This is a genomic window from Neobacillus bataviensis, from assembly GCF_019969725.1.
In genome coordinates this window covers 1-57,671 of sequence record NZ_JAHXYW010000020.1, presented here as the reverse complement: position 1 = coordinate 57,671, position 57,671 = coordinate 1, and the positions used below count along the sequence as shown (strand labels likewise).

General features: G+C 41.5%; 57 protein-coding genes, 1 rRNA gene and 1 riboswitch (1 of these 59 running past the window's edge). Of the genes, 11 read left to right on the top strand and 47 right to left on the bottom strand.

Going from position 1 to position 57,671, the window contains the following annotated elements:
- Positions 1-49, bottom strand: the beginning of a protein-coding gene (gene folE, locus LC455_RS28545; RefSeq protein WP_223596156.1) for a GTP cyclohydrolase I FolE. Its footprint begins 590 nt before the window's first position; only the first 49 of its 639 coding nucleotides appear in the window; the start codon lies at positions 47-49; its stop codon lies off the left edge, out of view.
- A gap of 24 nt (positions 50-73) precedes the next feature.
- Entirely contained in the window at positions 74-760 is a 687-nt protein-coding gene (locus LC455_RS28540; protein WP_223596154.1) for a helix-turn-helix transcriptional regulator, read from the bottom strand.
- A 178-nt stretch (positions 761-938) separates the two neighbouring features.
- Here LC455_RS28540 and cidR point away from each other — a divergent pair, with 178 nt between their 5' ends.
- The 3 genes from cidR (at position 939) to LC455_RS28525 (ending at position 2,956) form a co-directional block, all read left to right on the top strand.
- Positions 939-1,835: a cidABC operon transcriptional activator CidR gene (gene cidR / locus LC455_RS28535; protein WP_223596152.1), complete on the top strand. Its 897-nt coding sequence runs from the start codon at positions 939-941 to the stop codon at positions 1,833-1,835.
- Between the two features lie 217 nt (positions 1,836-2,052).
- Complete coding sequence (locus LC455_RS28530; protein WP_223596151.1) at positions 2,053-2,571, top strand: acyl-CoA thioesterase; 519 nt, start codon at positions 2,053-2,055, stop codon at positions 2,569-2,571.
- A 13-nt stretch (positions 2,572-2,584) separates the two neighbouring features.
- Positions 2,585-2,956 carry a hypothetical protein gene (locus tag LC455_RS28525; protein ID WP_223596149.1) on the top strand — a complete coding sequence of 124 codons (372 nt, stop codon included), beginning with the start codon at positions 2,585-2,587 and terminating at the stop codon, positions 2,954-2,956.
- Positions 2,957-3,023: 67 nt separating this feature from the next.
- Here the strand turns inward: LC455_RS28525 and LC455_RS28520 are convergent, their stop codons facing one another.
- The 4 genes from LC455_RS28520 to LC455_RS28505 all read right to left on the bottom strand — a co-directional run bounded on the left by LC455_RS28520 (position 3,024) and on the right by LC455_RS28505 (position 7,425).
- On the bottom strand, positions 3,024-4,487 hold the full coding sequence (locus tag LC455_RS28520) for a nicotinate phosphoribosyltransferase (protein ID WP_223596147.1): 1,464 nt from the start codon (positions 4,485-4,487) through the stop codon (positions 3,024-3,026).
- A 63-nt stretch (positions 4,488-4,550) separates the two neighbouring features.
- Positions 4,551-5,096, bottom strand: a complete 546-nt coding sequence (locus LC455_RS28515) for a cysteine hydrolase family protein (RefSeq protein WP_223596145.1) — start codon at positions 5,094-5,096, stop codon at positions 4,551-4,553.
- Between the two features lie 445 nt (positions 5,097-5,541).
- Complete coding sequence (locus LC455_RS28510) at positions 5,542-6,483, bottom strand: diacylglycerol kinase (RefSeq protein ID WP_223596165.1); 942 nt, start codon at positions 6,481-6,483, stop codon at positions 5,542-5,544.
- 291 nt (positions 6,484-6,774) lie between these two features.
- Positions 6,775-7,425: a pentapeptide repeat-containing protein gene (locus LC455_RS28505; protein ID WP_223596143.1), complete on the bottom strand. Its 651-nt coding sequence runs from the start codon at positions 7,423-7,425 to the stop codon at positions 6,775-6,777.
- Between the two features lie 101 nt (positions 7,426-7,526).
- Between LC455_RS28505 and plsY the strand changes: the two genes are divergently transcribed.
- The gene (plsY, locus tag LC455_RS28500) at positions 7,527-8,147 is read left to right on the top strand and encodes a glycerol-3-phosphate 1-O-acyltransferase PlsY (RefSeq protein WP_223596141.1); all 621 of its coding nucleotides are present in this window, start codon (positions 7,527-7,529) and stop codon (positions 8,145-8,147) included.
- Positions 8,148-8,185: 38 nt separating this feature from the next.
- On the opposite strand, the gene LC455_RS28495 is transcribed toward plsY, so the two are convergent.
- Positions 8,186-8,737, bottom strand: a complete 552-nt coding sequence (locus tag LC455_RS28495) for a thioredoxin family protein (protein ID WP_223596139.1) — start codon at positions 8,735-8,737, stop codon at positions 8,186-8,188.
- A gap of 223 nt (positions 8,738-8,960) precedes the next feature.
- Here LC455_RS28495 and putP point away from each other — a divergent pair, with 223 nt between their 5' ends.
- Positions 8,961-10,442: a sodium/proline symporter PutP gene (gene putP, locus LC455_RS28490; protein ID WP_223596137.1), complete on the top strand. Its 1,482-nt coding sequence runs from the start codon at positions 8,961-8,963 to the stop codon at positions 10,440-10,442.
- Positions 10,443-10,476: 34 nt separating this feature from the next.
- Here the strand turns inward: putP and LC455_RS28485 are convergent, their stop codons facing one another.
- Positions 10,477-11,019, bottom strand: coding sequence for a DUF1697 domain-containing protein (locus LC455_RS28485; RefSeq protein ID WP_223596135.1), 543 nt, complete (start codon positions 11,017-11,019; stop codon positions 10,477-10,479).
- A gap of 137 nt (positions 11,020-11,156) precedes the next feature.
- Between LC455_RS28485 and LC455_RS28480 the strand changes: the two genes are divergently transcribed.
- Positions 11,157-11,588 carry a VOC family protein gene (locus LC455_RS28480; RefSeq protein WP_223596133.1) on the top strand — a complete coding sequence of 144 codons (432 nt, stop codon included), beginning with the start codon at positions 11,157-11,159 and terminating at the stop codon, positions 11,586-11,588.
- A gap of 217 nt (positions 11,589-11,805) precedes the next feature.
- Here LC455_RS28480 and LC455_RS28475 read toward each other — a convergent pair whose 3' ends face one another.
- The 6 genes from LC455_RS28475 to LC455_RS28450 all read right to left on the bottom strand — a co-directional run bounded on the left by LC455_RS28475 (position 11,806) and on the right by LC455_RS28450 (position 17,494).
- Positions 11,806-12,729, bottom strand: coding sequence for an AEC family transporter (locus tag LC455_RS28475; protein WP_223596124.1), 924 nt, complete (start codon positions 12,727-12,729; stop codon positions 11,806-11,808).
- Positions 12,730-13,208: 479 nt separating this feature from the next.
- Complete coding sequence (gene gatB, locus LC455_RS28470; RefSeq protein WP_223596122.1) at positions 13,209-14,636, bottom strand: Asp-tRNA(Asn)/Glu-tRNA(Gln) amidotransferase subunit GatB; 1,428 nt, start codon at positions 14,634-14,636, stop codon at positions 13,209-13,211.
- Positions 14,637-14,648: 12 nt separating this feature from the next.
- Positions 14,649-16,106 carry an Asp-tRNA(Asn)/Glu-tRNA(Gln) amidotransferase subunit GatA gene (gene gatA / locus LC455_RS28465; RefSeq protein ID WP_223596119.1) on the bottom strand — a complete coding sequence of 486 codons (1,458 nt, stop codon included), beginning with the start codon at positions 16,104-16,106 and terminating at the stop codon, positions 14,649-14,651.
- A gap of 11 nt (positions 16,107-16,117) precedes the next feature.
- Positions 16,118-16,411 (bottom strand): Asp-tRNA(Asn)/Glu-tRNA(Gln) amidotransferase subunit GatC, encoded by a 294-nt coding sequence (gatC, locus tag LC455_RS28460; RefSeq protein WP_223596117.1) that lies wholly within the window; start codon positions 16,409-16,411, stop codon positions 16,118-16,120.
- A 148-nt stretch (positions 16,412-16,559) separates the two neighbouring features.
- Positions 16,560-16,979, bottom strand: a complete 420-nt coding sequence (gene fosM / locus LC455_RS28455; protein ID WP_223596115.1) for a FosM family fosfomycin resistance protein — start codon at positions 16,977-16,979, stop codon at positions 16,560-16,562.
- A gap of 14 nt (positions 16,980-16,993) precedes the next feature.
- Positions 16,994-17,494, bottom strand: coding sequence for a VanZ family protein (locus LC455_RS28450; protein ID WP_223596113.1), 501 nt, complete (start codon positions 17,492-17,494; stop codon positions 16,994-16,996).
- 89 nt (positions 17,495-17,583) lie between these two features.
- Between LC455_RS28450 and LC455_RS28445 the strand changes: the two genes are divergently transcribed.
- Complete coding sequence (locus LC455_RS28445) at positions 17,584-18,042, top strand: OsmC family protein (RefSeq protein WP_223596106.1); 459 nt, start codon at positions 17,584-17,586, stop codon at positions 18,040-18,042.
- Between the two features lie 34 nt (positions 18,043-18,076).
- Here LC455_RS28445 and LC455_RS28440 read toward each other — a convergent pair whose 3' ends face one another.
- From LC455_RS28440 to nirB, 7 genes are all read right to left on the bottom strand, one after another.
- Positions 18,077-18,514 carry a YueI family protein gene (locus LC455_RS28440; RefSeq protein ID WP_223596103.1) on the bottom strand — a complete coding sequence of 146 codons (438 nt, stop codon included), beginning with the start codon at positions 18,512-18,514 and terminating at the stop codon, positions 18,077-18,079.
- Between the two features lie 299 nt (positions 18,515-18,813).
- Positions 18,814-20,097, bottom strand: coding sequence for an isocitrate lyase (gene aceA / locus LC455_RS28435; protein ID WP_223596101.1), 1,284 nt, complete (start codon positions 20,095-20,097; stop codon positions 18,814-18,816).
- Positions 20,098-20,181: 84 nt separating this feature from the next.
- Entirely contained in the window at positions 20,182-20,376 is a 195-nt protein-coding gene (locus LC455_RS28430) for a hypothetical protein (protein WP_223596099.1), read from the bottom strand.
- A gap of 173 nt (positions 20,377-20,549) precedes the next feature.
- The gene (locus tag LC455_RS28425) at positions 20,550-21,179 is read right to left on the bottom strand and encodes an NAD(P)-binding protein (RefSeq protein ID WP_223596097.1); all 630 of its coding nucleotides are present in this window, start codon (positions 21,177-21,179) and stop codon (positions 20,550-20,552) included.
- Positions 21,176-22,597 carry a uroporphyrinogen-III C-methyltransferase gene (gene cobA, locus LC455_RS28420; protein WP_223596093.1) on the bottom strand — a complete coding sequence of 474 codons (1,422 nt, stop codon included), beginning with the start codon at positions 22,595-22,597 and terminating at the stop codon, positions 21,176-21,178. The genes LC455_RS28425 and cobA overlap by 4 nt, the downstream gene beginning before the upstream one ends.
- A 26-nt stretch (positions 22,598-22,623) precedes the next feature.
- The gene (gene nirD, locus LC455_RS28415) at positions 22,624-22,947 is read right to left on the bottom strand and encodes a nitrite reductase small subunit NirD (RefSeq protein ID WP_223596092.1); all 324 of its coding nucleotides are present in this window, start codon (positions 22,945-22,947) and stop codon (positions 22,624-22,626) included.
- Between the two features lie 6 nt (positions 22,948-22,953).
- Positions 22,954-25,365, bottom strand: coding sequence for a nitrite reductase large subunit NirB (nirB, locus tag LC455_RS28410; protein ID WP_223596090.1), 2,412 nt, complete (start codon positions 25,363-25,365; stop codon positions 22,954-22,956).
- Positions 25,366-25,635: 270 nt separating this feature from the next.
- Between nirB and LC455_RS28405 the strand changes: the two genes are divergently transcribed.
- Complete coding sequence (locus tag LC455_RS28405; RefSeq protein ID WP_223596087.1) at positions 25,636-26,769, top strand: acyltransferase family protein; 1,134 nt, start codon at positions 25,636-25,638, stop codon at positions 26,767-26,769.
- A 33-nt stretch (positions 26,770-26,802) separates the two neighbouring features.
- Here the strand turns inward: LC455_RS28405 and LC455_RS28400 are convergent, their stop codons facing one another.
- Together LC455_RS28400 and LC455_RS28395 are read right to left on the bottom strand one after the other, a co-directional pair.
- Entirely contained in the window at positions 26,803-27,789 is a 987-nt protein-coding gene (locus tag LC455_RS28400; protein ID WP_223596085.1) for a hypothetical protein, read from the bottom strand.
- Positions 27,790-27,807: 18 nt separating this feature from the next.
- Positions 27,808-28,035, bottom strand: a complete 228-nt coding sequence (locus LC455_RS28395) for a hypothetical protein (RefSeq protein ID WP_223596083.1) — start codon at positions 28,033-28,035, stop codon at positions 27,808-27,810.
- Positions 28,036-28,235: 200 nt separating this feature from the next.
- On the opposite strand from LC455_RS28395, the gene LC455_RS28390 reads away from it, so the two are divergent.
- Positions 28,236-29,045, top strand: a complete 810-nt coding sequence (locus tag LC455_RS28390; RefSeq protein WP_440446437.1) for a hypothetical protein — start codon at positions 28,236-28,238, stop codon at positions 29,043-29,045.
- A 313-nt stretch (positions 29,046-29,358) separates the two neighbouring features.
- Here LC455_RS28390 and pruA read toward each other — a convergent pair whose 3' ends face one another.
- From pruA to LC455_RS28350, 8 genes are all read right to left on the bottom strand, one after another.
- Positions 29,359-30,906 carry an L-glutamate gamma-semialdehyde dehydrogenase gene (gene pruA, locus LC455_RS28385; protein ID WP_223596080.1) on the bottom strand — a complete coding sequence of 516 codons (1,548 nt, stop codon included), beginning with the start codon at positions 30,904-30,906 and terminating at the stop codon, positions 29,359-29,361.
- A gap of 117 nt (positions 30,907-31,023) precedes the next feature.
- Positions 31,024-32,184: a CamS family sex pheromone protein gene (locus tag LC455_RS28380; RefSeq protein WP_223596079.1), complete on the bottom strand. Its 1,161-nt coding sequence runs from the start codon at positions 32,182-32,184 to the stop codon at positions 31,024-31,026.
- A 17-nt stretch (positions 32,185-32,201) separates the two neighbouring features.
- On the bottom strand, positions 32,202-34,208 hold the full coding sequence (ligA, locus tag LC455_RS28375; protein ID WP_223596076.1) for an NAD-dependent DNA ligase LigA: 2,007 nt from the start codon (positions 34,206-34,208) through the stop codon (positions 32,202-32,204).
- Positions 34,209-34,238: 30 nt separating this feature from the next.
- The gene (gene pcrA, locus LC455_RS28370; RefSeq protein WP_223596074.1) at positions 34,239-36,500 is read right to left on the bottom strand and encodes a DNA helicase PcrA; all 2,262 of its coding nucleotides are present in this window, start codon (positions 36,498-36,500) and stop codon (positions 34,239-34,241) included.
- A gap of 70 nt (positions 36,501-36,570) precedes the next feature.
- Positions 36,571-37,254, bottom strand: a complete 684-nt coding sequence (locus LC455_RS28365; RefSeq protein WP_223596070.1) for a heptaprenylglyceryl phosphate synthase — start codon at positions 37,252-37,254, stop codon at positions 36,571-36,573.
- A 125-nt stretch (positions 37,255-37,379) separates the two neighbouring features.
- Positions 37,380-37,694: a YerC/YecD family TrpR-related protein gene (locus LC455_RS28360; protein ID WP_223596068.1), complete on the bottom strand. Its 315-nt coding sequence runs from the start codon at positions 37,692-37,694 to the stop codon at positions 37,380-37,382.
- Positions 37,695-37,712: 18 nt separating this feature from the next.
- Positions 37,713-38,762: a DUF3048 domain-containing protein gene (locus LC455_RS28355; protein WP_223596066.1), complete on the bottom strand. Its 1,050-nt coding sequence runs from the start codon at positions 38,760-38,762 to the stop codon at positions 37,713-37,715.
- 71 nt (positions 38,763-38,833) lie between these two features.
- Complete coding sequence (locus LC455_RS28350) at positions 38,834-40,579, bottom strand: adenine deaminase C-terminal domain-containing protein (protein WP_223596064.1); 1,746 nt, start codon at positions 40,577-40,579, stop codon at positions 38,834-38,836.
- A 166-nt stretch (positions 40,580-40,745) separates the two neighbouring features.
- On the opposite strand from LC455_RS28350, the gene LC455_RS28345 reads away from it, so the two are divergent.
- Complete coding sequence (locus tag LC455_RS28345; protein WP_223596062.1) at positions 40,746-41,030, top strand: YgaP family membrane protein; 285 nt, start codon at positions 40,746-40,748, stop codon at positions 41,028-41,030.
- Between the two features lie 57 nt (positions 41,031-41,087).
- Here the strand turns inward: LC455_RS28345 and purD are convergent, their stop codons facing one another.
- The 15 genes from purD to LC455_RS28270 form a co-directional block, all read right to left on the bottom strand.
- Entirely contained in the window at positions 41,088-42,356 is a 1,269-nt protein-coding gene (gene purD / locus LC455_RS28340) for a phosphoribosylamine--glycine ligase (protein ID WP_223596163.1), read from the bottom strand.
- A 12-nt stretch (positions 42,357-42,368) separates the two neighbouring features.
- Positions 42,369-43,907: a bifunctional phosphoribosylaminoimidazolecarboxamide formyltransferase/IMP cyclohydrolase gene (gene purH, locus LC455_RS28335; protein WP_223596060.1), complete on the bottom strand. Its 1,539-nt coding sequence runs from the start codon at positions 43,905-43,907 to the stop codon at positions 42,369-42,371.
- Positions 43,882-44,484, bottom strand: coding sequence for a phosphoribosylglycinamide formyltransferase (gene purN / locus LC455_RS28330; protein WP_223596058.1), 603 nt, complete (start codon positions 44,482-44,484; stop codon positions 43,882-43,884). Before purN ends, purH begins: the two co-directional genes overlap by 26 nt.
- The gene (purM, locus tag LC455_RS28325; RefSeq protein WP_223596056.1) at positions 44,481-45,515 is read right to left on the bottom strand and encodes a phosphoribosylformylglycinamidine cyclo-ligase; all 1,035 of its coding nucleotides are present in this window, start codon (positions 45,513-45,515) and stop codon (positions 44,481-44,483) included. The genes purN and purM overlap by 4 nt, the downstream gene beginning before the upstream one ends.
- A gap of 6 nt (positions 45,516-45,521) precedes the next feature.
- On the bottom strand, positions 45,522-46,928 hold the full coding sequence (gene purF / locus LC455_RS28320) for an amidophosphoribosyltransferase (protein WP_223596054.1): 1,407 nt from the start codon (positions 46,926-46,928) through the stop codon (positions 45,522-45,524).
- Positions 46,904-49,129, bottom strand: a complete 2,226-nt coding sequence (purL, locus tag LC455_RS28315) for a phosphoribosylformylglycinamidine synthase subunit PurL (protein ID WP_223596052.1) — start codon at positions 49,127-49,129, stop codon at positions 46,904-46,906. The genes purF and purL overlap by 25 nt, the downstream gene beginning before the upstream one ends.
- Positions 49,113-49,796, bottom strand: coding sequence for a phosphoribosylformylglycinamidine synthase subunit PurQ (gene purQ / locus LC455_RS28310; protein ID WP_223596050.1), 684 nt, complete (start codon positions 49,794-49,796; stop codon positions 49,113-49,115). Before purQ ends, purL begins: the two co-directional genes overlap by 17 nt.
- The gene (purS, locus tag LC455_RS28305) at positions 49,793-50,047 is read right to left on the bottom strand and encodes a phosphoribosylformylglycinamidine synthase subunit PurS (RefSeq protein WP_223596048.1); all 255 of its coding nucleotides are present in this window, start codon (positions 50,045-50,047) and stop codon (positions 49,793-49,795) included. Before purS ends, purQ begins: the two co-directional genes overlap by 4 nt.
- The gene (purC, locus tag LC455_RS28300) at positions 50,040-50,753 is read right to left on the bottom strand and encodes a phosphoribosylaminoimidazolesuccinocarboxamide synthase (protein ID WP_223596046.1); all 714 of its coding nucleotides are present in this window, start codon (positions 50,751-50,753) and stop codon (positions 50,040-50,042) included. The genes purS and purC overlap by 8 nt, the downstream gene beginning before the upstream one ends.
- 77 nt (positions 50,754-50,830) lie before the next feature.
- The gene (gene purB, locus LC455_RS28295; protein WP_223596044.1) at positions 50,831-52,126 is read right to left on the bottom strand and encodes an adenylosuccinate lyase; all 1,296 of its coding nucleotides are present in this window, start codon (positions 52,124-52,126) and stop codon (positions 50,831-50,833) included.
- 3 nt (positions 52,127-52,129) lie between these two features.
- Positions 52,130-53,278 (bottom strand): 5-(carboxyamino)imidazole ribonucleotide synthase, encoded by a 1,149-nt coding sequence (purK, locus tag LC455_RS28290; protein ID WP_223596042.1) that lies wholly within the window; start codon positions 53,276-53,278, stop codon positions 52,130-52,132.
- Positions 53,271-53,759 (bottom strand): 5-(carboxyamino)imidazole ribonucleotide mutase, encoded by a 489-nt coding sequence (gene purE, locus LC455_RS28285; RefSeq protein WP_223596040.1) that lies wholly within the window; start codon positions 53,757-53,759, stop codon positions 53,271-53,273. The genes purK and purE overlap by 8 nt, the downstream gene beginning before the upstream one ends.
- 128 nt (positions 53,760-53,887) lie before the next feature.
- Positions 53,888-53,989, bottom strand: a riboswitch (purine riboswitch).
- A 94-nt stretch (positions 53,990-54,083) separates the two neighbouring features.
- Positions 54,084-54,281: an NETI motif-containing protein gene (locus tag LC455_RS28280; protein ID WP_223596039.1), complete on the bottom strand. Its 198-nt coding sequence runs from the start codon at positions 54,279-54,281 to the stop codon at positions 54,084-54,086.
- Positions 54,278-54,820: a DUF2179 domain-containing protein gene (locus LC455_RS28275; RefSeq protein ID WP_223596038.1), complete on the bottom strand. Its 543-nt coding sequence runs from the start codon at positions 54,818-54,820 to the stop codon at positions 54,278-54,280. The genes LC455_RS28280 and LC455_RS28275 overlap by 4 nt, the downstream gene beginning before the upstream one ends.
- A gap of 56 nt (positions 54,821-54,876) precedes the next feature.
- Positions 54,877-55,734, bottom strand: coding sequence for a mechanosensitive ion channel family protein (locus LC455_RS28270; RefSeq protein WP_223596037.1), 858 nt, complete (start codon positions 55,732-55,734; stop codon positions 54,877-54,879).
- Positions 55,735-55,815: 81 nt separating this feature from the next.
- Between LC455_RS28270 and LC455_RS28265 the strand changes: the two genes are divergently transcribed.
- Positions 55,816-57,042 (top strand): TolB family protein, encoded by a 1,227-nt coding sequence (locus LC455_RS28265; RefSeq protein WP_223596036.1) that lies wholly within the window; start codon positions 55,816-55,818, stop codon positions 57,040-57,042.
- A 502-nt stretch (positions 57,043-57,544) separates the two neighbouring features.
- On the opposite strand, the gene rrf is transcribed toward LC455_RS28265, so the two are convergent.
- Positions 57,545-57,661: ribosomal RNA gene (gene rrf / locus LC455_RS28260) — 5S ribosomal RNA — on the bottom strand.
- Positions 57,662-57,671 lie beyond the last annotated feature (10 nt).

Here is a 57,671-nt window from a genome sequence, read left to right as displayed (position 1 = left end):
ATAATTTGGGGAATTTCTCACTCAATTTAAGCAATTGTTCTCGAGTCATTTCCACACCATTCCTTTGTTATGATTAGGACTTTTCATCCTCTATGATGATAAGCGGTGTATCACCATCAACAGGTTCATTTATTTGTACATGAAAAGCGCAACAGCCGTCCCCATTCTGAAGGCGCTGTACTCTATTTACGTTACATCCAAGTAAATGGGTAAGAACAGATACCGTAACACTGCAAAGGATGGGCCGCTTTAAGGCCACATTGTGAAAAGGACAATTTCGCTCAATTAGATAATATTCTTTACCCGTTTGGACGACCTCCATATAAAAGTCGTTTTTCATATAAAAATCCTTTAGTGCGTTTAATCTTTCGAGGGTGGTTAACCCTGCCAACTTCGGTTCCCATTCACGAACCCTTTCTTCAATCATCGCGGAAAGCACCTGTTTAAGCGCTGTTTCTCCAAGATGATTGACCATTGTATCGAGAACTTCAATCGTGAGGTGATCGTAATTTTTTTCAAAAAGATGCTCTCCTGCTGTGGTTAAACGATAGCGGATATGTGGACGCCCAATTCCATTAGTTTTTTCTGCAAAACGGCTGATCCAGCCATCCCTCTCTAATTGCAGAAGGTGCTGGCGTACGCCCTCTCCAGTAATGTCCAATACGGACGCTATTTCACTCATGGAAGCTGCCCCATTACTTTTTATGACATGAATAATCCTCTGCCTTGGTTCTGATAAATGTTCGGCTTGGAAACTCAAAAATTCCCCTCCCCGCTGTTCTTTTTAAAAATATATTCATGAATTCAAATAATAGTTCAAGTTTTTTATTGATAAAGTTGATTAATCGAATTAAAATAGCCCAATCTAATGATTAGGCAAAATAGTACCATTTTTTAAAGATGCGTTAACAATAAACACAAGAAGGTGTGCCGCAAAATTGGATATTAAACATTTACAATATTTTATTGAAGTTTCGAATTATAATAGTTTCTCACGTGCCGCAAATCATTTATTTATTACTCAGCCTACCATTAGTAAGATGATTAAGAACTTGGAAACGGAACTGGGAGTCGCTCTTTTTGATCGGTCTCGAAAGCAATTAACCTTAACGGATGCAGGGCGCATCATTTTAGAGCAAGCAAAGCTTATTGACAAAGCATTTAAAAATTTAGAAATGGAATTAGACAACCTTACAGGACTGAAAAAAGGGCATATTCGGATCGGTCTGCCGCCTATTTTTGATGCTCACCATTTCCTTAAAATCGTGGGCAGTTTTCATGAAAGGTACCCAGGGATTACCTTCCAATTGGTTGAGGAGGGTTCCAAAAAAATAGAGGAAAATGTTGAAAAGAATCTTCTGGATGTCGGTGTAGTGGTTCTTCCAACTAAGAATGAGTTATTTGAGCATTTTTCTTTTATGGAAGAAAACCTAAAACTTATCGTGCATGCTTCACACCCTTTAGCTGAGAAAGAAGAAATCAATTTAGCGGAACTAGCAAATGAATCGTTAATATTGTTTAACAAGGATTTTGTCCTTAACGATCGGATCATTTTTGCATGTAATAGTGCCGGCTTTAATCCACACATTATTTCGGAAAGTTCTCAGCGCTCTTTTATTGAAGAAATGGTTGCAAGCAAATTTGGCGTTTCGCTCTTACCTGAAAGTATTTGCCATCATTTAAATAAACATGTTAGGTCAGTAAGAGTTGTAAACCCGGCTATTAGTTGGAACCTTGGGATCATCTGGGGGAAAAATCAATATTTCTCCTATGCCGCAAAAGAATGGCTGCAGTTTACGAAAGACCAGCTTTCAATTTGTTATCAAAACGATTAAAACAGTTCATTTTTGTGAACTGTTTTTTTACTTTCCACCTATATATACATTGCATAGATGAAAGCATTTACATAGATAAAAGCTATAGGATTGATGAAATATAACCATTTTACTAATGTTCCAATGCGGCTTACACTTGTTTCAGACAAGAAAAACCTTTTAATAACGTGGATATAGTTTTTACTTACTAAAATCCAAGCATGAAAGGATGCAACCAATGAAAGCAAAAAAAGTAAAAGAAAGCCGCATTGTTAATACAGCTCAAGTATTATCCTGCGATTTAAATAACTACAATACATTGTTTGGTGGCGTTTTGATGAAAAAACTAGACGATGCCGCGACATTATCAGCCCGCCGTCATTCGAGAGTGAAAGAATGCGTGACGGCCTCAACAGACTCAATCGATTTTTTATGCCCTATTCATCAAACGGATTCTGTTTGTGTTGAATCTTTTGTAACTTATACAGGAAAAACCTCAATGGAAATTTTTTGTAAGGTTATTGCTGAGGATATCATGACTGGCGAACGCCGCATTGCTGCTACCGCATTTTTGACTTTTGTAGCCTTGGATGAGAATAAACAGCCTGTAATCGTTCCAAGTATCATTCCAGAAACGGAAGAAGAAAAGTTTCTTTACCAAACTGGTAAGGAAAGGGCGGAAATCCGTAAATTAAGAAGACAAAAGAGTAAAGAATTAGCAGCGTATATTTCAATAGAAAAACCTTGGGATAAATAAAGGAGGAGCATCTATGATTACTTTATCTAATATAGAAGAATTAAAAGCAGCCAAAGAAAGCATCGAGAACCTAAAAAAAGACTATCCAAACCTTTTTGAAAAACTGTTGGAAGTGGTTAATCTTACCCGTGCATTCCAATTTAAATATCATTACATGGGATGTTTAATAATGGATGAAGATCCTGGTCAATATTCCCCCAATTTTGTCTATGGCTCAGTACTCCGTTTATATAAAAAGGAATTACAAAGAGTAATAAATGATGCTGATTCCGAAGTACTGAAACAATTTTTCGATAAATTTAAAGGTATTGGGTATGCAAAAATCAGCCTTTTAGCACTTGGGAATACTCCTGAATCACTAGTTGGAGCCTCTAGTATTAGATAAAAAATCTTTAACAAAGCCAATCTAAAAAGGACTGCTTGTCGAAACTTCGCAACAGTCCTTTTTCAACCTATTCCTTCATAGCTGCAACTTTTTCTTTTACTTCTTCAATATTCTTCATCTTGTTGTCCCAGCATTTTTGGCTTAAGTCGACTGGGTATTCCTCCGGATTCATTGTCCGCTTGTACTCATCCCAGAGCGCATTAAGATTTTGTTTAAGATAAGCGCGGGACTCCTCCAAACAAGGTATTTCAAAAACCAGCTCGCCGTTTACAAAAATATCTTCATGAAGCTCTTTTGCGGTAAAGTTGGTTACCACTTTATTCATATACGTATGGGTTGGATGGAACATGCGCAGACGTTTTTCCGGCAGCTTTTCATCCTCCATCGCGATATAATCCCCTTCTGCATGGTTGTTCTTATTATTGATAATCCGGTAGATTTTCTTCATTCCCGGAGTCGTTACTTTAACAGGGTTGGAAGAGATTTTAATGGTATCTTCCATCTTGCCGTTTTCGTCCTCAATCGCAACAATTTTATAAACCGCACCTAAGGCAGCTTGGTCGTAGGCCGTAATAAGCTTTGTCCCGATTCCCCAGCTGTCTATTTTGGCCCCCTGTCCTTTTAAACTCACTATGGTAAGCTCATCCAAATCGCTGGAGGCATAAATTTTTGCATCCTTAAAGCCTGCCTCATCGAGCAGTTTACGTGCTTCCTTTGAAAGATAAGCAAGGTCACCGCTATCAAGACGAATGCCAAGAAAATTGATTTTGTCACCCATTTCTTTAGCTACCTTAATAGCATTAGGCACTCCCAGTCGCAAGGTATCATATGTATCAACTAGAAAAACGCAGTCCTTATGTGTTTCGGCATATTTCTTAAAGGCTGTATATTCATCCTTATAGGCCTGAACCATTGAATGGGCATGTGTACCAGCTACAGGAATTCCAAACATTTTCCCCGCACGTACATTACTTGTGGCTTCAAATCCTGCAAGATACGCTGCTCTTGTTCCCCAAACTGCAGCATCCATTTCCTGTGCCCGTCTAGTCCCAAATTCCATCGCTACTTCATCGCCGACAACCTGCTTAATTCTCGAAGCTTTTGTGGCAATCAATGTTTGGTAATTCACAATGTTAAGCAGCGCTGTTTCAACCAGCTGCGCTTCTGCGAGCGGGGCATCTACGCGAATAATCGGCTCATTGCCAAAGACAAGTTCCCCTTCTATTAACGAGCGAATGGTTCCGGTAAAACGCATATTTTTCAGATAGTCTAAGAAATCTTCATGGTAGCCTACTTCATTTTTTAAATATTCCAGGTCGTCTTCGCTAAATCGAAAGTTCTGGATAAACTGAATGATTTTTTCTAAACCCGCAAAAACAGCGTAGCCGTTCCCAAAAGGAAGCTTGCGGAAAAATAGTTCGAAGACCGATCGTTTATTATGGATTCCATCTCTCCAATATGTTTCTGCCATATTAATCTGGTATAGATCGGTATGCAGAGTTAAACTATCATCATGATAAAAGTGTTTCATAACTAGACCTCCGGATACTATTACAGCTTTTCAACATTATATCCAATAATAACACTAAAAAGTCTATTTCACCATAGCACCAAGGGTTTGTTCAAAATGGCCGAGCGCCCATTCATGGCCGGCTGGATTAAAGGACGCCACAGCATCTTTGTACACCACTATCTTGAAGCCCTTATTATAGGCATCTACCGCGGTATGAAGAACGCAAATATCGGTACACACGCCAACTAAGTGAACCTCTGTAATTCCTCGCTCGCGCAATTTGATATCCAGGTCTGTTCCGGCAAAAGCAGAGTATCTGGTCTTATCCATATAGGTAACATTTTCACGGTGTTTATTCTGATCATAAGCCTCTTGAAGTTCGCCAAATAGGGCACGGCCGGCCGTTCCTCTAAGATTATGCGGCGGAAACAACCTCGTTTCGGGATGGAATTCATCTCCTTGATCATGGACATCGATGGCAAACACCACGTAATCTCCGCTCTCAATAAACTCTTTTGTCAGCCGGGTGATTCTTCCCTCTATCGCCTGCCCAGGCTTACCGCATGTTAGTGCCCCAGCATCGGCTACAAAGTCATACGTGTAATCGATATTGATTAATGCTTTCATATCCTTCGCCCCATCCAAATTCATTCTTCATTATAGAGTTTATTCGTGAAATAAATCGAATTTCCTTTCATCTTTATTATTTCTGAATGTGTAACCTTCTTTTACGTTATTCGGTTTCTTTTCTTGACTCCTTTTGGTCACGCTTACCTCCTCTATGTTACCTTTTTCACTCTTCCTTACTCTCTTCGGTCAAATAGACTTCCTCTACGTTACCTTTTTCGTTCTTCCTTACTCTCTTCGGTCACATAGACCTCCTCTACGTTACCTTTTTCGTTCTTCCTTACTCTTTCCGGTCACATAGACCTCCTCTACGTTACCCAATTTCCCTTTCCTTACCCTTTATGGTCACGTAGACCCCTTTACCACAATCCCCTTCGCTAATCTGTTACAGGAAAGAATGCTTATTACAAACAAAAAAGTCCGCTCCCGCAGGAACGAACTTTTGTTAACTATATCTTTGTCCAGAGACCCAATCCTTCGGCCGGTCAAGCGGGCGGATATTCTCGAGTGGTACGAATACCTCTAAATGACGGTAAAGGTTCTCAAACTCTGCCGGCAGTAAGCCGCCAAATTCACCGTCTAAATTTAACTGCACTTTTTCAGAAGAATAGACTTTGATTCGGTTGGCCTGCGTGTAAATAACGTTCGGGTCATTCACGTGTTCACCGCGAATTGCTAGCGTCGCAATCCTGATAAACTCAGCCAAATTAACTTTTTTCAAAATTAATAGAGAAAACAACCCATCATTAATGGAAGCGTCAGGTGCTAGTTTTTCAAACCCGCCAATGGAGTTAGTCAAACCAACAAGAAACATCATCGCCTCTCCTTCAAAAAGCTTACCATCATACTCAATCTTAAGATCGGAAGCTTTAATCGAAGGAAGCATTTCCATCCCTTTTAAATAGTAGGCAAGCTGGCCCAGCATCGTTTTTAATTTGCTTGGCACCTCATATGTAAGTTCGGTCATTTTGCCGCCGCCTGCAATATTAATAAAATATTTTTCATTGATACGTCCAATATCGACAGGAATCAATTCCCCTTTTGTGATAATATTCACAGCACTGGAAACATCCCTGGGAATATGCAAAGCCCTGGCGAAATCATTCGTTGTTCCAGCTGGAATAATTCCCAATTTCGGACGATACTCCTGCTCGGCTAAACCGTTTACCACCTCATGGATTGTGCCATCCCCGCCTGCTGCAATCACGACATCATACTTTCGCTCAACGGCAATTTTTGCTGCATTTGTCGCATCCCCCGCACCAGTCGTCGCATGACATGATGCCTCGTATCCTGCAACTTCTAACTTTTCAAGAATTTCCGGAAGATGGCGCTTTATCATTTCGCGTCCTGAAGTAGGATTATAAATCAGTCTTGCTCTTTTCATCATTTCATCATCCTATTTTTTGAAATCACAATTGGTTTTCTATATTCTACCAATTATTATCAAGGCTTACAATTAAATTGTAATGCCAAACGTCCATCTCCTATCATAACGTTTTTTTTTCGAAATGCAAAAATCTACTGATTCGTATTTAAATTAACAAAACGATAGGCACCTGCGATATTAATATTCACTCGGCACCAATATTATCCCCGCGACCATTCCTGCTGAACCCCCGCACTAATTTTTTAAAAATTAAAAACCGCACGATAGTTTCCGCACGGTTCTATTGAGTCATTCTTTAATTATCAATCCCAGCAGCAACTTGGCAAAGCCAATAGCCTGTTCAGAAGTTACAATGCATCCGTCTAAACTTTCAGGCGATAAAATGAGCTGATTTAAGGTGCAGCTGCTAAAATCTATCCCTTTAAGTGCGGCTCCAGTAAAATTCACTTCATATAAATCACTTTCTTTAAAATCAACAAGGTGAAATTTCGCTTCATAAAAGTCAGCATGACGGAGGGAGCATGTATCAAATTTCACTTGTTTTAAATCACCGTAACCAAATGAGCAAAGGTTGGCATTGCAATGGCTAAATGAGACATTGCGGAGTGTAGCATCTGAAAGATTCAGGCCAACGAGTTTGGATTCTTTAAACTCGACTCGATGAATACTGGCATCACCAAAATTAGAATTGGATAAATCGCATCTTTCAAAAATAACATCAATTAGTTCAACGTAGCGAAATGAGACATCAATGAACGTAACATTCTGAAATACCACTTGTTCAAACTTTAATCTTTCAATTTCTTCTCCTATAATGGAACAATCACTTATCAATGCCATTGAAACATATGTATCATCCCGATCCTCAAAATTCATTGGCATTAACTCATTAGGAATAATAGGCTGTAAAATTTTTTGTTTCCGACTCAAATCGTTCATCCTCTTTTTAATTCAGAATAGTGTTATTTCTACAAAATAATACCATTTAATTATGATAGAATGCTATTAGAAACAGAAATTCTTAGATGGGGGAGATTCTTATGTTTTGGCTGCTGCTTCTTATGTCCTATTTAATTGGAAGCATTCCGACTGCCCTCATTATCGGCAAATTGGTTTTTGGGGTCGACATCCGGGATCATGGCAGCAAAAATCCCGGTGCAACCAACACGCTGAGGGTACTTGGTAAAAAATCGGCCATATTTGTTCTGATTTTTGACCTTGGCAAAGGCGCAATGGCCGCATCACTTCCTATTTTTTTCAACCTTGATGCTGAACCTCTTTACTTCGGACTGGCTGCCGTCATCGGCCATTGCTTTCCGATTTTCGCCAGTTTTAGAGGCGGAAAGGCCATCGCTACAACTGCTGGGGCACTTCTGATTGCTAATATCCCTTTGTTAGTAATCGCTTATATTACATTCTTTTTCGTCATCTTTTTAACGAAGTATGTGTTTCTTGGCTCTATTTCTGTTGGCCTCAGTATGCTCTTATATGCTTTTCTTTCACCCAATCTTGAATTTGAACTTATCTTTCTATTATTCACTTTCTTTTTAATTTTCCTCCACCGTTCAAACATCCGAAATTTCATCTTAGGAATCGAGCCAAAAATTAATGATAAAAATTTAGCGAATGACCGCATTCCCCCTAAGAACATTAAATTGTAAAAAAATCCCTGGCAGAAAAATTTCTACCGGGGATTTTTTTATAAAAGAGTACTAATTATACTATTTGCCACAGTCTGCCAAATTGAGGAATCTGTTTGATAAGCTTTGCCCAGGCGCTTGTACAATTCCATTTGCTTCTCTTGAAAATCAGGGGCATCTTTTTCGGGAAGGGAGGCGCGTCCCTCTTCTACTAAAGCCTGCATTTCAGGCGCCCTCGGACCCCAAACTCCGACTTCTGTACCTTCTTGATTGATAAAAATAAAAATCGGGATCGCTCTAGAGGTGCCGTTGGTTAAATATTGATCCATCAGTTCAAGATTCTGATCGCGCAGGACAAACCTCACTTCCATAGCCGCAGCCTCAGAAATCCTCATTAAAATGGGGTTATTTAGTAAAGCATCCCCGCACCAATCCTCTGTTAAAACAATTGCCCTCAGCTCCTGAGATTTTATTGCCTCGAGTCTCTGCTGATCTTCAGCAGTTAACGTAAATCGCTCATAAATCGAAAGCATTTCCTCTTTATTTCGAGTCATAGAATTGGTATACTCATCCAGTGTCATTCCTTTTTGAAACCATTCATTTAATTCCATTTGGTAAATACCCCCTATACATTTACTTTTATAATAGTCATTCCTCGTACTCCTTACAACGGAACTGCTTACAGCCTATCCAAAGCTATTCTAAGAGCATTATTCCCTATTTCAAAAAAGTAATAAATATACAGTAGAAATCGTTATCATAAGTTGGTAGAATATTTTATATATAAGGAATATTATTTAAAATAATTTCCAATATAACAAAGGGGGAAAAGAGATGTCTCATGAAACACTTCAATTAGTGTCGATTGGAATCTACTTAGCAGGTATGCTTTTCATCGGTTGGTATTCTTATCGAAGAACTAGTAATCTTACAGATTACATGCTTGGGGGAAGGTCATTAGGTCCTGCAGTTACAGCTTTGAGTGCCGGTGCTGCCGATATGAGCGGCTGGCTCTTAATGGGACTGCCAGGCGGCGTTTATGTAACTGGTTTAGCGAGTGCTTGGATTGCTATTGGTTTAACGATTGGCGCTTATCTTAACTGGGTACTAGTAGCACCTCGATTACGTTCTTACACGCAAGTGGCGAATGATTCTATTACCATTCCTAGTTACCTTGAAAACCGCTTTAAAGATAAATCAAACATGCTCCGTATTGTATCTGGTATCGTTATTCTTGTTTTCTTTACTTTCTATGTTTCTTCGGGGCTGGTTTCTGGAGCGGTGTTCTTCCAGAGTTCATTTGGTACAGACTATCTGACAGGTCTTTATATCGTTGGCGGCGTTACTATTGCCTACACCTTATTTGGGGGTTTCCTGGCAGTAAGTTATACCGATTTCATCCAAGGATTAATGATGTTGATTGCCTTATTCTTAGTCCCTGCAATCGGTATTTTCATTACTGGAGGACCAACTGAAACGTTTGATACCATTCGTGCAATTGACGCAACAAAGCTTGACTGGTTTAAAGGCACTACATTTATCGGAATTGTATCGGCGATGGCTTGGGGTCTTGGATACTTTGGGCAGCCGCATATCGTTGTCCGCTTTATGGCGATTAAAACGATCAAGGAAACGAAGAGTGCGCGCCGTATTGGAATGAGCTGGATGATTATTTCTTTAATTGGGACGATCTTTACTGGATTAATTGGTCTTGCTTATTTCCATAATAATACTGCTCATAAACTAGATAATCCGGAAGCAGTATTCATTTCTTTAAGTCAGATTTTCTTCCACCCGCTTTTCGCTGGTTTTGCCTTGGCAGCCATTCTTGCCGCCATTATGAGTACGATTTCTTCTCAGTTAATCGTAACTTCAAGTGCATTGGTTGAGGATTTATACAAAGTAGTCATGAACAAAAACGCTAGTGATAAACGCCTTGTTTTCTTAGGAAGAATGGCTGTACTCCTTGTGTCTGTTGTTGCTGGTGCGCTTGCCTTTAAGCAAAACAGCACGATTTTAAGCCTTGTTGCCTATGCTTGGGCAGGGTTTGGGGCTTCCTTCGGTCCAATCATTTTATTAAGCTTATTCTGGAAAAAGATGAACAAATGGGGCGCTCTTTTCGGAATGATCGTCGGTGCAGTTACCGTTATCGTTTGGAAAAACGTTGGACTTGGCGATACTCTTTATGAAATCGTACCAGGCTTCGTCCTTAACTTTGTTGTATCTGTTGTTGTCAGCTTAGTTACGTATAAAAAGAATGAAGAGATCGAAAAAGAATTTGATGAAAGCGTCCGCTTACTAAATGATGCTTCTTAATAAATCGAAAAACGCTCGGATTCCGAGCGTTTTTTTATTCCGCTATTGTTTTTGCCAAGGTGTCCAGCTTCATTACTGTATTCCAGTTCCTCACTGTTGCAGGAACGCCGAGTTTTGGAAGCTGTGTTGCTAATTTGGAATCTCGGATGCTTTGGCGGAAAAAGAGATATACTTCTTTGCCGATTACTTTGCATTCATCCTTTTCACTTTCAAAGTTTTGCAAATGGTCAATCCCACCCTGAGTAGGTTCGCCCCCTAAAAAGGCTATTTGAACACTTTCCCCTTCTTTTAAGTCTTCGGCCGAGTAAGGGCAGTCATGAATAATCCGTTCGTATTCCTCCGATGTTCTTAAAATAACCGGGACTGTAAACCCAAAAGTTTTCTCTATTTCTTCCTCCAGTTGCCCTCTAAGCCTTTCTGTTTCGTTATCTGATTCAAACAAAACATTCCCGCTTTGAATATATGTTTTCACTTTTTGTAAACCCATGTCCTCTAATAAATTTTTGAGGTCTGCCATTTTAATCTTTTTATGCCCGCCAACGTTAATCCCCCGAAGTAATGCAATATAAATAGTCATAAATGTACCTCGCTTATTTAATTGGTTCTCTTTCCTAAATCTTAACATCTGTGGAGCAAATTAAACTACATTAGTTGAAGGATATTTGTTTGGATTTGGAGAAGATAGTGAACATTAACACATTGGGAGGAAGGAATATGGTTCTGCAAAGAGTAACTTTAATTACAATAGGAGCAATTAATTTACCGATATTGCGTTCGTTTTATCAATCATTAGGCTGGGAAGAAACGGAAATTAGTTCTGACCAATATGCCGTTTTTAAAACTGCTGGGGTTCTCCTATCTTTATTTCCAATCGAAGAATTGGCAAAAGATGCTGGTATTGAACTCTCCCACTCAACAGAAACTTATCGAGGGGTAACCTTTGCTATTAATGTTGAGCAGCCGGAGCAAGTCGACTCGACCATTGAGGAAATCCGTCAAGCAGGCGGCAAAATAGTAAGGGAACCAAGTGATGCCTTTTGGGGCGGTCGGACAGCCTATTTTGCTGATCCCGAAAACAATCTTTGGGAAGTAGCTTGGAATCCAAGCTCGGTATTTGATGACCGCGGGGCGATGATTTCTTTTTAATATTCAATTAACCTATGAGGCTGCTTTGGCAGCTTTTTTTTCGACAAATTCCTTAATAGATTTTATAAGTGAAGCCTTGGTTTACAAGGAATTTTTCCATTTCAATTAAACGTTTGATTAATATCAAAAACACTAATCAAACGTTTAATTAAAAAAAGGAAAGATCTTATGAAGACTTGTTTTTCCTCTATGTAAATATAAAAAACATGTCGAACTATTACTTAATGATTACTATAAGAAAGGGTAATACGATAAAAGAGATGCAGGTTGTCCAAAGAATGCATTTTGAAACGATTTTAGGAGAAGCATTAAATCTTTCTGCAAGAATTAAGGCATTTACTGCTACGGGCATGCAGGCCAATATAAAAAGAACAGACTGCAAAATCCCATTGATCTGTAAGACATAGATGCAAAATAAAGCGACAAAGGGGGATACGAGCATTCGAACGGCCATGCCTGTCCAAAACGATGCTTCAGACTTCCATTCTAGCTTGGCGATTTTCACATTCACCATCTGTACTCCTAAAATAACCATTACAACAGGCGAATATGCTCCGGCAATCATAGACACCCCTTTTGCGATTCCGCCAGGGAGAGATAGATTTAAACTTTGCAGTAAAAATGCCAGTAAGGCTGCATAAATGGCTGGCAGGGAGAATACAGATTTGATTGCAGTTTTTATAGAAAAATGAGAGCGGGCCGCAAAGTAGACTCCGATAGTATTCACGATGACCATTTGACAAATGACATATACAGAAGCCTTCTCAAGCCCCAGTTGACCAAAGGCAAGTAAAACGAGTGGAAGCCCATAATTGACGCTGTTGGTGAAAGCAGAAATTAGTGTCAGTCCTGCGGTTTCACTCGCAGGAAACTTAAGAATTCTGCCCAAGAGGTTTGCAATGGCCCATAACAATATGAGATTAAGCAATGAAAACGCCAGCGTTTTATAGATATCATTATGTGAAACGTGAGCTTTCATCAAGGTATCTAATATAATGGCCGGACTTAAATAGTATAAAGTCACCGTCAAAAGCGGTTTTGTATCTAGCTTCTTAAAATGCCCTAGCAAGGCACCAACTATAACCGGTATCGAAAGCGGCACTATCACTTCAAAAAGTGTTGAAAAGACTGTTTGGATCACTGGTAAACCCTCCCTTTTAAACTATTATATTAAGCTAGCCGCCAAAAACAATATCTTTTATTTTCGACAAACTTCCTAGTTGATTTTTGAAGAAAAGCTCGTCAAAACAATGTATTTTGCATTTTTAATCAAGCGTTTGATTAGTTCTAAGAAATCTAATCAAACGTTTGATTAAAAGCTGTATTAGACCATATAAATAGCGGAGTTTTTCAATCAATATGAAGAGAAAAATGACGAGAGGATGGTTCATCGCCTTTTTTCATCCTCCATTCTTGTCGAAAGACTTCAAATTCCAAGTTATAATTCAGACTTCGACAAGTTCTCGTATTTTTCCTTGTTAATCAAACGTTTAATTGATAGGGAAGCAATTCCTTATTTTATTTGGTTTTTCCCGGGAAATTGAAAAAAATAATGTCGAAACATGCTCGACTTTTTTCTCACTAAAAAAGCTGGCAGAGTCGTTCTGCCAGCTTAACCATTTAACGCTTTTGTAATTCTTGCTGCAGCAATTGATTTACCAATTGCGGGTTGGCCTGTCCTTTGGTCGCTTTCATCAGCTGGCCAACAAGGAAGCCCACTGCTTTTGCTTTTCCATCTTTGAAATCTTCCACAGATTTAGGGTTAGCATCAAGAACTTCTGCAATAATTTTAAGCAGCGTTCCCTCATCAGAAATTTGAACAAGACCTTTGTCTTTCACAATTTGCTCGGCATCCCCGCCGTTTTCGATTAACTCTTTAAAAACGGTTTTCGCAATCTTTGAGGAAATTGTTCCGTTTTCAATCAACTTGATCATGCTTGCTAAGCCTTCAGGGGTCAATGCAACTTCATGCAGCTCTTTCCCTTCAGCATTCAAATACCCAGACACTTCACCCATTACCCAGTTGGAAGCCATCTTTGCGTCCGCACCGGCGTTAACGGTTGCTTCAAAGAAATTAGCTGTTTCTATCGTAACTGTCAAAACCTTTGCATCGTAAACTGGCAACCCAAGCTCTTCCACATAGCGCTTTTGACGCTGGTCCGGCAGTTCGGGAATTTCAGCGCGAATTCGTGCCTTCCACTCTTCATCAATATATATATCCATCAAGTCTGGTTCTGGGAAGTAGCGGTAATCATCCGAACCTTCCTTTACGCGCATCAACAATGTTGCACCGGTAGCTTCATCAAAGCGGCGTGTCTCCTGATCGATTTTTCCACCTGAAGAAACCACTTCTCTTTGGCGCTTTTCTTCAAATTCAAGACCCTTGCGGACAAAGTTAAACGAGTTCAAGTTCTTCAACTCGGTTTTTGTTCCAAATTCTTCTTGCCCTACTGGACGAATGGAGATGTTGGCATCACAGCGAAGTGAGCCTTCTTCCATTTTACAATCGGAAACACCGGTATATTGAATGATTGATTTTAATTTTTCCAAATAAGCATAGGCTTCATCAGGGGTACGGATATCCGGCTCCGAAACGATTTCAACAAGCGGAGTTCCCTGACGGTTGTAATCGCATAAGGAGTACCCTTTTTCATGGTTAAGCTTTCCAGCATCCTCTTCTAGGTGAATCCGGGTAATCCCAATTTTCTTCGTATAGCCATTTACTTCGATTTCAATCCAGCCATGCTCGCCAATCGGCTTGTCAAATTGCGAGATCTGATAGGCCTTGGGATTGTCTGGATAAAAGTAGTTTTTCCGGTCAAATTTCGTGTGTGTCGCCACCTCGCAGTTCAAGGCCATTGCCGCTTTCATACCGAATTCTACTGCTTTTTTATTCAGAACCGGCAATACTCCCGGATAACCAAGGTCGATGACACTTGTATTCGTATTTGGCTCAGCACCAAAATGGTTTGGACTGGCCGAAAAGATTTTTGATTCTGTTTTTAACTCAACATGGACCTCAAGTCCAATCACTGTTTCAAATTCCACTCTCTTCACCCCCTACAATCCTGGCTTCTGTTTATGAAAATCTGTTGCCTGTTCAAACGCATGTGCTGTGCGATAAACCGTTGCTTCATCAAAATGTTTGCCAATGATTTGCAAGCCTAGCGGCAGGCCGCCATCAAAGCCGCATGGAACAGAGATTCCTGGTAAACCGGCCAGGTTTAATGGAATCGTTAAGATATCATTGACATACATCGTCAATGGATCATCGATTTTTTCGCCAATTTTAAAGGCTGGAGTTGGCGTTGTTGGGCCGACGATAACATCATATTTTTCAAAAACATCTTCAAAGTCTTTTTTGATCAACGTACGAGCCTGCTGTGCCTTTTTATAATAAGCATCATAATAACCAGAGCTAAGCGCAAAGGTGCCAAGCATAATCCTGCGTTTTACTTCTTCTCCAAAGCCTTCAGCTCTTGTCTTTTTATATAAATCCATTAAACTTTCGGCATCAGGGGCACGATAACCGTAACGTACGCCGTCAAAGCGGGCCAAATTCGCTGATGCCTCAGAGGATGAAAGCAAGTAGTAGGTCGCAAGAGCATACTTTGAATGCGGCAGTGATACTTCTTCCCAAACTGCTCCCAGTCCCTCAAGCACTTTTAAAGCATCTAACACAGATTGACGGACTGATTCACTGACACCCTCGCCTAAATACTCTTTCGGAACAGCAATTTTTAAACCCTTCACATCTCCTGTCAGAGCACTTGCGAAGTTTGGAACCTCTACAGGTGCAGAGGTTGAATCCATTGGATCTAAACCAGAAATCGCCTGAAGCAGATAGGCATTATCCTCTACTGTTCTCGTAATCGGTCCGATTTGATCAAGTGATGAGGCAAATGCGACAAGACCAAAGCGGGAAACACGGCCATAGGTTGGCTTTAATCCAACCACACCACAAAACGCTGCCGGCTGACGGATGGAACCACCTGTATCGGAACCTAATGAAAACAGGACTTCCCCTGCTGCAACGGATGCTGCTGAACCACCTGAAGAACCACCTGGAACCGTTTCAAGATTCCATGGATTGCGTGTTTTTTGGAATCGTGAATTTTCGTTTGAAGAACCCATGGCAAACTCGTCCATGTTAAGCTTACCTATGGTAACTGTTTCTGCCTGCTGAAGCTTCTGCACAACAGTTGCATCATAGATTGGATCAAAGTTTTCAAGAATCTTACTCGCACAAGTTGTCCTTAAGCCCTTTGTCACCATGTTATCCTTTAATCCAATCGGCATGCCGAATAGCAAGCCCTTTGTCACATCCGTATTAAGCTTCTCATCAAGCGATTTTGCTGTAAGACGCGCCCGCTCTTCGTCCAACGTTAAAAAAGCCTGGACTTTGTCCTCGACCTGGGCAATTCGTTTATACGATTCATCAACGAGGTCTGAAACTTTTAGTTCTTTTTTATGTAAAAGCTCATGCAAATCTGAAACTTTATAATCAAATAAACTCATCTTTTCACTCCTTACTCTCCCAAAATCGATGGTACTTTTATTTGGCCATCCTGATGCTCAGGCGCATTTTTTAGTACCTCTTCACGCGGCAATCCTTGTTTTGGAATGTCCTCCCGCAATACGTTTTTCAAATCAAGTACATGGTATGTAGGTTCTACATTTTCTGTATCCAATTCATTTAATTGTTCTGCAAAAGAGATAATTGCATCCAGCTGCTTAGTGAATTTTTCAACTTCTTCTTCAGATACTGCTAAACGAGCCAGATTGGCCACGTGCTTAACCTGATCAGTGGAAATTCGTGACATGTTCGATAACCCCCAATCCCTTTTTTCAGTATTATTTTAATATTGATAATATCAAACTTTTGCGCTTTACTGCAATGATTCCTACATCAGTATTAACAATTCTGTGGTGTTTTAGATTACTAGCATGAAAAAAAGGAGTATTGCCCCCTTATTTTTCGTAGAACTCCATATGTGTTTTTTCCTGCTTATAGTAGTCCAATCTGTCCTGCAATGTCCCTGTATGAAATTCATGGCCATCAGGATCCGTAAAATAGATCGACCTTTTATCCTTTTCATCCCTTTGACGACCGGGAAGAATATTGACGTTCAATCCCATAAGTTTCTCGGTCATTTTATTAAAATCTGCTTCATCGATTGAAAAAGCAATATGAGTATAAGATTGATAAATTTCATTTCGAGGGATATCTCTTTCTTCATTAAGAGCAAGCCAGTTTCCATTAAGGTCAAAATAAGCAGTACTTCTTCCTTTTACCAGTAGCTTAGCATCAAAAACCTGCTGATAAAATTCAATCGATTTCTCTAAATTGGAAACAGAAAAAAGCAGATGGTTTATACCTTTTACAGACATAAATCCCCCTCCAATTAGCTAACTTTCTTTCTTTTTGTAGATTGCTTTTTCTTAATTTTGGAGAAAAAGTAAATGATTTTAATAGGTAAGAAACCCAGAAACCCTCCAAGGGTGTTTAAAATTAAATCATCGACATCAAAGCTGCCAAATTCAAATAACAGCTGCAGAACTTCGTAGGTTAAACTAAGACTGAAGGCGGCAAGAATGACAGGTTTCAATTTTAAGAACCTTTTCGATAATAATGGTAAAATAAACCCTAATGGGGCAAAACCAATAACGTTCCCGACTAAATTCTCAATTATAATACTAAAATTGATATCAGCTAAGTAAAGGTAAAAGTAAATCGTTTTAAATGGAACAAAATTGTTGGAACGCCAGTGGTATTCATTGTAGGTAAAATTAAAATGATGAATAATCTCTGTTAACGGAATATATTTGAATAAAATAAGTTTTGTCAGAATGGCTAAATAAAGTAACAGAACTATGGTTAAAGCAAATTTTTTTAATATTTTCATCCTTACACTACTCCAAAATAATTTACAACGCTCCTATAAAAATACCATATATTTTCAATCTTGCACTAGATAAAAAGGAGGAATTTAAAATGGCTGAACATCACTTTCATTTAAAAGCTAATTGGCCGGGATTAAGGAATGATGTTGGAGAAATTGAAACCGCGAACTTGAAGACGAAAGTTTCGATACCACCTGAAATGAAGGGTCCGGGAGTTGGCACCAATCCTGATGAAATGCTGCTTGGGGCTGCCGCAACCTGCTATATCATTACTCTTGCTGCCATCATGGAGCGAAGCGGGCTTGAGAAGGAAAGCTTAACGATGGAATCTGAGGGAATAGTAGATGTCACCAAAGGGGTTATTACTTATAAGAAGATTATTCATCGGCCGCATATTGTCTTAAAAAGAAATGCTGCCGAAAAAGAGATTGAATTGGCACATCGGCTTGCCAAAAAAGCGGAAGCCTCCTGCATGATCAGCCGCGCTGTTCAAGGTAATGTTGAAATGGAATTGCAGGCGACTGTTGAGATTTCTTCTGCCGCTGAATAAAAGGCGTAAATCCGTTTGGATTACGCCTTTTTTCTTATTTTAATTTTTTCAAAAACCGTGCGAGCAGCCCCTTTTTCTTTTTGGCTGGCTGATTAATTGGGACGTTTTTCGTAATTAGAATTTCTTCTTTATCAATGGCATAGTTCATTGCCAAGATTAAGCCAAACTCTGTATCATGGCCTTTATTGGTTACAATGGTGTGTTCGATTTTATTCTTGGTAGCGATTTTTACATACTTGGATAGGTTCTCATAGCTCATACTGCCGTTTAAAAAAAGATGTGCTCTTGGGTTTTCCTTCATATACCGCTCAATTTGGGGGTAAACTTTTGTTTCGGCAACTTGGTTTTTCAACAAGGCCACAATAATCCGTTCACGCAAGGTTCCTAAGTATTTACGCCGCTCATCAGGCTTGGTTTCCATGGGCCCATGGATTCCTTGCTGCAAAACCTCTTCCACGGTTTGCTTTTTCAAAAAAATCAACTCCATCTAAAAGGCTATTATTTTGTATGATAATAACTTAAAAAGTGTGCTTTTCAAAAAATTGGGATTATGGCCAATTCGAGAGTAAAACAGTGGTATCCGAGAGTTAATTCGTCTTATGCGAGAGCAATTCAACTTGTTGAGAGTAATCATTGCTTATCCGAGAGTTTTCGCTCATTATCCGAGAGTTTTCGCAGCTCATCCGAGAGTATTCATCCACTATGCAAGAGTAAACTACTCCTATAAAAAAATCCCCCTCTCCAAATGGAGAGAAGGATTCAAATCTGCATTTATTTTTTCGCTGAGAATTGTTCTTCTTCGGTAGAGCCTTTCAATGCTGTTGTGGATGAGGTTCCGCCAGAGATGACCATGGATACTTGGTCGAAGTAACCAGTACCAACTTCACGCTGGTGACGTGTTGCAGTGTAGCCGTATTGCTCGCTGCCGAACTCAGCCTGCTGCAATTCGGAGTAAGCTGCCATACCGCGCTCTTTGTAGCCGCGGGCAAGCTCGAACATGCTGTGGTTTAGCGCATGGAAACCTGCTAGTGTTACGAACTGGAACTTGTAGCCCATTTTGCCAAGCTCTTGCTGGAATTTTGCAATCGTTTCTTCGTCCAGTTTCTTTTTCCAGTTGAAGGATGGTGAGCAGTTGTAGGCTAATAGTTTGCCAGGGAATTGCTCATGGATGGCTTCCGCAAATTGTCTTGCTTCTTCAATGTTTGGCTCTGAAGTTTCACACCAGATTAGGTCAGCATATGGTGCATAAGCTAAGCCGCGGGCAATCGCTTGATCAATGCCTGCTTTTGTACGGAAAAAGCCTTCAGGTGTCCGGTCTCCTGTAATGAATGGGGCGTCATTCATATCGATATCACTAGTAATTAAATCAGCAGCGTTGGCATCCGTACGAGCTACTAATACTGTAGGAACGCCCATAACGTCTGCTGCTAAACGAGCAGCAATTAAGTTGCGAACCGCCGTTTGGGTTGGCAGTAACACCTTACCGCCTAAGTGGCCGCATTTTTTCTCGGAAGATAGCTGATCTTCAAAGTGAACGCCTGAAGCACCTGCTTCAATCATCCCTTTCATCAATTCGAAGCAGTTTAACTGTCCGCCAAAGCCGGCTTCAGCGTCGGCGACGATTGGAGCGAACCAGTCAATAGAGTTGTCACCCTCAGAATGAGTGATTTGGTCGGCACGCTGTAAGGCTTGGTTAATTCGTTTTACAACGCTTGGTACACTGTTTGCTGGGTATAAACTTTGGTCCGGATACATATGTCCGGAAAGGTTGGCGTCTGCTGCAACCTGCCAGCCGCTTAAGTATATGGCTTTCAGTCCTGCTTTTACTTGCTGAACAGCCTGATTTCCTGTTAAGGCGCCAAGGGCATTGATGTAATCCTCTTCATTCAAAAGCTTCCAAAGCTTTTCTGCGCCTTTTTTTGCTAATGTATGTTCGATATCAATCGAGCCGCGAAGCTTGATAACATCCTCCGCCGTATATGGTCTAGTAATCCCGTTCCAGCGCTTATCTAACTCCCAGCTTTCTTGCAATTGAGTAACTCTTGAATTTGTCATTTTAAATTCCTCCTATTAATCTATTAATTTTAATTTTTATAGACTTTCATTTACAGCTAACGTTAAAAATTGCCTTCAAACAGCTTAACTGCTGCCAGCATAGGCTTGTGCACCTATTTCCCGCTGGAATTTAACCCTCCATTGTAACAGTTCAATTAGCCTGCCTCTGAATTTATACTTAAACTCTTCAATAAAACTTAATGCTTCTAGTGTTAAAATCTCATCATACTGGGCTTTCGAAGCCCCGGTCACCTCAATACGAGACTTTTGCGTCGACACGAACCAGATCACCTCTTTGTTATAATACAGTAACTATCCTCGTTTTGTATTATATAACACACTTTTAAAAAATGGAACTACTTTTCTGAAAATTTTATAAAAATAGGTAAAATAATCCTTAAGTCGTACTAGTTAATACTTTTGTACTAGCACCATATAAAAAAACAGGTACCCTAATCAAAGGTACCTGCTTGCTCATTATATAATCTTTTAAAATCCTGCTCGCGATTTTCACTATATAAAAAATCTGGGCTAACGATGGCAGCTAATAGTTTTCTTTTAAAAGAGGCATCCTCCACCTCTTTCAAAATCCATTGCCGCTTTAAAAACAGAAATTCCAAATAAGCTTCATACGACTCATTGAACTGCTGTTCAAGCTGTACACGAATTTTCCTTGCAAGAGTTGGACTTGCACCTCCAGTTGAAACAGAAATGCTTAACCGACCACGCTGCAAGTGTGCAGGAACATGAAAATTCGATTCATCTGGATTATCGGCCATGGTTACAAGCTGGTGAGAATCTGCCGAATCTTTCACCTTTTGATTTAATGCTCGATCATTTGTCGCTGCAAAAATCATAAAAGCACCATAAACATCTTCTTCTGAAAAAGTCCTTTGCTGCCAAACAATCTTACCCTCATTCGCCAGTTTTTGAATCGCTTCCGTTATCTCCGGACTTATTACAGTTACATCTGCTCCTGTCCCAAGTAAACCGTTCACCTTTCGCTCGGCTACTTTACCGCCGCCCACGACTACCACTTTTTTACCATTAAGCCGTAATATAATAGGATAGAATGAGTTCATTGACGACCCTCTAAATAATTTATCAAGGCTTCCTTTGTTGCTTGTTCCGGCATACCATCCGACCGAAGACCCGCTGCCTCAACTGCAACCAATGTTTGTTTCCCCATACTGATTACTTGTAAATCTTTCAAAAGCTCTGAAGCAGAAATGCCGCATTCGCTTAATGCTTCGATAAATGGTTCAACTGCGGCGCTGCTTGGGAATACCATGGTATTCAATGCCGCTTCTCCTAACATTCTTTTAAAAATAGGCAAGAACTGCTGGTCGATTTCTTTCTTGCTTGTAACCATCACGTTTTCATAGCTTTTTATCAAAATGCTATCATCGCCGACGACAAGATAATCTCCAGGCTCTTCAGCTAGATGAGCCTTAAATCCACGGCTGTTTAGTGCTTTAATGGTTTTAATGGATGCTCCATAAAAGTCAGCTTTAATCGTCCTGATATCTAATTGTTGCTCTATCACGGCTGTGAAAAATTCTTCCACACTTTCAGGTGAGGCAAACAGAATTTTTTCAAAGGCAGCCGCTTTTAAAACATCTATTGGTAAAGGAGTCTTCTTCCATTTTGGAAATTCAATTACATCGGCTCCAAGTGCCATTAATTCCTTTGCCAGTACGCTAGGGTTAGTACCTGTGCGAGCGAGCAAAAGCTGCCGGCCATGTAATGGTTTTTTCTCAAACCAGCTAATTTTTTCACGGATGGAAATGACCTCGCCGACAAGGATAATAGATGGGTTGCTGAACTTTGCTTCCAACACTTTAGCTGAAATGTCAGCCAATGTACCTTGCAAGGTTTTTTGACGGCCAAATGTGCCCCATTGAATTAAGATCACAGGAGTGGTTGAAGGTTTTCCATGACGAATAAGGTTTTCACAAATAAACGGTAAATTTCCGACACCCATGTAAAAGGCGATGGTATCCACACCGCGGGCTAGGCTTTCCCAGTCTAAATTTGGTTTTCCATCCTTGGATTTATCATGGGCAGTAACGACTGCAAAGGATTCTGCGTGCTCCCGATGGGTTACCGGAATCCCGGCATATAGGGGTGCTGCCATCCCTGAGGTTATGCCTGGGACGATTTCATAAGGAATTTGATGCTGCGCCAGGGCTTCCGCTTCTTCGCCCACCCGGCCGAAAACACCTGGGTCGCCGCCTTTCAAACGAACAACTATTTTGCCTTGTAAGGCTTTTTCTACCAGAAAATCATTTATATTTTCCTGGCGCATAAAGTGGCGTTCCGGCAGCTTGCCTCCATAAACCAGTTCGCACTTGTTTGGGGCAAATTCCAACAGCTTCGGGTTAGCTAAACGGTCATAAAGAATGACATCGGCTTGCTTGATTGCATCCAATCCTTTTACGGTAATTAATCCGATGTCCCCTGGCCCTGCGCCTACTAAAAATACCTTACCTTTTTCCATCGTGCAGCCTCCCCCGCGAATATTGCTTACTCTAGTATAATAAAAATAATATCATTTTCTAATTCTACCTTAAACTTCCTAACTTGTCCTTCATCTGGTGCCTGCACTTTTCCATCTGCTAATGAAATTTTCCAATCATAAACGGGACAATATACGTATTCACCACTAACTAACCCTTCGGATAGGACGCCCCCCTTTGGATGGGGGCTGCGGTCTTCAATGGCATACACCTTGCCATTTGTTAATTTAAATATAGCAATTTCCTTGTTATCAATTTTGATGGAATATCCGGATCTCATCTTTACATTTGAATAATGGGCAACTGGTATACGAGTTATTGTTTGCAGCATGTCGACTCACTCCCCCACCTTGACAGTGTGTTTAGTATAATACTTATCTTTAATTTCTTCACTTTGAATCGCTTCATTCCATGGTTCACTGTATTTTTTCAATGTTTTATCCATTCGCTCATTCAAGGCCTTACGAGTTTCTTCGTTTGCTAGAACTTCTTTTACATGATTAAGGCCGACACGCTCCACCCACTTAGAAGTCCGCTCCAAGTAATTAGCCGTTTCCCTATAGTATTGCAAATAGGCACCGGTCACTTCCATTACTTCTTCTGTCGTTTTGACTGTGCATAGCAAATCGCCAGGGCGAAGGTCAACACCGCCATTACCGGCTACATAAATCTCCCAGCCGCCATCAATGCCGACAAAGCCGATGTCCTTGATGCCCGCTTCAGAACAGTTTCTTGGGCAAGCTGATACCCCCATTTTTACTTTATGCGGTGTATCAAGACGTTCAAATTTCTTTTCAAGCTCAATGCCTAAAGCCATAGAATCCTGTGTACCATAGCGGCAGAACTGAGCGCCAACACAGGTTTTGACCGTACGAAGCGTTTTTCCGTATGCATACCCAGAAGGCATATCAAGCTCTTCCCACATACCTGGCAGATCTTCTTTTTTAACACCGAATAATCCAATACGCTGTCCTCCAGTTAATTTTACTAGAGGAACGTTATATTTTTCAGCAACTTCCGCAATTTTTTTCAAACCGGCAGCGGTGGTCACCCCGCCATACATTCTTGGAACAACAGAATAGGTTCCATCCTTTTGGATATTCGCATGCATTTTTTCATTAACAAGACGGGAATCGCGGTCATCCTTATATTCATCCATGTAAATCATACCGAGATAGTAGTTAATCGCTGGACGGCATTTTGTACAGCCTTCTTCATTGTTCCATTCGAGAACGTTCATGACTTCTTTAACACTTGTTAAACCCTTAGCTTTGATTTCCTCTACTAATTCCTCACGGCTAATGGTGGTACATCCGCAAATACTTGTTTTCTGAGCAGCTGCAGCATCAAATTGGTCCCCTAGCGTATGGGCAAGAATTTGGCTGACCATCGGCTTACAGCGGCCGCAAGAACGTCCAGCATTCGTGCAATGGCTTACTTGATCAAGTGTGGTCAAGCCTTGTGTTTTAATCGCCTCTACTATTGCCCCCTTTGTCACTCCATTACAGCCGCACACAAGTTCATCATTTGGCATGGAGGCTACATCGCCGCCTGCCTCGGCACTGCATTCAGTTTGAAAAATAGAAATTCCTGTAATATCTTCTTTTTTCGTCAGCATTCGGAATAGTTTTGTACTTTCTTTTGTATCACCGTACATCACAATTCCAACAATTTGATTATTTCTTGTTAAGACCCGTTTATAGATGCCTTCAAATTCATTGTAAACCATGATGGATTTGGTTTGGCCATCATCAAAGATTTCTCCAGCTGAGAACAAGTCTACTCCGGCAACCTTCAGCTGTGTTCCGGTAACCGATCCTGTATAAGGTTCTGCTGTTAACCCACAAATACGGTTTGCGAGCACTTTGCCTTGTTCGTATAATGGCGCAACCAAGCCATAAACAATTTCTCTATGTTCTGCACATTCACCAACGGCGTAAACACTTGGTACACTTGTTTCCATAAAATCATTTACGACGATGCCGCGGTTAACATAAATCCCATTGCTTTTTGCTACTTCATTATTGGATTTAATCCCAATGGCCATGACAACGAGGTCTGCTTCCACTTCAGATCCATCCTTAAAGCGCAGACCTGTTACGCGTTCGTCGCCAAGGATTTCGACAGTTTCTTTTTCCATTAAAAAGTTCATGCCCTGTGATTCTAGTTCTGCTTTCAGTAGTGATGAAGCAATTGAATCTAATTGGCGTTCCATTAAATTTGGCATAAGGTGTACCACATCGACCTTCATGCCTAGGTTCAACAATCCCCTTGCCGCTTCAAGCCCAAGCAATCCACCGCCAATTACTACAGCCTTTTTGTATTGCTCAGCTGATTTGATCATCATTTCACAATCGTGGATATCACGGAAACCGGTCACACCGATTTTGTCAGCACCTGGGATTGGCAGAATAAAAGAATTCGAACCAGTGGCAATTATTAATTCATCAAAGTCCACTTCACGGCCTTTGTCACTGATGACTCGTTTTCCTTCCACATCGATTTTGACTATCGCTTCACCCGTATATAATTGAATATTATTTTCATTATACCAATCTAACGGATTGATAATGATTTCATCAAAGCTAGTGTCGCCTTGAAGGATGTTTGATAATTTGATACGGTTATAGTTTGGATGTGGTTCCTGTCCAAAAATGGTAATTTCAAATTGTTCTGGAGCTAGTCTGAGAATTTCTTCAATAGTTCTGACTCCAGCCATTCCGTTACCGATCATCACTAATTTTTTCATAATGGGTCTCTCCCTATTTATTAATTACGTTTTTCTCTATAGCTATATTGTAATTACCTTTCTGCTTAAAATTTGTGACGTTCGTCACATTCCAAACAAAATTTGTGAAGAGTTTCACATTATTGTCATAAACCTAGACTATCGTGATAAAATGGAATTATCTAACATATCGGGGTGTTCTATGGGGAATCGTGCAATCTATAAAAGTGAGACAGGAAAACGAAACATAGATTAATGGAATTTCTTAGAACCCATTATTAGAGGTGATTTATGAAAAAGGATAATAGACAATATGATTTGGATTGGATTCGCGTCTTGGCCACCCTGGCCGTATTTCTTTATCATTGCTCCATGTTCTTCAATCCCTTTCCATGGCATGTGAAGAACAATCAGCTAGATTCAGGCGGGATATTAGCTTTTTCGCTTTTTGCTGGTTCCTGGCTTATGCCAATTTTTATTGCGGTATCAGGAATAAGTGTGGTATATACCCTCCAAAAACGAACCACTAGGGTTTACATCCGTGAGAGATTGGTACGTCTAGGAGTACCGCTTTTGTTTGGTGTAGTCTTCTTGACTCCTCCCCAGGTTTATATTGAACGGATAACCCACAATCAGTTTAATGGATCATTTGTTGATTTCTTCCCTCATTATTTTGACGGATTGTACTTAAGTATTGGAGGAACTGGAAATTTTGCCTTCTTTGGTTTACACCTTTGGTATTTACTCGTCCTTTTGGTATTTTCCTTTCTTACGCTGCCTCTTTTTAAAGAAATAGGCAGAAAAGACAAATTTGGCTTGATTCATTTTATCCTATTACCCATTTTGTTGTTTTTGGTCGGGGTGATTAAAACCGTCAGTTTAGGCGGCTGGGATCTTGTCTTTTATTTTGCCATTTTTATTTACGGCTATTATTTTTTATCAAATGAAGCATTTAAACCTGCCCTTCAAAAAACGATTAAGATTCATTTCAGCATTGCGATGATTACTTCTATTGTTTTCATTGTTTGGTTTATGAGAGCGATCCCGAAGCCGGGCGCGATCAGTAATGTTATCTTTTTTGCCGTTCATTCATTAAATTGCTGGAGCTGGCTTTTATGTATTTTTTTCTTGGCAGACAAGTATTTATCTTTTTCAAATCGTTTCTTAAAATATGGCAGTGAAGCCTCGATGCCTTTTTATGTCTTGCACCAGCCTGTCATTGTTCTATTTGGCTATCTTATTTATGATTTGTCTTGGCCAATGCCCGTAAAACTTATTTTTCTTGTCTCTGCTTCGTTTGTAGTGATTATGCTTTGTTATCAGTTTATAATAAAGCGGGTTCCTGTATTAAGATTCTTATTCGGTATAAAAGGTTCATCAGTTGTTAAGAAATCAGCGACAGTCACAACTATAGCGTCCCGCTAAATTAGAAGAGGGTGCCCAATGGGGCACCCTTTCTTAAGCCGGTTGTTTATTTTTATGCCAAAGTGGTATTCGCTTTATTTGGGAATTAAGGACCGGGACAAGTGTGCCAATTAAAGCAACTGGGACAAGTTCCCATATTACCAATGGCGGTGTGATCAAAATGCCGGATCTATTTATCGCAAACAACACAAGAAAGTATGCTATGCTCCCCGTGAGGCCTGCAATCCAGTTGGTCTTTTTAAATATGAAAAAGAAAAGCGGAATTAATATAATCGTAATCGGGACATACGAAGTTGGGTAGCCGACGGCGAAAAAGATCGTTTTTCCCACAAATCTAAGCAGGATGTATAGTGCCGCAGCCGCTACAGGAATAGAAAAATCGCGGTATATCCTAATAATGATAATCGTTAAACCAGCTACCATTATCACAGAATAAATCGGATACACCCATTCCGGAATGCCGCCAAAAATTTGGGAGGCAGGGTCTGAGATTAGTTCTAATATTTCTTTTGAGGCAATCGATTTTCCATGGATATACTGATCATAAGAAATCGCCCCATTTTCCTGCTGCATGTTCGGAAACATAAAACATTCAAGGAGAAACATCGCAAACCACGTGTGCATAGACTTCCAAGTCGGTTTCACGTCCCGGCTAAAGATAAAATATCCCCGCCAAACGCCGAAAATCATTATATCGGTGGCAATGTAATAAATAAAATGGGTCGGACTCCATGTTGTTAAATCAATGCCATAGGCAATATGATAAGTAAAATCTAAGGGAATCCCGATTAAGAATAACGCATAGCCAATGGTAATCAGGTTTCTAGAAAAGCGATCCATGTGCTGCGTCTGCCGCCACTCTTGGAAAAGCAAAATGGCACCCAGTGCAAAGCCTAATGTATTAACAATATGGGGTATGGAGTATTCTTCGAATAAATATTTAAAATGATAGGAGGCATCCCAAGCGGAACCAATGAATTTTAATAAAAAGGCGATTACCCACAAACGATAATATTTCAATTATACCTTCCCCCTTCTCTATTCAAGTAAATCAAAAATATCACCGTATATAGCGATAAGGACATAATTAATCGCTATGGCAATGCCAAACGTAATTCCTGCGATCCGCACCTTTTTTTGTGTAAATAATCTATACATAAAGACAATACCAGAGCTGACAACAAAAATATTGCATAATAAAAAGGTCCAAAGTAAATTTTCACTATGAGCAACCGCTGTAACATGTAATAAATAGAACGGTATCAACTGGCCTTTTCCTCCATTTAAAATCACTTCTTATTTTATGACGAATTATTTCTATAAATTGTTTCAATATTATTGAGACTTCTTTATATTAACATTATTTTTTCTTAAGGCGACTTATTTATTGTCAATAAATTCTTGCATTGGTGGAAATAGGGAATGTATATTTAGTAGAATGGACTATTGTGAAAAGGAGAATGACCTTGCGATATTATATGATTGCCTTCTGTCTTTTATCTATGATTCTTTTATCGGCCTGTAATTCCTTAAAAGTACCCAAGACCACAATGAACCATCAAATGAGTGCCACACCAACAGACATAGTCCCAACAAATTCTGAATGGAAAGTCTCGGGCCATCCGAAAGCTAACGAAGATTTTCCCGTTTCAATACTGATCACGGACAAGGCCAATAAACCGATTCAATCTTTTGATACTGTTCATGAGAAAAAAATGCATTTATTTCTTGTTAGCAAGGATTTATCTTATTTTTCACATATTCATCCAGAATATAAAGGAAATGGGGAATTCTTTTTTAAAACGGCTTTTCCAGCTGGGGGAGATTATAAACTCATCTCCGAATTTACCCCTAAAGGCGGTGGTGACCCAAGTGTGGAAAGCCACTGGCTGCAGGTTGAGGGTGCACCAGCAAAGGAAGTGCCTCTTGTCGCTGATAAAAAGCTAACGAAAGTGGTCGAAGGTAAAAAAGTATCCCTTTCATTTGAAAATCTGACGGCTGGAAAAACTTCGCATATGACTTTTACCATTCGTGATGCCCAAAACAATAAACCGATAAAAAATCTGGAGCCCTATTTAGGTGCAATGGGACATGCTGTTGCGATAAGCGGAGATGCCGAAAAATTCTTGCACATTCATCCAATGACAATGGAAGGGAATGGACCGAAGGTTACGTTTATGACGATTTTTCCTGAAAAGGGAATCTATAAAATCTGGGGACAATTTCAACAAAAGGGGAAAGTATCCACAGTTCCGTTTGTGGTGAAGGTTCCTTAAGTGTGGTTGAAGGACATTTCTTTGGCTTTCTTGATGGGTTTTGTTCTTCATCCGCCTTATGAAGGACAATTCCTTCTTATTCTTGAGCAGGTTGGGCTTTATGAATCCTTCTTAGTGACCGGTTTCCAGTTTCCTTTACCAGTTTTGTCCTTCATCCGTAATATGAAGGACAGTTCCTTCTTATTCTTGAGCGGGTGGGGCTTTATGAACTCTCCTTAGTGACCGGTTTCCAGTTTCCTTTACCAGTTTTGTCCTTCATCGACACCTATGTAAAAAACCTCTTCTCAAATCTTGAGAAGAGGTTTCATATTTCTTAGTACATTTCAGAAGTAGTTTTAGCTTGCATGTGAAGCAATAGGTAGTCAGGGCCGCCTGCTTTTGAGTCAGTTCCTGACATGTTGAAGCCGCCGAATGGCTGGTAGCCAACGATTGCGCCTGTACATGAACGGTTGAAGTACAGGTTACCAACATGGAAATCTTCACGAGCTTGCTCTAAGTGAGCACGGTTTTGGGTGATAACGGCACCTGTTAAGCCATACTCGGTGTTGTTGGCAATTTCAATCGCTTCAGTAAAATCCTTCGCTTTTGTAAATCCTACTACTGGGCCAAAGATTTCTTCCTGCATAATGCGGGCATCTGGAGCAAGGTCCGCAATAACAGTTGGCTTAATGAAGTAACCTTTAGAGTCATCGCCTTCGCCGCCAGCCATTAACTTACCTTCCTGCTTTCCAATTTCAACATATTCCATAATCTTTTTGAACGCACTATTGTCGATAACTGGACCCATGTAAGAGCCCTGCTCAGTTGGATCCCCAATAGTTAATTGGTTCGTTAATTCAACAACGCGGTTTAAAACGGTATCGTAAACATCTTCAACGATAACTGCACGTGAACATGCAGAACATTTTTGACCGGAGAAACCAAATGCGCCAGCAACGATTGATTGTGCTGCAAGCTCTAAATCAGCTTCAGAATCAACAACGATCGTATCCTTACCGCCCATTTCAGCAATTAGACGCTTCATCCACACTTGACCAGGATTCACTTTTGAAGAACGTTCGAAAATGCGTAGTCCTACATCGCGTGAACCTGTGAAGCTGATGAAACGAGTATCCTTATGGTCAACTAAGTAGTCGCCTACTTCAGCGCCGCTTCCTGGCACAAAGTTTAGCACGCCTTTAGGAAGACCTGCCTCTTCCATAACTTCTACGAATTTAGCAGCCACAATTGGCGTTGTAGAAGCTGGTTTTAAAAGTACGGTATTACCAGAAACGATTGCTGCTACAGTTGTTCCAGCCATAATCGCTAATGGGAAGTTCCAAGGAGAAATGATGATCCCAACTCCTAATGGAATATAATCATAGCGGTTAAATTCATTTGGTCGGCTATTTACCGGTACGCCATTTTTCAATGCAAGCATTTGGCGGCCATAATATTCTAGAAAGTCGATTGCTTCTGCAGTATCAGCATCCGCTTCTCTCCACGGCTTTCCTGCTTCTTTGGTTAAAAGTGCAGAGAATTCGTTTTTGCGGCGGCGAATGATTGTTGCTGCTTTAAAAAGCACATCCGCGCGAACTTCTGCCTTTGTCTTTTTCCAAGTTTTAAATGCTTCTACAGCTGCCTGCATTGCTTTTTCAGCAAGCTCTTGGTTCGCTTTTGAAACGCGGCCAATCACTTCTTCTTTATTGGCAGGATTGTAAGAAACAATTTTATCTTCTGTCGTAATCTTCTCTCCGCCGATAACAAGAGGATAATCCTTGCCTAAATAACCTTCTACTGTTTTTAACGCATTAAGATAGGCCTGACGGTTTTCTTCTGTTGTAAAATCTGTGAATGGTTCGTGTTTGTATGGTTGTACCATTATTCTGAAACCCTCCTATGTATAAAACGTTTACACCCAATGTTCATTCTACATGATTCATTTGTGAGTATCAAATGATAAAATTTTTAAAAAAAGACCGGCCCCAAAGGCCGGACTTTACTGGTAAATATAAACAAATGGCTCATTTTCGTTTGCCTTGCGGACAATTAAGGCTTCAGGCCCGTCGACTGACGTAATACTAACAGAAACAGAGATATATTTAGGGAAATGCTCCATAACCAATCCTGTCAAATACTGGGTAAATCCAATTCCTTCTGTTTTCCCATAAAATTGAATCGGAATAGTAATATTTAATTCCTGGAGTTGATCTCCAACGTAAAATGCTTTGCCAATGACACCATTAAAATTAGGAAAATATTCTTCAACATCCTGCTTAAAGTTTAAGAAGGCAATCACATCATCACGATGATCTTCCTGGGCATCTGTTGAAGGGAATAAATAATATTTTTCATTTCCTTTTTCCCAATCATTTAATGTCTGGCTGCCTTTATCAACGGTTGAGTAAGCAATATATCTGCCAGGGATAACAGAAGATTTGCTCTGCTGCATAAATAAACCAATCGTAATCGGTACATCGGCTAAATTTTTCATCGCCCGCATCCGCTTAACGACTTCCTCAGCCATCTTCTTTCCTTCTCTTTCCATGTCAGCATAATCAATTTTTTTCTCATAAACAGGACCGTCTTTTACAGTTTGATAGTAGTAAATGGAATTGAGGGCAAGTCCAATCGAAACACCGCCAAGAGACACATTTCCCTTATCGTCTTTCGTTAAATAATCATGTTCTAAGACATGAGCCAAATAAACCGGTGATGTTGGTTCAGCACCAGCCGCAGCTGTATCTACAGGGTTTAACCCGATATTTTCTGAGGCTTTAAGGCCTTCAGCCTTTAATTGTGGATCCGTAAATTTACGGTTTAGCCAAAGTCGTATCGTCTTTCCTTTAATTTCCTGACCTTCACGAAAATAATACTTATCTGTACTGAAACTATTTTGGGCGATTCGCATTAGTCCCGTCTCAAATTCGTTCAGGTCATAGCGAGTATTAATATTATTCACGACCAACCCGCGCGCTTCCCCAGGTTCAAATGGCAGGATGGTCCGGTAATAATTGTCTGAAATATTATATTTAGGAATAATCGCCTTCCCTTTCACTTTCTCCTTTGATTGAACTACTTCATTTTGCTTCTGAAAATTCGGTGCACAGGCACTCAGCAAAAAAACAAAGGAGAGAGCGAGCAATGAGAGCTTTCTCACGTCGATAACACCTCTTACTACTTATTTAATTCTACTAAAAGCTTCTCCTCATCCCATACTTCAATTCCCAGATCTTGCGCCTTAGCTAGCTTTGAGCCGGCATCCTCACCCGCGATGACGAGATGGGTTTTCTTACTGACGCTGCCCGCCACATTGCCGCCGAGCGCTTCAATTTTTTCCTTCGCTTCATTTCGCGATAATTGTTCAAGCTTTCCCGTTAAAACAACCGTTTTTCCGGCAAAAATAGAATCCGATTCTTCAGCGGAAACAGGTTTTGCTCCTTTGTATTCCATATTGACGCCTGCAGCGATTAATTCTTGGATAAGCTCACCAGCCTCGTCTTGTTCAAAAAAGGCTACAATTGAATCGGCCATTTTATCACCAATTTCGTTAATGGTGATTAATTCATCCTTCGCAGCAGATGCCAGCTTATCCATAGTACCAAAGCTTATTGCTAACGTCTTGGCTGCTTTCGCTCCCACATGACGAATTCCTAAGCCAAAAAGCAGCTTTTCGAGAGAATTGCTTTTTGATGCCTCAATGGCCTTCAATAAATTAGATACAGACTTTTCACCCATCCGTTCAAGTGCTAATAGCTGGTCGCGGGTAAGCTTATAAATATCAGCCACATCACTGATTAATTTTTCAGCAAAAAGCTGGCTGATCACCTTTTCTCCGAGCCCATCAATATTCATCGCATCTCTTGAGACAAAATGAATCAAGCCCTCGCGAATTTGGGCCGGACATTTCGGGTTAATGCATCTAAGCGCCACTTCCCCTTCAAGCCGGACAAGGTCGCTTTCACATTCTGGACAATGGGTCGGCATGTGGAAATCCCTTTCATCTCCAGTCCTTTGGTCAGCCAATACATTGACCACCTCTGGAATGATATCGCCTGCTTTTTTGACGACAACTTTATCACCAATTTTAATATCTTTTTCACGGATTAAATCTTCATTATGCAAGGAAGCACGCTGAACGGTTGTTCCTGCCACTTTAACCGGCTCTAGAATGGCTGTTGGAGTAACGACACCTGTTCTTCCAACACTTAACTCGATATCCAAAAGCGTTGTAATCACTTCCTCAGCCGGAAACTTAAAGGCAATTGCCCAACGAGGGCTTTTAGCCGTTGTTCCGAGTGCAGCTTGCTGCTCCAATGAATCGACTTTTATGACGATACCGTCGATTTCATATGGAAGACCCGGCCTCTTTTCCACCCAGCTATTGACGAAATCAATGACATCATCAATCAGCAAGCACTTTCTTCTTTCTTTATTCGTTTTAAATCCAAGATGGTCTAAGTAATCAAGACCTTCGCTATGCGAAATAACGCCGCTTTCTCCGGTATTGCCAATGCCGTATAAAAAGACGTCCAGTTTTCTCGAAGCAGCAATCTTCGGATCTAACTGTCTTAGTGATCCGGCAGCAGCATTACGAGGATTAGCAAACAGCTCCTCGCCACGCTCTTCACGAACCTGGTTTAGGGCTTCAAAGGAACGCTTTGGCATGTAGGCTTCACCGCGTACCTCTAGTGAAACATTTTCACGCAAACGGAGCGGAATCGATTTGATGGTTTTCAGATTCGAGGTAATATCTTCGCCAATTGTTCCATCCCCGCGGGTCGCCCCTTGAACAAACAGCCCATTTTCATATCTTAACGAAACGGCAAGTCCATCAATCTTTAGTTCACAAACATAGGAAAAATCATCGCCGACTGCCTGACGGATTCGGCGGTCAAAATCTCTTAAGTCCTGCTCATTAAAAGCATTCCCAAGGCTTAGCATCGGCGTCCGGTGCTCGACTTTTTCAAATACATCCAGCACAGCACCGCCCACTCGCACCGTAGGTGAATCTTGTGTTTTAAGCTGCGGAAACTTTTCTTCGAGCTCTAGTAATTCCTGCATCAGCCGATCATATTCCGCATCCGGAACGGTCGGCGCATCCAAAACATAATATTCATAACCATATTGATTTAATAGGTTTCTAAGTTCATTTATTTTTTGTTCAGCGATTTGAAGGTCCATATACCCAGCCCTTTCATTAACATTTCAATCTTACGCTTTTTTAATTGGGGCAAATTTGGCGAGCAAGCGCTTGATGCCTACTGGACTTGGGAAGGCGATATCAAGCTCCGTCCCTTCGCCTTGGCCTTTTACACTTACGACCGTCCCAATACCCCATTTACCATGCGCGGCTTTATCGCCGACCTTCCAGCCAAGTTCATCACCGCCGGAAGAGGCTGAAACTGGGCGCATGACGGGTTTCCGAGGTGCGGATGGGGTGCCAAATGTGCTTCCCCGACCACCAAATGAAGATCCTGATGATCCGAATGACCTTGAGCTGCCAAAAGGAGAAGCCTGGCGTCTTTCTGGTTCGACACCCTCTAAAAGGTCTTCCGGAATTTCGCTGATAAATCTAGATGCTGGGTTCATATTGGTTCGTCCGAACAAGGTTCTCATTTGGGCATTGGTTAAGAACAAGCTTTGCTCTGCACGCGTAATACCCACATAGGCAAGGCGGCGTTCCTCTTCCATTTCTGCTTCTTCCATAAGCGAGCGACTGTGAGGAAATACCCCTTCCTCCATGCCAATCAAGAAGACAACCGGGAATTCCAAGCCCTTAGCTGAGTGCAGTGTCATTAGCGTAATCGAATCCGCTTTTTCACCCTCTTCATCCAATGAATCAATGTCGGCTACCAAGGCTAAATCTGTTAAAAAGGCAATCAGACTCTTATCTTCGTTTGTATCTTCAAAGTTTTTGGTTACAGATAATAATTCCTCAAGGTTTTCTAAGCGGCTTTGTGCTTCCAATGATTTTTCCGCTTTGAGCATTTCCTTGTATCCAGTCTTATCAAGAACTTCTTCAACAAGCTCTGTAACGGATAAGAACTCCTGCATATTTGTATAATTGCGAATTAAGTCGCGGAATTCAATCGCGGCTTTCGTAATCTTAGGACTTACACCAATCAATTCAATGGAATCGAGTGCCTGATAGATGGAGATATCATGCATCGCTGCAAAATTAGCAATCTTATCAAACGAAGTTGAGCCAATTCCCCTTTTAGGTACATTGATAATCCTTTGCAGGCTGATGTCATCATCCGGATTGGAAATCAAACGCAAATATGCCAGCATGTCTTTAATTTCTTTTCTGTCATAGAATTTTGTACCGCCCACAATCGAATATCCAATGTTCGATTTAAGCAGTACTTCCTCCATAACACGGGACTGGGCGTTTGTACGATAAAGAATGGCAATGTCTGTTAGTTTAATTTTGTCATCACGGGTTAGTTCCTTAATTTTTCCTGCAACGAATTGAGCCTCAGACTGTTCACTATCAGCACGGTAATAAACAATTTTGTTACCTTCCGGGTTTTCAGTCCAAAGATTCTTCGCTTTTCGGTTCAGGTTATTTTCAATAACCTTATTAGCCGCCAAGAGAATCCTTTTGGTCGAGCGGTAGTTTTGCTCAAGCAGGATGACAGAAGCGTTTGGGTAATCTTTTTCAAAGGAAAGGATATTGGCAATATCCGCCCCGCGCCAGCGATAGATGGACTGATCGGAGTCCCCGACAACACATAGGTTTTTGAAGCGCATCGCGAGCATTTTTACGAGCATATATTGGGCTCTATTGGTATCCTGATACTCATCGACATGGATGTATTGGAACTTTCGCTGATAATATTCAAGCACCTCTGGAACCCTTTGAAATAACTGAATCGTCGTCATAATCAGATCATCAAAATCAAGGGCCTGATTTTTGCGAAGCCGCTTTTGGTATTCTGTGTAGACCTCACTTACGGTTTGTTCAAAGAACCCGCCTGCCGTTTTCGCATATTCCTCAGGGTCAATCAGTTCATTTTTTGCAGAACTAATTGCGCCTAATAGCGCCCGCGGGTCAAACTTCTTCGGGTCAAGATTTTTTTCTTTAAGAATCCCTTTAATGACTGATTGCTGATCAGTTGTGTCAAGAATTGTAAAATTGCGGTTAAAGCCCATCCGGTCGATATCCCTTCGTAAAATACGTACGCACATCGAGTGGAAGGTCGAAATCCAGATTTCTTCCGCTGCTCCGCCCATCATTTTCCCGATTCTTTCTTTCATTTCGCGTGCAGCTTTGTTGGTAAAGGTAATTGCTAAAATGTTATATGGGTTTACTCGTTTTTCTACTATTAAGTACGCAATGCGATGCGTTAATACTCTTGTTTTTCCACTGCCTGCCCCTGCCATTAATAAAAGCGGACCATCCGTTGCTTTTACGGCACTTTGCTGCTCTGGATTCAGGCCATTCAAAAGCTTATCCGTTAAATATTGCATGATTCCACCACCATTACAAACATTTGTTCTTATTTTTATTTTATCGTTCCTTGCATTCAAGCGCAAATTTCTATCGAATACTTTTTACCGTTTCTAAGGCTTTTTCAAAGTTGTCATAAAGAGCGTTGCCAACGACAATCACATCTGCATGCTTGGCCATTTCTGCCGCTTGCTCCTTTGTTGAAATGCCGCCTCCATAAAAAAGAGTTGTTTTTTCAAGAACCTTCTTCACGTCTGCTAATAGATCCACATTTCCATATTTGCCGCTGTATTCAAGATAAAAAATCGGCAGCTGAAACATTTTTTCTGCCATCATCGCGTAGGCCTTTACATCTTCATTGGTTATACGGGAATTAGATGCGGTTAGTTGGGCCGCTTTGCAATCTTCATTCAAAATGCAATAGCCCTCCATGACGATTTCATCCCAGTCCATGATCTCGCCAAATTCCTTTACAGCTTGATGATGAAGCCCTGTAATCCACTGCGTATCGCTGCTATTTAAGATTGTTGGGATAAAATACAGATCAAAACCCGGTGTTACGGTTTCAATGCTGGAAACTTCCAAGACGCACGGAACGGTATACCTTCGGATTCTTGCCATCAAATCAAGGACATTTTCAAGGGTCACTCCGTCTGTTCCGCCGACCATCACGGCATCGGTGCCTGATTCACATATTTTTTCTAACTGGTCGTCTGAAATTTCTTTATTTGGATCGAGTTTAAACACGTGGCGCCACTCGCGAAAATCATACATTAAAGGATTCCTCCATTACATAAGTCCATTTCACCATTATAGCATTAGAGGAATCGTTTAAAAAATAAAACCATATAAGAAATAAAATCCAAAAGAAAAACCGAAGAGCGCTCTCTCCGGTTTGTTTATACTTCTTCCGTTTTGCTGTTTTCTTCTTTAATCCGTTCCAAAACCATTTCATACGTATCATTGCCAAAATTCAAGCAGCGTTTTACCCGTGAAATCGTAGCGGTACTTGCGCCCGTTTCGGTTTCAATTTTGTGGTACGTATTTCCTTCACGGAGCATTCTGGCAACATCTAACCGCTGGGCAAGAGACTGAATTTCATTGATCGTGCACAAATCATCAAAGAAACGGTAGCATTCTTCTAAATCCTTTAATGAAAGTACTGCTTTAAACAATTGATCGAGCTCTTTTCCCCTTAATTTATTTATTTGCATATACTTTACCCCTTTTAATTAATTTACATTAAATGAAACGCTTTTTTGTAGTCCAGGGTTGGTTGGCACAACATTGACCCACGTTTTTCCCGGTACTAAACGAACCTCTTCCCCATCCTTTATCGGAACAATTAAGCCGTTCTTATTCTTCCATTCTACCTCAGTTACTTTCCCCTTTTGAAGCAAATAACCTTTTCCGCCGGATTTCAGATCAATATCCCTGCGTCCATACGAATCAATTACTTGATGAACGGCTTCAATGATAAAAATATTATCGAGCAGAACAGGTTCTTTCGTGTCTAAATCAACGGTTTGCTCTCCGCCTGAGAAACGCTTATATTTGCCTAGTGTACTGTCATACTCGTAGGTTGAATCAGAAATTGCACTTTTGGAGTAGGAAATCATGACGGACTTGGCATCATTTCCTGTAATATTTTTGCTTTCTTCCTCTGTATAGAACTTAAAAGCAGGTGGACTTTTTTCCATAGAGTAATGTTTTTGTTCGGCGCCCTTTAAAATATTGTCATAGGTAATATAAGAGTTATGAGGTGCTTTCCGCGTGCTTGATCGTTTAAATAGGGTCCCATCATAAACCATTCCGTTCAAATTATCGATATAATTTTCCTCAAGCATTTTCTTTGCTTCCTCACTCCAGCCGTGGGCAATATAGAGTGCGTTTAGTCCTTTAGCCAGTTCAATATAATAATCCCTTGCACTTCGGACAGGACCGATATTCGTCGGCTTTTCACTTTGAAAAACGGCCAGGAAGCGGGTGATATCGCCCTCTGCCAGCACTTCATAGACCACATCAGCTTTGTTTAAACCTGACTGCGGTCTTGCTTTTGGATGATTATTAACCATTACCGCTACAGCTCGACCATCGACAGCGGTTTTAGACCTAATACCAGTCAGCGGGAAAAAATAAGGGTCCTCTTGCTTCTGGTCCTCTTTTTCCACCACTTTGTCAACTACTTCGTGCTTTTTTTCCGGTTCCTTAACCTTTTCCTTGTTACTGCAGCCTGAGAACAGTAAAAGGACAGCTGTCATGGCAACAGCCCATTTTTTCATCTATGCAACACCCCGAATTCCATTCTTGATGTTAGACACTTTCGCGCTTTAACCCTTTACCTAATTACAGTTTAACGCATTATCGAAGGAAATAGAACTGTTTTATTCATCACATCATACATTCCTTGCTGTGTAACACGAATGTATGGTAAATGAGTAGACGAAAAGAACAATAAACTATACATCGGATCGGAAAAAGAATAACCTCTGGCCGCCAGCTCTTCGAACAATCTTTTTTCCTGAATCATTAAATCTTCTACCGACGCTTCGGACATGATTCCGCTTAACTGGAGCGGCAGCTCGCAGACAATCTCGGCGTTCTCCATCACTACTATCCCGCCGCCCAGCTCTTTCATTCTATTAAAAGCATGAATCATATCTTGTTTATTTTTTCCTATTAAAATAATATCTCCTGTATTCGAAAACGAGCTTGCTAAAGCAGAAAGCTTGGTTGCAAAGCCTTTTAAGATAGTATTAATCCGCCATTTTCCTTGCCGGTCAATTAAAGTAAAGAAACATTCATCATGATTGGTTGGCAGTTCATCACTGGAAACATCAATCGCGATTGAATAAGGTTTTGTGATAACGGAATTCTCCATTTTCACTCCAAAAGGCATCGAGAATTGCAAATCATCCATTGTTAATTCCCAATCCAACTCCATTGGCTTTAATCCATATGGCGCCCAATTGATGGAAGGATAAGCGTCTTCTACCTTCACACCATCTCGCTTCACCCATTTTCCTTTAGCAAGAACGGAAACAGGTGTTGGATTTTCGATACTTGATAAAAAGTTAATATTGGCAACACGGCCAGTAGCAATATTACCATGTAAATGATCAATATTGTAGTATCTGGCGATATTTACAGTTGCCATATTATAGGCATCAATTACGGGAACTCCCTTTTCAATCGCAATCCGAATCATTTGGTCGTTGAGTCCTTGTTCGTAAAAAATCGATGAAGAACCATCCGTATTAAATATTAATCTATCATATGCCTCGATGCCTAATCGTTTCATGTCATCCAATATTTGCGGCAGATCTGGGCGAAGGGAGGAATACCTGAGCGATACCATATATCCCTGCATCAGGCGGTTGTAAACCTCCTCACCTGTCATCGCTTCATGGTCACAATCAGCACCTAAAAGCATCATTTTTGCTAATGTTTTTTCAGAAGCACCGGGAAAATGCCCTTCGATTTGCTTACGCATCCGTTTTGCTTCTTGAATCCAATGCAGCATCATATCATCGCCATCAAGCAGCTTCGGCCAACCGGTCAGCTCGCCGCCCTGAAGGACAGCATCATGCTCAAGCCAGGATTTAATATTACTGTGTGAAAAAATCTCTTCTTCATGCAAAACTTCGGTTTGCGAATCAAAACGACACCACCAAAACATCGTTGTTGGAATCGAACGAAGGTCCTTCAATAATGAGAACGCTTCCCTTTTTTTCATATTTAAAATCAAGGCCATATTGTCACTAATTAACGTCGTGGTCCCAAACTGTGATGCATAGGCAGCAAATGTATGGGGATTATATAAATTAAATGGATGAGCGTGTGGTTCAATGTATCCTGGTACAAGGATTTTGTCCGTACAATCAATGATTTCACAGCTCTTTACATTTTCCGGCATTTTATTGCCAACATATACAATCCGATCTTCGTAAATCCAAATATTAGCACGCATCCATTTGCGAAAGGTCTGATTTAAATACAAAGCATTTTTTAATAATATGGTGGGAGCCGTTTTCCCATCCAACACGGACACATGCATGCGCAAGTGTTTATTTTTCCAGCGGTAGCGTTGTTCCAACATACAAAATCCCTCCCTTTTCAAAAAACTATCTATATAATAAAGTCTTGATTTATCAACAAAGAAAGCCCTTACAAAATTTCTTTAGATACTATACTATCATACTTTACAATTTAAAGCAGTAAAGAAATGATAAATATTGTAAAAATGTTGTGAAGGAGTGAACAAAATGAATATCAGACCAAATATCGGCATATTAAACGCATTAATCCGGATTACGATGGGTCTAACCATTCTTGCTTGGAGTACCTCTAAATTGGTGAAGCACCCGTGGCGGGATTCCTATTTGTTTGTGGCATTATGCGGAGCGATGAAGGTTGCTGAAGGAATTGTCCGTTATTGTCCGATAACAGCGCTATGTGAGAAATGCCAGGGAATGATTGAGGATCACAATCGTTCGACGGATTCCATGGATGGGATGGAAGGTATAGAGGTTCCTTATAATCCAACCTGAAATCTAAAAGGGGGCTGACCGTAATCGGTCAGCCCTTTCCTTGTAGGAATGTACAACTCAAAAAACGTGCGAGATAGCCTTTGAACCGATATCTTTTCGATAAAATACACCGTCACACTTTAATTTTTCAAGTTCAGCATAAACCTTTTTCTGCGCTTCAACTAAATTTTCAGCCTTTGCTCCTACTAAAAGAACCCTGCCTCCGGCTGTAGTGAAGTCGCCTGCTTCGTTTTTCCGCGTTCCCGCATGGAAGGTGAATACATTTTTATCAAATTCACCTAATCCATGTAACACGGCACCCTTTTGATATTCTTCAGGATAACCCTTCGAAGCGACTACCACACCAACCATGGACTGGGAGTCCCATTCTAGGGCCGGAACACCGCCATCTAGAAGTTCTAGGATTACAGCCACTAAATCCGACGACAATCTCGGTAAAATCACCTGTGTCTCCGGATCCCCGAAGCGCGCGTTAAATTCTATCACCTTTGGGCCTTCAGCAGTTGCGATTAATCCAGCATACAAAATCCCGCAAAAGCTTCTGCCTTCTTTAACCATCGCTTTGGCTGCAGGGCGAAGAACGGTTTCAACAGCCGTTTGAACCATATTTGCACCAATTTGAGGAACAGGGGAATAGGCACCCATTCCGCCGGTATTCGGCCCCTGGTCACCATCAAAGGCTCGCTTATGGTCCTGGGCAATCTCAAGCGGAATGACCACTTCTCCGTTCACAAGGGCCATTAACGAAAACTCTTCGCCGCTTAAAAATTCTTCAATAACCACTCGTGCGGATGCAGCCCCAAATTTCGCACCAACCAGCATGTCTTCCAAGCTTGCTAAGGCTTCCTCTTTAGTCATTGCCACCGTTACACCTTTACCGGCTGCTAAGCCGTCCGCTTTAATGACAATCGGTGCACCCTTTTCCTCTACATACTGACGCGCTTCCTCAATAGAGGTAAAAACTGCATAATCAGCTGTTGGGATCTGGTATTTCTTCATTACTTCCTTCGCAAACGATTTGCTTCCTTCAATTTCAGCAGCGGCTTGGCGCGGTCCAAACACCTTCAAGCCTGCTGCTTCAAACTTATCCGCCAAACCTTCCAACAGCGGAACTTCAGGGCCGATAATCGTTAGGCCCACGTTCTCTTCCTTCGCAAATTGAAGGAGCTGCTCGCTGTTCGTTTCGTCTATTGCAACAAGCTCCGCCACATCAACCATGCCGTCATTACCAGGAGCTGCATACACTTTTTCTACAAGCGGGCTTTCACTTACTTTACGACAAATGGCATGCTCTCTTCCGCCGCGGCCAATGATTAGAACCTTCACCATGTCTCCCCCTTAATGTTTAAAATGTCTTACTCCTGTAAATACCATTGCAATTCCGTATTCGTCTGCTTTTTTGATGGAATCGGCATCGCGAATGGATCCGCCAGGCTGAATAATTGCGGTAATTCCTGCTTGAGCAGCTGCTTCCACGGTATCATCCATTGGGAAAAACGCATCGGAGGCAAGTGCGGCACCCTCGGCCTTAGTGCCTGCCTGTTTCAGGGCAATCTCTGCTGAGCCCACACGGTTCATTTGACCGGCACCAATTCCAAGTGTCATGTCTTCACTTGAAACAACGATGGCATTTGATTTCACATGTTTTACTACCTTCCAGCCAAGCTTCAATGCTGCCCATTCCGCCTCTGTCGGCTGTCTTTTAGTTGGAATCGAAATCTCGGCATTCTCTAGTGTGAAACGATCCTGTTCTTGGACAAGTAATCCGCCTTCGATCGTTGTCATCTTCATTTCTGCCTTTGGTGCTTGCTCGAACGGAATCGTTAATAATCGTAAATTCTTTTTCGCTGTTAAAATTTCTAAGGCTTCTTTAGTGAAAGAAGGAGCAATGATAATTTCTAAGAAAATCTCATGAAGTTTTCCAGCCGTTTGTCCATCGACTTCCCGATTAAATGCAATGATTCCTCCGAAAATCGATACCGGGTCCGCTGCGAACGCCTTTTCAAACGCCTCAAAACCCGTCTTCCCTGTTCCAACACCACACGGATTCATGTGCTTAACTGCAACGGCTGCAGGCTCTGTAAATTCTTTAACAATTTGCAGGGCGGCATCGGCATCATTGATATTATTGTAAGAAAGCTCTTTGCCATGAAGCTGCTCGGCATTTGCAATCGAGAACGTGGAGCCTAATGGCTTTTTATAAAAAGCAGCTTGTTGATGCGGATTTTCTCCGTACCTTAATGTCTGCTTCAATTCATATGTAACCGTCAATTTTTCAGGAGTTTCTTCCTGAGCAAGATCGGTCATATATTCTGCAATTAAAGCATCATAGGCAGCTGTATGGCGGAATACTTTCGCCGCAAGCTTTCTCCTGGTTTCAAGCTTCGTTGAACCATCTGCCTTTAATTCAGTCAGAACCTTATCATAATCAACAGGATCTACAACTACAGTGACATATTGATGATTTTTTGCAGAAGCGCGGAGCATCGTCGGTCCGCCAATATCAATATTCTCAATCGCATCCGCTACCGTTACATCCGGCTTTTCAATCGTTTGCTGGAATGGATAGAGATTCACGCAAACAAGCTGGATTGGCGTAATGCCATGCTCATCAAGCTGTTTTTGATGGTCCTTCTCATCATGCTTTGCAAGTAATCCGCCATGAATATACGGATTTAATGTTTTAACACGGCCTTCTAAGATTTCTGGAAACCCGGTAACATCACTGACACCGAATACTGGAATCCCCTGCTCCTGAAGCATTTTCTTTGTCCCGCCGGTTGAGATGATTTCAAAGCCTAAACGATCTAATTCTCTAGCAAATTCGCTAACTCCACTTTTGTCAGATACACTAATTAGCGCGCGCTTTTTCTGCATATAAAACCTCTCCTTGTGTAATAAGCATTTGTAGAATCGATGGATATAGCTTATGCTCAATCGCCTGAATCTTCGTGGTTAAACTTTCTCTTGTCTCGTTTTCCTCAATTCGTACTCGTTCCCTGACAATGATCGGGCCTGTATCCATTCCAGCATCGACAAAATGAATGGTTACGCCGCTCCATTTTGCTTTCGCTGCTAACGCCTGGCCTATTGCATCTTTACCTGGGAAGTCTGGCAGAAGGGAAGGGTGAATGTTCACGATTCGCCCCTCATACTCTTTTAATAAGGTCGGTCCAATCAGACGCATATACCCGGCAAGAACAATCAAATCCACTTTATTTTCCTTCAGCAGTACAGATATGACTTTTTCATAGTCTGCCTTGCCAGGATAGTCTTTAGGATTAAAAACAAAACAAGGTATCCCGGATGCTTTTGCTCTTTCGATGACGTAAGCACCTGGCTTATCACAAATCAAAAGGGCCAGGTTTGCTGCAAGCACACCGGATTGAACAGCCTCAACGATCGTTTGAAAATTGCTTCCGCTTCCTGATGCAAACACGGCGATTTTCTTCATCGACGGCCACCTAAACCTTTAATGTTTATTCCTTCTTGATCGGTCACGACGCCGATTTCATAAGCTGTTTCACCACATTGACGGAAATATTCCACAAGTTCCGCTGCATTGTCTTGATCCACCGCAACGACCATGCCAATTCCCATGTTAAAAATATTATACATCTCTTTATAATCGATTTGTCCAACCTCAGAAATCAATTTGAAGATATTCGGGATCTGCCAGCGTTTTTCATCCAACTCCGCACCTAGGCCGGCAGGCAGCATTCTTGGAATGTTCTCGATAAATCCGCCCCCCGTAATATGGGCCATCCCTTTTAGGTTAAACTTTTCAAGCGCAGACAAAATCGGCTTTACATAAATTTTCGTTGGTTTTAATAATTCTTCCCCTAATGTACACCCGAGTTCGTCAACGAATTCAATTAAGGACCAATTGTTAAACACTTTTCTAACAAGAGAATAGCCATTACTGTGGATCCCGCTGGAAGCGAGCCCGATCAGCACATCGCCAGGCTTGATCGCTTCGCCGTTGATTAACTTCGACTTTTCACATGCACCGACTGTAAATCCAGCCAGATCATATTCATCCTCGCGATAAAGTCCCGGCATTTCTGCTGTTTCCCCGCCGATCAGAGCGCAGCCAGCCTGCTCACAGCCGTCCGCAATTCCCTTCACAATGGCCTCGATTTTTTCAGGAACAGCTTTCCCGCAAGCGATATAATCGAGGAAGTATAACGGTTCTGCACCTTGCACGACAATATCATTCACACACATGGCAACCGCATCGATACCAATCGTATCGTGCCGATCCATCATAAAAGCAATCTTCAGTTTCGTGCCGACTCCATCGGTGCCTGAAACCAGTACTGGTTCTTTCAAATTTAACGCAGAAAGATCAAACATGCCGCCAAAACCGCCGAGACTGCCCAGTACACCGTTTCTTGCTGTTCTTTGAACATGCTTTTTCATCCGATCAACGGCTTCATAGCCTGCTTCGATATTTACTCCTGCTTGTGTATATGCATTTGCCAAAAGTCGTCAGCCCCTTTGATAATAGTACTGAAGTGTATCAGGATATATTTCTGTCGGATAATTTCCAGTAAAGCAGCCAAGACAAAAACCACCGTTACCGTCCTGCCCAAGCGCTTTTACCATACCATCTAAACTTAAAAAGGTTAATGAATCGGCCCCAATCAGTTCCCTGATATCTTCAACCGATTTATCAGAAGCAATTAATTCTTCCCTTGTTGCCGTATCTATTCCATAAAAACAAGGGTTTTTAATTGGAGGAGAGCTGATCACCACATGTACCTCAGTCGCTCCTGCTTCTTTAAGTAGTGTGACAATTCTCCGGCTCGTCGTACCGCGTACAATCGAGTCATCCACCATGACAACACGTTTTCCTTCCACGACACCACGGACAGCGGAAAGCTTCATTTTAACACCCTGTTCGCGCAAGGCTTGTGAAGGCTGGATAAAAGTCCTGCCAACATATTTATTTTTTATTAAGCCCATTTCATAAGGAATGCCGGCTGCTTCGGCATAGCCAATGGCTGCTGAAATACTGGAATCAGGAACGCCTGTAACAACGTCAGCATCAATCGGCGCTTCTACTGCCAGTCTTTTCCCCATGTTTTTACGGGCCGTATGGACATTGATCCCTTGGATATTACTATCCGGTCTTGAAAAATAAACATATTCCATCATGCAAATGGCTTTAGTTGAGCTGACTGCAAATCGTTCGGAAGTCAGCCCCTTCTCATTAATGATTAGTAACTCTCCAGGCATGATATCACGGATGTATTCAGCTCCGACTACATCGAAGGCACATGTTTCTGAAGCAACAACATAAGCATCGCCGAGGCACCCTAGTGAAAGCGGCCTTAGTCCATGAGGGTCAAGTGCTACCATTAACTCGTTTTCCGTCATAATTAAATAGGCATATGCACCTTTCAACATTGAAAGGGCATTTTTCACGCGGTCATTCATATGGGCAAAGCCGCTTCTTCTGATTAAATGTGCCAAAACCTCTGTATCTGAGCTTGTTTGGAAAATACTTCCTTGAGTCTCAAGCTGATGTTTTAAGGAATTCGCATTAACAAGGTTGCCATTGTGTGCAAGCGCCAGGCTGCCGCTTTGTGAATGGAACAGGAGCGGCTGGACGTTTTCGTAACCGCCGCCCCCTGCTGTCGCATAACGAACATGGCCAATGGCTGCTGAGCCAGTTAATTCTTTCATCGCATCTGCTGTAAAAATCTCCGTTACAAGCCCTTCGCCCTTAACCCCTTTTAAGGTTTTGCCATCAGAGACAACAATACCTGTCCCTTCCTGGCCGCGGTGCTGAAGGCTGTGAAGCCCGTAATAAGTAAGTTGGGCAGCGTCTGGATGACCCCAAACGCCAAAGACACCACACTCTTCGTTTAATCCCTTGATTTCAGCAAGCATGGGATCGCTCCTTTCCAGGCAGCTTTTAATTCTTCTACTGTGCTCTCAAGTACTGTTTCGCTATCCGAATTGACTTTGACTGTTCCTGAAAGATTTACTTCGCCGATCAATTGAGCTTCAACTAAACTTTCAAACTCCACTTGATGTTCTTTTTTCACTGATAATAAAAAGCGTGATTGTGTTTCACTGAATAGGGCAGAAACTGAATTTCCAGCAATTTTCACTTCCGCACCAAGTCCGTTGCCGTTAAATAAGGATTCTGCTAATGCTACAGCTAGACCGCCTTCTGATAGGTCATGGGCAGACTGAACCACCCCAGCGCGAATCGCAGCCAGAACTTGATTTTGTCTTTCTTTTTCTAAGGTCGTATTTAATGCTGGCGCTTTGCCAAAAACTTTGCCGTGAACTAGCTTTTGTAATTCGCTGCCACCGAACTCTTCTTTTGTTTCTCCTAGAAGGTAAATAAGGTCGCCAGTATTTTTAAAGTGTTGAGTCGTAATATGGTCTAAATCCGTCACAAGTCCTACCATCCCAATTACCGGTGTTGGGTAAATCGCAGTCCCGCTTGTTTCATTATAGAGGGATACGTTTCCGCCAATGACAGGTGTTTCAAGGACGCGGCAGGCTTCACTGATTCCATCAGCTGCTTTTTCGATCTGCCAAAATACTTCCGGTTTTTCCGGACTGCCAAAGTTAAGGTTGTCAGTAATCGCTAATGGTTCTGCACCAGAGCAGACAATATTCCTTGCTGCTTCGGCTACGGCAATTTTCCCGCCGGTTTCCGGGTCTAAGTACACATAGCGGGAATTGCAATCGGTTGTCATCGCTAAGGCCTTGCGGGTGCCGCGAATTCTGACTACAGAAGCATCTGACCCTGGCGCTACAACTGTATTAGTACGAACCATGTGGTCATATTGCTCATATACCCATTCTTTGCTGGCAACCGTAGGCTGGCTAAGGATTTTTAATAAAGTTTCTTTCAAATCCACAACTGGCGGAATTTCAGTCTCCATCGCTTGGAACTCTCGGAAATACGCGGGCTCCTGTGATGGCTTTTGATAAACCGGAGCATCTTCCGCCAAGGCATCTACCGGCACATCAGCAACGATTTCACCTTGATGGATTAAGCGCAGCTTTTTATCATCTGTAACCTTACCGATGGCAACTGCTTCTAAATCATATTTATCGAAAAGATCCTTGATCTCTTGTTCTCTTCCTTTTTTAACAACAATCAGCATCCGTTCCTGTGATTCTGACAGCATCATTTCATAGGCTGTCATTCCCGTTTCACGCTGCGGGACCAGGTCAAGATTCATTTCGATACCCATTCCGGCCTTGCTCGCCATTTCTGCTGAAGAGCTGGTAAGACCGGCTGCTCCCATATCCTGAATGCCGACAAGGGCATCGAAGTGAATTAACTCAAGGCAGGCTTCTAAAAGCAGCTTTTCCATAAACGGGTCGCCGACCTGAACCGCCGGACGATCTTCATTTGAGTTTTCTGTTAATTCTTCAGAAGCAAAGGTTGCACCGTGAATACCATCACGGCCTGTTTTGGCGCCAACATACATGACCGTATTACCTTCTCCGTGCGCCTGGCCTTTTTTAATATCCTTATGATCGATGAGACCTACACACATTGCATTGACAAGCGGGTTCCCTTCATAGCATGGTTCAAATTGGATTTCGCCGCCAACAGTTGGAATTCCGATACAGTTTCCGTAACCGGCAATTCCGGCGACAACCTCTTTAAATAGGTAGCGGACTCGTGCTGTATCAAGTTCGCCAAAACGAAGTGAGTTTAATAGAGCGATCGGACGGGCACCCATCGAAAATACATCGCGGATGATGCCGCCAACACCAGTAGCTGCGCCTTGATACGGCTCAATAGCGGATGGATGGTTGTGGCTTTCAATTTTGAATACGACCGCCTGGCTGTCGCCAATGTCGACAATTCCCGCACCCTCTCCTGGGCCTTGAAGGACTTTCTCCCCTGTTACCGGAAACTTTCTAAGGACCGGCTTGGAGTTTTTGTAGCTGCAGTGCTCGGACCACATGACCGAAAACAAGCCTGTTTCCGTATAATTTGGCGTCCGGCCAAGGATGTTTTCAATCATTGTAAATTCCTCATCGGACAAACCCATTTGCTGATATAATTTCTCTGCTTTTACTTGTTCTGGATTTGGCTCAAGCTTTAACAACATTTGCTTCCCTCCATGACTTTACAATTGATTGAAATAACTTTAATCCGTCTGCTCCGCCCAAAAGTTCATCTACAGCTCTTTCAGGGTGCGGCATCATGCCAAGAACGTTTCCTTTTTCGTTGGTGATTCCCGCTATATCTTCTAAACTACCATTTGGATTTTGCTTATAAGTAAAGACGATTTGGTTATTCGCCTTTAAGTTTGCCAGTGTTTCTTCATCACAGTAATAATTCCCTTCGCCATGGGCAACAGGAATCGTAATCGTTTGCCCTTTTTCGTATGCGGCAGTAAAAATCGATTGATTGGTTTCGACTTTTAATTCCACTGGTTTACAAATAAACGAAAGGCTTTCGTTGCGGCGCATAGCCCCTGGAAGCAAGCCTGCTTCTAGAAGAATTTGAAAACCGTTGCACACGCCGAGTACAGGCTTGCCTGCTTCAGCCGCTTTGACGACTTCCTTCATGACCTTGCTGAAGCGGGCAATTGCGCCCGTGCGGAGGTAGTCTCCATAGGAAAAGCCGCCAGGAAGAAGAATTCCGTCAAATCCTTCTAAGCTCTCAGTATCATGCCACACATATTCGACCTCTTCACCAAGCTCATCTTTGATGGCATGGTACATGTCGACATCACAATTGGATCCCGGAAAGACGATGACCGCAAACTTCACTGTGCGACACACTCCTCTACTTCATATCGGTAATCTTCGATAACCGGATTGGCTAGTAAACTTGTGCAAACTTCATTGATTACCTCATGAATATCACGTTCTGATTTTTCTAAAGTCAATTCCATATATTTTCCGATGCGGACGTCTTTTACTTCGTTATAGTTTAAGGAATTTAAGGAATGTGTAACTGCTTTCCCTTGCGGATCTAAGACACTTTCTCTTAATGTGACAAACACCTTTACTTTATACATGCTGACGTCCTCCAAGTCTTGTTAAGATATTTTCATAGGCTTCTGTTAAACTTCCTAAATCGCGGCGGAATACATCCTTATCGAGCTTTTCATTCGTCTCTTGATCCCACAGTCTGCAGGTGTCAGGAGAAATTTCATCAGCCAGCAGGATTTGACCCTCACTGTCTTTCCCAAACTCAAGTTTGAAATCAATAAGGCGAATCCCTAGTTCTTTAAAAAAGCTTGATAAAACTGTATTAATTTGAAGTGCTTTTTCTTTTAATACTGTGAGTTCATCTGTTGTTGCTGCCTTAAGTTCAAGAATGTGATCAACTGTTACGAGCGGGTCGCCAAGCTCGTCATTTTTGAGATAGAACTCTACAAGTGGTGCTTTTAGCTGCTGACCCTCTTCGATTCCTAATCTTTTGGATAGGCTTCCTGCAGCCACATTGCGAACGACAACTTCCAGTGGGATGATATCGACTTTCTTCACTAGCTGCTCAGTTTCAGAAGTCTTTTTGATAAAGTGGGAGTCAATTCCCTGCTCTTTAAGCTTTAAAAATAGCAAACTCGTAATCTCGTTATTTAAACGGCCCTTGCCATTGATGTCTGCCTTCTTCTCTCCGTTAAAAGCTGTAGCGGAGTCCTTGTATTCGACTAAAACAACTTGTTCATCGTTGGTTGCGTAAATTCGTTTTGCTTTGCCCTCGTATAGTAGTTCACTCATTATGGATCACTCCTTGTGTTCGCAATATTGGGAAACTTCATTATAAAGAGAGGCACGATCCATGCCCCTCTATTTTTTTAGTTCAATCCTAATCGTTCAAAAATCGTATCAACATGTTGAAGATGGTAGTTGTAATCAAAGCAATCCGCAATTTCGGCTGGTGAAAGCAAGGAAGTAATTTTGTCTTCTGCTTCAATCAAGCCGCGGAAAGGAACTTGCTTCTCCCATGCTTCCATCGCTTTTGGCTGCACCGTGTCATATGCTTCCTCACGGGATAATCCCTTGTCAATCAAGGCTAGCAGCACGCGCTGTGAGTAAATCAACCCCAGCGTACGATCCATGTTGCGTTTCATGTTTTCTGGATAGACCGTTAAGTTTTTCACAATATTTCCGAAACGGTTCAGCATGTAATTCAAGCCGATAGTCGCATCCGGCAAAATAATTCTTTCTGCTGATGAATGGGAAATATCACGCTCATGCCAAAGCGGTACATTTTCATATGCGGTCAGCATGTAGCCGCGAATCACGCGGGCAATTCCGGTCATATTTTCTGAACCAATCGGATTTCGTTTATGCGGCATGGCCGATGAGCCCTTTTGTCCTTTTGCAAAAAATTCCTCAACTTCACGCGTTTCACTCTTTTGCAATCCGCGAACTTCAACAGCAAATTTTTCAATCGATGTTGCAATTAAAGCGATTGTGGACATGTAGTGAGCATGACGATCGCGCTGCAGCGTTTGAGTTGAGATTGGCGCTCTTTGCAGCCCTAACTTTTCACACACATACTGTTCCACGAACGGGTCGATATTGGCATACGTACCTACAGCGCCGGAAATTTTGCCAAACTCAATTCCTTGTGCAGCCTGCTTAAACCGTTCTAAGTTGCGCTTCATCTCTTCATACCATAGAGCAAGCTTTAAGCCAAACGTCGTCGGTTCCGCATGTACGCCGTGCGTCCGCCCCATCATAACTGTGTATTTATGTTCCTGAGCCTTGTTTTTTAGAATCTCAATAAAGTTTTCAAGATCTTTTTGTAAAATCGCATTTGCCTGCTTTAAGACATATGATAATGCGGTATCGACTACATCCGTAGAAGTTAAGCCGTAATGCACCCACTTACGCTCTTCGCCTAATGTTTCGGAAACGGCGCGAGTAAAAGCCACTACGTCATGTCTTGTTTCTTCTTCGATTTCTTTAATACGGTCAATATTGAAGGAAGCATTCTCGCGTAACTTCTTTACATCTTCCTTTGGTATTTCTCCAAGCTCGGACCATGCTTCACATGCGAGGATCTCAACCTCCAGCCAGGCATTAAAGCGGTTTTCCTCCGTCCAGATAGCTCCCATTTCAGGTCTAGTATAACGATCAATCATGTTTTATCCTCCGATCATTTCTTTTGCTGTGCGCCAGATGCTGCTTTCGCTTATTTCTGAAAGTGCCGCTGAAACATCATCTCGTAAAATGGTAACATGCCCCATTTTCCTTTTCAATTTTGGCTCCTTTTTGCCGTATAAATGGACCTTCCAGTCTGTCTTTGCCGGAATCTCTTGATATAAATTTTCAAGATGCTCTCCTAATAGATTGACCATAACTGCCGGTTTTAATAGCTCTGTGCTGCCTAACGGCCAATTACAGATGGCGCGTATATGCTGTTCAAACTGTGACGTCTCACAGGCTTCAATCGTGTAATGTCCAGAATTATGCGGCCTTGGAGCCAGTTCATTAATGTAAATAGTTTCTTCCTCCGTCACAAACATCTCAACGGCCAGTGTACCGACCAATCCGATGGAATCAGCGATGAGCTTAGCCTTTTCCATTGCACGGCCTCGTAAATTTCCTGATATCCTTGCCGGAGCAATCGTTGTATGCAAAATATTTTCATGATGAATGTTTTCTGCTACTGGAAAAAATGCCGTTTCACCATTCAGTTTCCTCGTTACAATTACGGAGATTTCTTTTTCAAAAGGAATCCATTTTTCCAGTACACACGCCCCATGGTTAATGAGTGCATCTGCTTTTTGTAAATCCTTATCGCTTTTCAAAACAAGTTGTCCTTTGCCGTCATAGCCGCCTCGTGCCGTTTTCAATACAGCTGGGTAACCCAACCGTTTTATGTTTGAAAAAAGATCTTCAAGGCTGTTGATGACCTCATAAGGGGCAACCTCAACTCCAGCCTCTCGTATGGCTGCTTTTTCTTTGATTCGATCCTGCGTTATCGTTAATAGCTTTGGACCTTGCGGGACATAAGCCTTCTCACAAATCCACTCTAATGTTTCTGCATCAATATTTTCAAATTCGTAAGTAATCACATCGCTGACCTCGGCTAGTCTGCTGATTGCCTCGCGGTCATTATAAGCTCCGATGATTTCAAAATCCGCCACTTGGCCGCAAGGAGAGTCTTCGGCAGGCTCTAAAACGGCAATCCTGAAGCCTTGTGCTCTAGCGGACAATGCCATCATTCTGCCAAGCTGTCCTCCGCCGATAATCCCTATGGTAGCTCCAGGTAAAATGGTTTTATTAGACAAGTTGATCACTACTTTCTAGTGCTTCTAGTTTCATAGTTTCACGTCTAGCCTCTAATCTATTAACGAGTTCTATGTCTTCTGTTGCTAATATTTGTGCAGCCAGTAACCCGGCATTTACAGCACCGGCTTTTCCAATGGCCACGGTTGCCACAGGAACACCGCCCGGCATTTGCACGATTGATAGCAAAGAATCTAAGCCATTTAGGGCTTTTGATTGCACCGGCACCCCGATAACCGGCAGCGTGGTTTTTGCCGCCACCATACCAGGCAGATGAGCTGCCCCGCCTGCACCGGCTATGATAACCTTTAATCCTCTTTCTCTAGCCTTTTCGGCATATGTAAACATCAAATCAGGTGTTCGATGGGCTGAAACAACCTTTTTTTCATACGGAATCTCTAATTGATCTAATATTTCACAAGCGTTCTTCATCGTTTCCCAATCTGACTTGCTTCCCATGATGACACCGACGCGCTTTTCCATTCCGATTCCCCCATTGATTCAAAATAAAAACCCGGCACAAATGGCATCTCTAGAAGAGAAAGCCATTTGTCCGGGCGTGAGCATTTAAGGTCAACAAAACGGAAGCACTCGCCCCATTTTGTGTGCCGAACATATTGACTTTCCCTCATAGTCCAATAATTTACGGTTATTGGGTAGAAACTTATGGGCCATATTCCCATGGATATACGAGGGTAAAGATAAGTTGTTTTGTTAGATTATCTGCCTTTATCTTACCAATCAACTTTAAGACTGTCAACCAATAAATCGAACATTATTTTTAAATCACTCTATAACGTTCGTGTTTTACTCTATTATTTTCGCTTCAAAGACTATTTGACGGCCTATCGGCTCATAAATCGTCTCATTTCCTTTTTTTACTTCTTGAAAAATGGGTTTTTCTGTTCTCCGGACAGGAAAGTATCCTTGCTGCTTTATTCTATTCAGGCATTCCTCAATACTTTCATTTTCCTGCACTTCAAATTGCATCTTCTTTTTACTCATGAAAACAATTTCCCTCTTTTCACAGATTTCACCCAGAACCCGCCGTGAATCGCTTTCGGTTCATACGAGATAATGAATGCTTTCGGATCCAAGCTTTTAATCGTATCATATAGCTTTAATTCAAATTTTCTAGGGGTGAGAATTTGCATGGCCATGCGATCGCCCTCAAGACCATTTGCCTCCCAGTTTGTCACACCGTACCCTTTTTCTCTTAAAATTTTAGGCAAATCTTTATCATATTCCTTTGTAATGACATTAACAGTAATATACCCCAATGCCAGTTTCTCTTCAATTTTCATCCCAACAATGACACCAATGCCATATCCCACCGCATAGGCAATCAGGTTTTGGATTTCATTCAGATTATTTAAGACAAGGCCGAGTCCCAGTACATATATAACCACCTCAATCATACTTAGAAACGCAGCTAAGTAACGCTGGCCCTTTAAGGTCAGAATCATTCTTATTGTAAAAAAAGAAACATAAACAATATTAATCACGAGGATAATGGCAACCATAAGTAAACTATTTTCCAACATAAAATGTCCCCCCTTGCTTTTTACACACTATACTTTAGCACATAATTTATAAACGGTCAGTCCCTTTGTATAGATTCTTTAGCAACTAGGGATTTTACTACCATCGTATCTTCCGCAAGTTTGATCTTATAATCATATAGTGTTTGAGCAATAATCCGTCTTGCCTCTTTGGCAGCATCCCAATATAAAGTATCGTCCACAAGGCCGGTAATCGTATATTCAATCCCTCTAAAGTTAGCGTTGATTGACGTCATCCCATAAACTTGAAATGGCTCGACAACACAATCGGAGGAATCCTTTTTTAAACAGGGCTCGTTTGATTCATTTATTTTTTCACAAGCAATTTTCAAGATCTCCAGTACCTTGGATGGATCTTCCCGATAACTCACAACTACTCTTTCAATAACACGCATTTGGTCAATATTATAGTTTTGGATCTGCTTTACTTCCCCATTGCTGATCGTAAGCAGTTTGCCGCTCCACTCTCTGACCTTTAAAAAGCGCAGGCCAATCTCCTCGACTGTCCCATTGAAAGTATTATTAACGGTAATAAAATCACCTTTGTGAAGCTGCTTTTCATAAATTAAAAAAATTCCTGACAAGATATCCTTTATCAGGCTTTGCGCCCCAAACCCGACGATAACCCCGACAATCCCGGCCCCGGCCAATACTCTGCCAAAATTATTCACATACTGCGATATCGCAAAAAATATAACTGTTAGAGTTGCCGTGTATTTGGTGAGGGAACGAATCATGCTTTCAATCGTTTGCTCTTTCCGTTCCTCAAGAAAATTCGTTTTTTGAAAAAAATTATGAATCACTTTATTTATGATAAAAACAGTTAGCCATGCGATAACAACCGCTAATACAATACTAGTTAATTTATACTGATGCAGAAAATCGAGCCTGTCCATTATGTCACCTTCTTCCATTCCGTTCATCTTTAGTCTTTACCATTGAGGGCATACTAAATGAATAAAATGGGGGTAATTTTTATGCTTAAAAAAGTTCTTCTAATTTTGTTACTAGTTTTTTCTATCATTTCGTTCTATTCACCTGTATATGCTGAAAACTCTATAAAGGCTGCTTTCGTTCGGGGGAATGACCTTTGGATTAAAATCGGTGATAGAGAAAGGAGGATCACTGCCGGAGCTTATGTAAGGTATCCAAAGTGGTCGTTTGATGGTCACTGGGTTGCTTACCTAAAGGGCGGGGATTCTCCCTATAACGGCGAGCTGTGGCTTTACAATATTAAAATAAACAAACACTTTAAAGTAGCACCGAATATTACCAGAGGCTTTCAATGGTCTCCTCGGGAAAATAAAATTGGTTTTCTTAAGGGAAAAGATTTATTTGTTTTAAATACGGGTTCCTCTTTTCTGGGTAATCAAGTAGCCGTGAATATTGAAAATTTTTCTTGGCTACCGGATGGAAAGGGGTTACTTACCTCTTCAAAGGAAAGCGAAAAGCTCAATTCTGATATCATATTATCGAAGGTTTTATTAGTTCCCCATAGGCCGATAACAAAGCACTTTTATACAGTGCCTGTTGGGGAAAATGAGCTTTATATTAGTACAAGTCAGTTTAAATGGTCTTATGATCATAAGTGGATTAGTTTTTTAATGGTGCCAGCAGCGTCCTTATCTGCTGATGGTAATATGCTTTGCGTTTTATCCTCTGATGGAAAGATCTTTAAAAGAGTTGATGAGATGTTAAACTATGAGGAATGGTTTCAATGGGGACCTGCTAAAAATACTCTTGGATATATAAGCGGGGCAGGCAGAGAGGCATTGAAGAATAAGCAATTAAAGACGGTTAGTGTGCCAGATTTTCATAGGGTAGTTCATACTCCAAAGGGATTTGCTGATCGGGACTTTGCTTGGAAGAATAATGATATTTTGTATGCTTCACGTTCAAAGGAAAGTGAGTTAGTGGATGTTAATAAACGGCCATTGCCGAGTATATTTGAGGTTTCTAAAAAACAAGTGCAAGTGACATTCCCTCCTAAAAAGAAAGGCGACTTTGCACCGAAGTTTGTGAACCGTTCTCATATTTGGGTTAGGACGGATAGGGAAAGGGCTAATGTATTTGTTTCTTGGAACGCAGGAGAGGACTTATGGATTAAGGATATTACTTTAGGAACCTGGTATTACGAGAAGTGGCATTGGGATGAGGTTTTGGATTTATATGAGGGAATTGGTATTGGTATTGGGAAGGTATAAAGGTTGCTGGGGTTAAGATATTACGAAGATTTAACAAGACCAAAGGGTTTGTCAGTCGGGTATGGTCTATGGGACATTTCGTGTGATTTGGGCTGGCTGTTTGTCTCATAGAAGCGGTCTATGGGACATTTCCGATGATTTAAGCTGGCTTTTTGTCCCATAGAGGGGGTCTATGGGTCATTTCGTATGATTCGAGTTGGCTTTTTGTCCCATAGTAGGGGTCTATGGGACATTTCCGATGATTTAAGCTGGCTTTTTGTCCCATAGAGGGGGTCTATGGGTCATTTCGTATGATTCGAGTTGGCTTTTTGTCCCATAGTAGGGGTCTATGGATCATTTCGTGCCGTTTAAGCTGGATTCTTGTCCTATAGAAACAGTCTATGGGACATTTCCGGCTGTTTGAGGTAAGTTTTGTTCCATAGAACAGTCAATGGGGCTCTTCAAACAGGATTCTTTGGTCCCAATAGAAAAAGACAACCCTCGCGGATTGCCCTGTTCTTGTGCCTGGCAACGTCCTACTCTCACAGGGGCGCGTGCCCCAACTACCATCGGCGCTGAGAAGCTTAACTTCCGTGTTCGGTATGGGAACGGGTGTGACCTTCTCGCCATAATTGCCAGACTATTTACTT

Excerpts from the sequence above, each read along its gene's own strand:
- LC455_RS28445 (WP_223596106.1), top strand. The coding sequence starts at position 17,584 with ATGGCTGAACATCACTTTCATTTAAAAGCTAATTGGCCGGGATTAAGG.
- purN (WP_223596058.1), bottom strand. The coding sequence starts at position 44,484 with ATGAAGAAAATCGCCGTGTTTGCATCAGGAAGCGGAAGCAATTTTCAA.
- pruA (WP_223596080.1), bottom strand. The coding sequence starts at position 30,906 with ATGGTACAACCATACAAACACGAACCATTCACAGATTTTACAACAGAA.
- gatC (WP_223596117.1), bottom strand. The coding sequence starts at position 16,411 with ATGTCACGAATTTCCACTGATCAGGTTAAGCACGTGGCCAATCTGGCT.
- ligA (WP_223596076.1), bottom strand. The coding sequence starts at position 34,208 with ATGGACCTTCAAATCGCTGAACAAAAAATAAATGAACTTAGAAACCTA.
- fosM (WP_223596115.1), bottom strand. The coding sequence starts at position 16,979 with ATGTCTGTAAAAGGTATAAACCATCTGCTTTTTTCTGTTTCCAATTTA.
- LC455_RS28280 (WP_223596039.1), bottom strand. The coding sequence starts at position 54,281 with ATGAGTAAAAAGAAGATGCAATTTGAAGTGCAGGAAAATGAAAGTATT.
- LC455_RS28525 (WP_223596149.1), top strand. The coding sequence starts at position 2,585 with ATGATTACTTTATCTAATATAGAAGAATTAAAAGCAGCCAAAGAAAGC.
- LC455_RS28265 (WP_223596036.1), top strand. The coding sequence starts at position 55,816 with ATGCTTAAAAAAGTTCTTCTAATTTTGTTACTAGTTTTTTCTATCATT.
- LC455_RS28425 (WP_223596097.1), bottom strand. The coding sequence starts at position 21,179 with ATGAACTCATTCTATCCTATTATATTACGGCTTAATGGTAAAAAAGTG.
- purS (WP_223596048.1), bottom strand. The coding sequence starts at position 50,047 with ATGTATAAAGTAAAGGTGTTTGTCACATTAAGAGAAAGTGTCTTAGAT.
- LC455_RS28350 (WP_223596064.1), bottom strand. The coding sequence starts at position 40,579 with ATGTTGGAACAACGCTACCGCTGGAAAAATAAACACTTGCGCATGCAT.
- cobA (WP_223596093.1), bottom strand. The coding sequence starts at position 22,597 with ATGGAAAAAGGTAAGGTATTTTTAGTAGGCGCAGGGCCAGGGGACATC.
- LC455_RS28530 (WP_223596151.1), top strand. The coding sequence starts at position 2,053 with ATGAAAGCAAAAAAAGTAAAAGAAAGCCGCATTGTTAATACAGCTCAA.
- purF (WP_223596054.1), bottom strand. The coding sequence starts at position 46,928 with ATGCTTGCTGAAATCAAGGGATTAAACGAAGAGTGTGGTGTCTTTGGC.
- LC455_RS28485 (WP_223596135.1), bottom strand. The coding sequence starts at position 11,019 with ATGACTATTTATATTGCATTACTTCGGGGGATTAACGTTGGCGGGCAT.
- LC455_RS28270 (WP_223596037.1), bottom strand. The coding sequence starts at position 55,734 with ATGGACAGGCTCGATTTTCTGCATCAGTATAAATTAACTAGTATTGTA.
- LC455_RS28365 (WP_223596070.1), bottom strand. The coding sequence starts at position 37,254 with ATGTATGATTTTCGCGAGTGGCGCCACGTGTTTAAACTCGATCCAAAT.
- LC455_RS28450 (WP_223596113.1), bottom strand. The coding sequence starts at position 17,494 with ATGAAAATATTAAAAAAATTTGCTTTAACCATAGTTCTGTTACTTTAT.
- LC455_RS28510 (WP_223596165.1), bottom strand. The coding sequence starts at position 6,483 with ATGAAAAGAGCAAGACTGATTTATAATCCTACTTCAGGACGCGAAATG.
- pcrA (WP_223596074.1), bottom strand. The coding sequence starts at position 36,500 with ATGCAATATTTAACGGATAAGCTTTTGAATGGCCTGAATCCAGAGCAG.
- purL (WP_223596052.1), bottom strand. The coding sequence starts at position 49,129 with ATGTTGTTAAAGCTTGAGCCAAATCCAGAACAAGTAAAAGCAGAGAAA.
- LC455_RS28275 (WP_223596038.1), bottom strand. The coding sequence starts at position 54,820 with ATGTTGGAAAATAGTTTACTTATGGTTGCCATTATCCTCGTGATTAAT.
- purC (WP_223596046.1), bottom strand. The coding sequence starts at position 50,753 with ATGAGTGAACTACTATACGAGGGCAAAGCAAAACGAATTTACGCAACC.
- LC455_RS28345 (WP_223596062.1), top strand. The coding sequence starts at position 40,746 with ATGAATATCAGACCAAATATCGGCATATTAAACGCATTAATCCGGATT.
- plsY (WP_223596141.1), top strand. The coding sequence starts at position 7,527 with ATGTTTTGGCTGCTGCTTCTTATGTCCTATTTAATTGGAAGCATTCCG.
- LC455_RS28480 (WP_223596133.1), top strand. The coding sequence starts at position 11,157 with ATGGTTCTGCAAAGAGTAACTTTAATTACAATAGGAGCAATTAATTTA.
- LC455_RS28505 (WP_223596143.1), bottom strand. The coding sequence starts at position 7,425 with ATGAACGATTTGAGTCGGAAACAAAAAATTTTACAGCCTATTATTCCT.
- purH (WP_223596060.1), bottom strand. The coding sequence starts at position 43,907 with ATGCAGAAAAAGCGCGCGCTAATTAGTGTATCTGACAAAAGTGGAGTT.
- aceA (WP_223596101.1), bottom strand. The coding sequence starts at position 20,097 with ATGACAAATTCAAGAGTTACTCAATTGCAAGAAAGCTGGGAGTTAGAT.
- LC455_RS28495 (WP_223596139.1), bottom strand. The coding sequence starts at position 8,737 with ATGGAATTAAATGAATGGTTTCAAAAAGGAATGACACTGGATGAGTAT.
- purE (WP_223596040.1), bottom strand. The coding sequence starts at position 53,759 with ATGGAAAAGCGCGTCGGTGTCATCATGGGAAGCAAGTCAGATTGGGAA.
- LC455_RS28515 (WP_223596145.1), bottom strand. The coding sequence starts at position 5,096 with ATGAAAGCATTAATCAATATCGATTACACGTATGACTTTGTAGCCGAT.
- putP (WP_223596137.1), top strand. The coding sequence starts at position 8,961 with ATGTCTCATGAAACACTTCAATTAGTGTCGATTGGAATCTACTTAGCA.
- gatA (WP_223596119.1), bottom strand. The coding sequence starts at position 16,106 with ATGAGTTTATTTGATTATAAAGTTTCAGATTTGCATGAGCTTTTACAT.
- LC455_RS28355 (WP_223596066.1), bottom strand. The coding sequence starts at position 38,762 with ATGAAAAAATGGGCTGTTGCCATGACAGCTGTCCTTTTACTGTTCTCA.
- LC455_RS28360 (WP_223596068.1), bottom strand. The coding sequence starts at position 37,694 with ATGCAAATAAATAAATTAAGGGGAAAAGAGCTCGATCAATTGTTTAAA.
- LC455_RS28405 (WP_223596087.1), top strand. The coding sequence starts at position 25,636 with ATGAAAAAGGATAATAGACAATATGATTTGGATTGGATTCGCGTCTTG.
- nirB (WP_223596090.1), bottom strand. The coding sequence starts at position 25,365 with ATGAAAAAATTAGTGATGATCGGTAACGGAATGGCTGGAGTCAGAACT.
- purB (WP_223596044.1), bottom strand. The coding sequence starts at position 52,126 with ATGATTGATCGTTATACTAGACCTGAAATGGGAGCTATCTGGACGGAG.
- nirD (WP_223596092.1), bottom strand. The coding sequence starts at position 22,947 with ATGCTGCAAACAATAACTCGTATACCAGTTGCCCATTATTCAAATGTA.
- LC455_RS28520 (WP_223596147.1), bottom strand. The coding sequence starts at position 4,487 with ATGAAACACTTTTATCATGATGATAGTTTAACTCTGCATACCGATCTA.